Below are 56,827 nucleotides of genomic sequence, written 5' to 3'. Positions count from 1 at the left end.
GACTTCGGCACGTCGCTCGTCTCGGGCCGTCCGGTCGGCCAGTACATCTCCGACGGCTTCGGACCGACCCTGCTGTTGGCCGCGCTCACCCTCGCGCTGCTCGTCCCGATCGGGTTCGGGCTCGGCGTCCTCGCCGCCCGGCACGCGGGACGGATCGTGGATCGACTGGTCAGCTCGGTGACGTCGGCTGTGTACGCGATCCCCGAATTCGCCCTCGGGGTCCTGCTGGTGACCGTCTTCGCGCTGAACCTCGCCTGGCTGCCGCCGACGGCGGTGGGCTACGGCACGGATCTGCTCGTCCATCCGGCTGCGCTGGTCCTGCCCGTGCTGGTCCTGCTGGCCCGCCCGGTCTGCTCCCTGTCCCGCCTGGTGCGAGCCGGCATGATCGACGCGCTCGCCTCCCCCTATGTGGCGCAGGCCCGTCGCTACGGCATCTCCGGCACCCGCATCCGCTACGCCCACGCCCTGCCGAACGCCCTCGCTCCGGCCGTCCAGCACCTCGCCCGCACCATCGACTGGCTGTTGTGCGGCGTCATCGTCGTGGAGGCACTCTTCGTGATCCCGGGGCTCGGGACGGTTCTGCTCAACGCCGTGGCCGAGCGCGATGTGCCGGTCGTGCAGGGGCTGGCGGTGGTGTTCGGGGTGCTGACCGTGGTACTCAATCTGGGTGCCGACCTGGTGGCTCACCGGCTGACGCCGAGGGCGGGGGTGGCGGCATGAGGCGTCACCGCTTCGCCCTCGGCCTCGCGATCATCGGCATTCCCCTCGTCCTCGCCCTGCTGGGCCCCCTGTTCGTGGGCGAGCCCGGCCCCCGCGCCGCCTCCTTCACCCTCGGCGACGGTCACTGGCTCGGCACCGACTTCGTGGGCCGCGACGTATGGCAGCAGGTGCTGCGCGGCGGCCGTACGGTCGTCGTCACCGCCCTCACCGCGACCGCGCTCGCCTATGCGGTCGCCGTACCCGTCGGGCTCGTCAGCGCGCTCACACGTCGCCGCCGGCTGGAGGAGCTGCTGATGCGGCCTCTGGACGTCCTGCTCGCCGTGCCGTCGCTGCTGCTGATCCTGCTGGTGGCCTCGGTGTTCTCGCCGGGCTCGGCCGGGCTCGCGCTGCTGGTCGCGCTGGTGAACGTGCCCGACGCCGCGCGAATCGTCCGGACGGCGGGGGGCGAGGTGGCCGCCCGGCCCGCGGTCGAGGCGCTGCGGATGCAGGGCGAGTCCTGGTGGCGCATGGCCGTCGGCTACGTCGGCCGTTCCATGCTGCGCACCCTGGCCGCCGACGCCGGGACCCGGCTGACCGGCGTGCTGTACCTGGTCGCCACGGCCGCGTTCCTCGGTGTCGGGGTCGCCCCGGACGCCGCCGACTGGGCGGTCATGGTCGACCGCAACCGCACCGGCCTGTTCGTCCAGCCGTGGGCCGTGGTCGTCCCCGCCCTGCTGATCGTCGCCCTCACGATGGGCGCCAACCTCCTCTTCGACGCAGCGCTCGCGGACGACCGACGAAGCGACCGCGGCCCTGACCGGGCAGGGAGTGAAGTACGCCCGTGAACCACACAGACGACACGGCGGACCAGGTCGGCAGTCCCGCCGGCCCCGGTGCCACCGCCGAGGAGCCCGTGGCCGAGCTCCGGAACCTGCGCGTCGAGGTCGGCGGCAGGGCGATCGTCGACGGAGTGAGCCTCAAGGCCCACCCCGGCAAGGTCACCGCCCTGGTCGGCGCCTCGGGCAGTGGCAAGACCACCACCGGCCTCGCCCTGCTCGGCGAGTATCCGCCGGGCGCCCGCGTCACCGGCGACATACGCCTGGCAGCCGATGGCCGGGTCGGCCACATCCCCCAGCACCCGGCCGCCGTCCTCAACCCCGCGCGCCGTATCTCCGCCCTCCTGACGGACATCGCCCGCACCCAGGTACGCCACCTGCCCCGCGGCCAGCGCCGGACGGCGGCCCGCGAACGCGTCCTGCACGCTCTCACCGATGCTCAACTCCCGGACGCCGAGGCCCTGTTGCGCCGCTATCCGCACCAGCTCTCGGGCGGTCAGCAGCAGCGCGTCGTCCTCGCCCAGGCTCTGCTCCTCGGCGCCCGGGTCATCGTCGCCGACGAGCCCACCACCGGCCAGGACGCCCTGACCAAGAGCCGTGTCGTCGACCAGTTGGCGGCCGTCGCGGCACGTGGCATCGCCGTCGTCCTGCTCAGCCACGACCTGGACGTCGTACGGGCGCTCGCCGACGAGGTGATCGTCATGCGGGCGGGCCGGGTCATGGAGTCGGGCCCGGTGCAACGTCTGCTGCTGGCACCCCGGCGCGCTTGGACTCGCGAACTGCTCTGCGAGCACCCGGAGTTCACGGAGCCGGAACCGGAGCCGGAGCCGGAATGCACGACCGGCAGCGGCCGCCCCCTCCTTCGGGTACGCGATCTGACCGCCCGTCACCGCAACAACGACACACACAGCACAACCGAGGTGCTGCGCCTGGCCGAACTCGACCTGCACGCGGGCGGGAGCCTGGCCGTCGTCGGCCGCTCCGGCAGCGGCAAGACCACCCTCGCCCGCTGCCTGGCCGGACTCCACCGCGACCACGACGCAGAGATCCTCCTCGACGGCACACCTCTGCCGCGCAGCCTGCGCGACCGCGACCGCGCACAACTGGCGGCCGTGCAGTACGTCTTCCAGGACGCACGCGCCGCCTTCGACGAACACCGCCCCGTCCTGCACCAGATCGCCCGCACCGCGATACGACTGCGCGGCACCGGGCCCTCCGCCGCGACACGCGAGGCCCTGGCCACGCTGACCGGCCTCGGCCTCCCCGAGGACCTGGTGCGCAGACGCCCCGGACAGCTCTCCGGCGGCGAACTCCAACGCGCGGCCCTCGCCCGCGCCCTGCTCGCCCGGCCCCGCGTCCTCATCTGCGACGAGATCACCTCGGGCCTCGACCCGATCACCCGCCGGGGCATCCTCGGCATCCTCACCGCCCTGCTCCACGAACGCGACGACCTGTCCCTCGTCCTGATCACCCACGACCTGAACACCGCGGCCCTGGCCCACCGCATCGCCGTCCTGGACGCCGGCGAACTCGTCGAACAGGGACCGGCCCGGCGCGTCCTCACTGCACCGCGCCACCCGTTCACCGTGTCGCTCGTGGAGACAACGACACGGCGAGGGGCGGGAACGGACACCTGACCGTCGGGAACGCCGTCCGGCACACCAGGGGGCGGCCCCATTCGGCTGCGTCTCTGCGCAGCCGGTCGCTCTTCGGGTGCCGGGGGCCGGGGGCCGGCAGCGATTCGTGGCTCCCGGTCCTGTCCGCGGCTCGTCCGGGCAGCCTTACGCCTCTTCCGCGGGGATGGCCGGCCGGGTCGCATAGCGGTTGCGCATCGCGTCGCTGGCCGCGGGGCCTGCGGTGAAGACATAGGCGCCGCTGTCGTCGAGTCGGCGGCCGGTCCTGGCGTCGACGACGACCGGCTCGACCTCCTCGCCGCTGCGCGCGTCGACGAGGATCATGCTGCGCTCGGTCGGCGTGAGGCGGGAGTTGCCCCACGCGGCCAGGGCGACGATCACCGGGCGCAGGGAGTGCCCGAGTTCGGTCAGGACGTACTCGTGCCGGACGGGGGCGGTCCGGTACTGCCGTCGCTCCAGCAGACCGTCCGCGACGAGGGTCTTCAGCCGGGTGGTGAGCATGCTGGAGGAGATGCCCAGGCTCTCCTGGAACTGGTCGAAGCGGGTGTAGCCGTCGAAGGCGTCGTGCAGGATCAGCAGCGTCCACCACTCGCCGACGTGTTCCACCGTCGTGGACAGCGGGCACTCCCGGTCCTCCAACCTGATCCGGCTTGCCACGGCGACCGTCCCTTCAGTTACTGCTAAAGTCGAAGTTAGTAGCTTCCATTTTAGCAGTAACGACGGGAGCGGTGCCTCGCGTGCCCGCATCCAGCAACGGCCCGCCACCACCTCGAGGAGAGCGTCATGCACGACGACCAGCCCCGGACCATCACCCCCGACGCCCTGCCCGAGGTGATCACCCGCTACCTCAAGGCGCATCACGCCCATGACACCGCCGCCGCGATCACGGCGTTCGCCGACGACGCCACCGTGATCGACGACGGCAACACCTACCGGGGCATCGCCGCGATCGAGCGGTGGCTGGGCCGGTCCGCCACCGAATTCACCTACACCATCCACCTCACCGGCGTGCAGCAGACCGACACGGCCCACTACACCGCCACCCACCACCTCGAAGGCGACTTCCCCGGCGGTGCCGTCGATCTGCGCTTCCAGTTCACGCTCCGCGACGACCTCATCGAACAACTCGCCATCCGACCCTGAGTCCTCTGAGGATCTTTCTGCCACCCGTATGGCTCGGTGCCCCGATGCCGCCGGAACGTCAGGTTCGGGAGGAGTCGTCGGCGTCGGCCGCGAGCGCCTTGCCGACGATTCCCGACCGGGTGACGCCGTCGACTGCCACACAGATACCGAAGACACGATCGTGGCTGGTCCAGCCGTTGACGCGGCCGCGGTTGTTGCTGATCTGCACCCGCTTCCTGGCGAGGTCCACGGACGACACCAAGTGCAAGTAGACCGTCCCTGCGACACGGGCGAGGACGATGTCTCCGACCTCCAACTTCGACGGGTCGACCGGGGCCACGACCACCTGCTGCCGACTGCGTATCAACGGGATCATCGAGGAGCCGCTGGGCCGGAACGTCACGGTGGACCCGCCGGCAACCCTTCCTGCCACTGCATCCAATGCACCCATCCGATGAGCGTGGCAGATTCCCCTGCGTCACCCCACCGATTTACTTCTCCGTGCTCCACCGGCGAGGACGTCCACGCCGTACAGGCCCAGCCATGTTTCGTGGCGTTGACCGGACTCCATCAGACGGAGCCACGCGGCACCGTCACCACGTGCTTGCCCACGACGCCGCCGCGCTCGAACGCCTGGTGCGCCGCGGCGATGTCCGCGAGCGGGTACACGCTGTCGATCACCGGGCGCAGCGCACCCGACGTGACATGGTCGGCCACATCACGCAGCACGGCACCGCCCGGGTTGGCGCTGAAGGTGCGGATACGGCGCGAGCCGTGCACGCTCGACGCGGCGATCGCGGCCAGGGCCGACGCGGACAGTCCGACCGTGACCATCCGGCCGCCCTTGGCCAACCGGCTCCGATAGCAGTGCAGTTCCGTGCCGACGGTGTCGACGATGACGTCGTACGGCCCGATCAGGTCCGAGGTGGTGGAGCGGTAGTCCAGGACCTCGTCGGCGCCGAGGTCGGTCAGGAACTCGGCATGGCGGTCGCGGGCCAGCGCGGTGACGTGACCGCCCATTGCGTGCGCCAACTGCACGGCTGCCGTGCCGACTCCGCCGGCCGCGCCGCGCACGAGGACCCGATCGCCGCTCATGATGCGCACGCTGTCGCGCAGCGCAATCAGCGCCGTGGCACCCGTGACGACCAAGGAGGCCGCCTCGACCGACGAGAGGTCCGCCGGGGCGTGCGCGATCCGGTCCATGGGGACCACGACGTACTCGGCCGCCCCCGCGGTCGTGTGCCGCTGCCGGGGATGCACCATGCCCCACACCCGGTCCCCGACCCGGAAACTCTCGGCACCGGCGCCGGTCGCAGCGACAGTGCCCGCGAAGTCCAGGCCCACACCGATCGGGAACCGGCGTCCCGACACCATCTTCAACTCCCCCGCCCGGACGATCACATCGTGCCCGTTCACGCTGGACGCCTCGACCGACACCAGGACCTCCCCCGCGCCGGGAGCGGGACGGTCCACGTCATTGATCCGCAGTACGTCCGCCGTACCGAAACTCGTGATCTGAACGGCCTTCATGTCGCTGTTCCCTCCGTGACCGGCTGTGGTGCGTCTGATGTTGGACCCCGCACACGCCATCACGGTCGTTCTCCTTTTCCTGGGTCCGGCAGACCCACCCTCGCGGGCCGCACCGACGGCATACTGGTTCCGTGCCCGACCCCTCCCAAGTCATCAGTGACGATCCCCGACGCGAACTCGCGGAGTTCCTGCGCACCCGCCGAACTCGGCTGCGGCCGGAGGACGTCGGGCTGGAACCCGGCCCGCGGCGGCGCGTCGCCGGGCTGCGGCGCGAGGAACTGGCCCTGCTGGCCGGGGTGAGCTCGGACTACTACCAGCGCATGGAACAGGGCCGCGACGTACGCCCCTCCGAACAGGTCCTGGACGCCCTCGCGCGCGCCCTGAACTTCTCCGCCGAGGAAACCCGGCACCTCCACAGCCTCGCTGCCGCCACCCGCACCCCGGCCCGGCTGCCGCGTTCGTACGAGCCGGAGGAGGTACCCGGCACCACGCTACGACTGCTGCACACCATGACCTCGCCCGCTCTGGTCATCGGCCGTTTCCTGGACGTGCTGGCCTGGAACCCGCTCGGCGGCGCCCTGCTGGGAGAGTTCACCCGGCAGCCGCAGCGGGAGCGGAACCTGCTGGCGCTGTTCCTGCGCCCCGAGACCGACCGGACCTGCCCGAACCGGGCGGCCACCGTCGCGGAGCTGATCGGGATGCTGCGGACACAGGTCGCCGCCGATCCCGGCCACCCGCGCGCGATCGAGCTGGTGGGCGGACTCGCCGTCCGCAGCGACGAGTTCGCGGCCCTGTGGGCCCTCCACGACGTGGCGGAACCCACCCGCGGACAGATGCGCCTCACCCACCCCCAGGTCGGCGAACTGAACCTGGACTGGGACGCCTACCCGATACCGGGCAACGCCGGCCCCGCGCTCATGGTCTGCACCGCCGCCGAAGGCAGCCCCGACGCCGAACGACTCCGACTCCTCGCCGATCGGCTCGGCGCCCACTGACCCATCGCAGAACACGATCGAGGCGTATTTCGGACCGCTGAGGCAGTTCACCATCGCCAACTCGAACCATCCCCACCACATCGTGCAGACCCGTGCCTGCCCTGTACGCCTACCTGCGCTGGGACGGACGCCCCCTCGCCGCAGCCTGAAAAACCCGGCGAACCCATGCCGTCAGAGCACCAGCCATTCATCGGTGTTGGCCGGTTCACTCAGGATTCATTGATCGTGCCCCGAGAGGCATGGCCTGGACCATCGAACGCCCTTATGGTCGCAGCGATCTCCACGGTCCAGTTTCCCAGGACCTCAGCAGACGAGAGGGCGTGGTGCACGATGCAAACGTTCGTGACGAGGAAGAGACGCGGGAGCCGGCCGGCGATGTTAGGCGGGGCAGTGACGGCGGCCCTGGCCGGGCTGGTCGCGCCTCTGCTCGGGACGCCGGCGGCCAGTGCGGCGACACCCGTCTCCGCCGCCTCAGCGACCTCCGCCGCCGAGGTGCGCAGCCCCGTTCAGTACGTGGATCCGCTCATCGGATCCGCCAACGGCGGCAACACCTACCCCGGCGCCAATCTGCCGTTCGGCATGATCGCCTGGTCCCCGACCAGCACCGCAGGGGACCAGACCAACACCGCGGCGGCCAACGGCTACTCGTACAACACCACCCGCGTACGCGGCTTCAGCCTCACGCACGTCAACGGCGCGGGCTGCCACCCCGGCGCCGCGGGTGATGTGCCGGTCATGCCGTTCGTGGGCGATGTCGACTCCTCTCCCTCCGCCGACACCAAGGACCAGAAGTACGCCGCGAACTTCTCGCACGCCAACGAGAAAGCGGAGCCCGGCCGTTACCGGGTGGGCCTCGACTCGGGCGCGACCACCGATCTCGCCGTCAGCGAGCGGGCCGGGGTCGCCGACTTCACCTTCCCCCGGGACAGGCCAGCCAGCCTGCTCTTCCGCGTCTCCAACTCCCTGAACGGCAGCGAGAACGCGCATGTCGAGATCGACACCGCGCGGCAGAAGGTCACTGGCTGGGTGGAGACCGGCGCGTTCTGCGGGCGCCGCGCCAACGGCGGTACGAACAACCGCAAGAGCTACTACCGCCTCTACTTCACCGCCTCCTTCGACCGCGCCTTCTCCGGCGTCGGCACCTGGCAGAACGACCGCCTCTCCGCCGGCTCCACCACAGCCGACGGCGGCGAGGGCTACGCCACGGGGGCGGACCGGGCGGGCCGCGGCTCCGGTGGGTACGTCACCTTTGATCCGACCACTGACAACGATGTCCGGATGCGGCTCGGCATCTCGTATGTCTCCCTCGCCGGCGCCGAGGCCAACCTGCGCGGCGAGATAGCGCCCCGGGCGAGCGTCGCGGACGTCGCGGCGGCCGGCCGGGCCGCCTGGGACCGGCGGTTGCGCGGCGTCAGGATCGGCGGCGGCAGCGAGGCGCAGCGCACGACGTTCTACACCGCCCTCTACCACGCCCTTCAGCAGCCCAACCTGGTCAGTGACCGGGACGGCCGCTACCCGGGGATGGACGGGCAGGCACAGCGCATCGGGCGGGGCCAGGGTGCGCAGTACAGCAACTTCTCCGGCTGGGACCAGTACCGCGCCCAGGTACAGCTGCTCGCCCTCCTCGAACCGCGTGTCGCGGGGGACTTCGCGCAGTCGCTGTACAACTTCGCCCGGCAGAACGGCGGGGTCTGGGACCGCTGGGTGCACATCAGCGGCCCGACCCATGTCATGACGGGCGATCCGTCTGCCGCGACACTCGCGACCTTCTACGCGATGGGGGTACGGAACTTCGATGTGAAGGGCGCGTTCGACTCCCTCTACAGCCAGGCGACCGTCCCGCACCCGGACGGGCTGTCCGACGCGGGCTGCCCGGGCCAGTGCGAGGGGCAGCGCCCCAACCTCGCGCAGTACCTCGGCTCGGGGTACGCGGCGCAGGACGCCTGTCACTGCTGGGGCGGTGCCGCGGAGACCCTGGAGGACTCCGTCGCGGACGCCGCGCTCGCGCAGTGGGCGCGGCAGCTCGGCCGTGACCGGGAGTACCGGGAGCTGAGCGAGCGGGGCGGCTACTGGCGCAATGTCTTCAACCCGGGGGCCACCCCGGCGGGCGGATACATCCAGGCCAGGAACCTGGACGGCTCGTGGGTCACGCCCTTCGCCCCGGCCTCCGACCGGGGCTTCGCCCAGGGCACGTCGGCGACGTACACGTGGATGGTGCCGCAGGATGTCCAGGGGCTGGCCACGGCCATGGGCGGGCGCGAGGTGGCGGCGGCGCGGCTGGACGGCTTCTTCCACAAGCCCGACGGCTCGTGGTCGCTGCGTGGTGGCGACCCGTTGCGCTACGACGCCACCAACGAGCCCGGCATCCACGCGCCGTGGCTGTACAACGCGCTGGGGCAGCCGTGGAAGACGCAGGAGACCGTGCGTGAACTCGTCGACACGGTGTACGGGACCGGCCCTTCCGGGCTTCCCGGCAACGACGACCTGGGCACGATGTCCGCGTGGTACGTCTTCGCCGCGCTCGGTGTCTACCCCCAGTCGCCGGGCCGCAGCGACGTGCTGCTGACGGGCCCGCTGTTCCCGCGCGCGGTCATCGCCCCGGCGGGCCGCCGCCACGCGATCACGATCAGCGCGCCGACGGCTTCGGACGCCAACCTTTACGTGGCCGGCGTCCGGCTCAACGGCAAGCAGCGGGACGCCTCGTGGCTGGACGGCTCGTTCATACGCTCGGGAGGCTCGCTCGCCTACGAGCTGACGGACCGCCCCGACACGGGCTGGGCCACGGCGCCGGGCGGATTGCCGCGCTAGCGCTGTTTCCAGTCACAGCACCAGATGGTGCTCCACCCGTCGACCCGGCGTGGAGCATCATCCCCGACGTCAAGACGCGAGCTTGTCCACCGGACTTCCTATCGACCTGGTGCAGTGAGACGTAGGCGAGTATTCGCTACTCGGCCCTGGCCGGCGCGTCCTGTTCCTTCTGGCGCTGCTCGTACCGTGCGGGCGCGCCAAGGATCCAGGACCAGGCCTCGTACTCGTCGACGGGCCCCACCCGGCCGGAGCCGTCGACGCAGCGCGGATCGTCCCGCTCGGCCAGCCCATGGACGGCCCAGATGCGGGTCTGCTGGTCATCGTCGTCGAGCAGGCCGGCCAGAATGTCCCCGACGGCGGGTTCCGGATTCAGGCTGTGCGCGAGCCGGTAGGCGGCGACCTTGCGGACGGAGGCCTCGGTGTCCTGAGCCAGTGCGAGGAGGGCGTTCAGTCCCTCGGAGGTGAACGTCTGCCGCCCGGACCTTTCCGAGCCGACGATTCTCAGGGTCGAGGCAACCCCCGCACGTACCTGCGGGGCGGAGTGGGCGAGGAAGGAAAGCCCCAGTGGTTCGATCCTCGGATCCTCATGCCGGCCAAGGCCCGACAGGGTCTCGGCCAGGACGTCCGGGTGTTCCTCCTCCGCCGCCCAGCCGAGGAGGAACTCGAGCGTGCGCTGTTCGAACGGACTCGGGGCGTCCGTCATGGGATCCCCGAGGTTGAGGGAGATCAGGACCTCCGCGCCGAAGCGGCGGTGCAGGGGATCAGGGTGAGCCCGCAGTGCCGTCGCAGCCTCCCAGGTCTCATCGTCCTGCCTCTGGGCAAGGGTTCTGGTGATCTCCCACCAGGCGGCGTGCTCCCAGTCGGGGTACTCAAGTGCGCACGCGCGGGCGGCCAACTCGTCAATGCCCGGGCGGAGTCCGAAGTGCTTCTCGAGGAGGGTGAGGATCCCTGTGTGGCCGTCGCGGACGGTCATTCCGCCGAGCCGGATCTCGTAGTAGTCGGCGGACCATTCCCTGTCCCGGATCCGGACCCGCTCGACCGAGTCCGAGGCGCTGGTTCGCTCCCGCAGCATGGCGACCGGGCCCCTCTCATGCCACTGCCTGGCGCGGGCCAGCAGTTCCACGCGGGTGGCCTCACTGAGCTGGGCCGCTTCTCCGAGCAGGTCATGGCAGAGGCCGATGGAGCCGCTGTCGACGGCCCGCAGCCGGGGTGTGGTCCCGTCGGGCAGTCGGCGGTCCGGATCCGCGCCGCCTTCCACCAGGTAGCCGGCGATCGTCGAGTTGAATGCTGAGATGGCCAGGCAGAGTGCGGGGCTGCCCTGCTCGTCGACGGCGTCGGGATCCGCCCCGTCCTCCAGCAGCACTCTGACCGCGTTCTCGTCCCCGCTCCGCACCGCCGCGATGAGTGGATCCTCGCCCATGCCCCGCCCCCCTGTTGCACTCGATCACCGGCCCTACAAGCAGCCGCAGGCCGGGAGAAACGTCGCCGGCCAAGTCCGTCACGCCGCCCCCGGGGCCGAGCCAGGGGCTGAACATCCGGGCGTCGGGCCGCTGACGATCGGCGGTCGATCCCGAGCCTAGTCCTGTGCGAAACCCAATGGCTGAAGCAGCCTGTCACACCCGCTGGACGTGGAGCGGCCACCGCGTGATCAGATCCGGACGGCAACGAGTTCTGCGTCGTGGCCCCGCCCGGCGCCTACTGGACGGGGCCATGACACGGTCGGGCTGTACCGGTCCACGTCAAACTTGCGGTTACCGCGTTGCGGCGGCCAGTGCCGCGCGGATGGCGTGCTCGTCGGCCGGCCGGCCCTTCTCGTTGGAGAACGGCCCGTACGGGGTCCCCCATACCGGCGTGCCCGTCGCCTGCCGCCAGCTGTCGGCCAGCGGTCCCGCGTCCACCACGCCGTACCCGATGGATTCGATGAATTCGGTCACCGCCGCCTTCGCCGGCGCGGAGTCCCCGGCGATCGGCAGATAGGAGCGGTCGGCCGCCCCTGCCGGGCGGGTGCGCGACGGCACTGCCGATGTTGCCGCTTCCGATGATTCCCACAGTCGTCGTCATGTTCTCAGGCCCCTCCGCCTGAGCCGAACCCTTGCCATGTGCCGGACTCGTTGCGATTCGCTTCCCTGCCGTCAGCCGGCGGAGAAGTAATGGCCGTTGTCCAAATCGGCGAGCAGGCCAGGCTGAGCGGGTTCCCAGCCGAGGGTGCGGCGGGTGATGAGGTTGGACGCCGGGTAGCTCTGCGTGACTATGTTCGCGAGGAACCCGAAGTATCCCGGCACCATCAGTACGTCCGCGGGAACGCTCACGACGGGCAGGCCCAGCCGACTGCCAACGGCCTCGGCGATCTCGCGGAGCGGGATCGCCCCGTCCCCGACCGCGTGCCAGTACTTGCCGGCCGGCCCCTTCTCCAGCGCCAAGCGGAACAAGGAGGCGGCATCGCGGGCGTGCACGGCGTTCCACAGGTTCGCGCCGTCTCCGGGGTAGCCGACGAAGCCCTTCTCCCTCGCGAGCGCGATCAGTTGCACGAGGAAGCCGGCACGATCGGTCGTACTGTGCGCGATGTTGGCGATCCGCACGACCGAAGACCGCACTCCCCGCTCGGCGAGGCCGATCACGGCGGTTTCCACGACGTTGCGAACCCGCAGGGTGCCCTTGTACTCATCGCCGCCGGGAAGTGCCGGGTCCTCCTCGGTGGCCGGCCGGCCCATTTTCCCTGGCGAGCCTATGCTCCCCGCCGCGACCAGCGGCTTTCCGGTTCCCGCCAGCGCCTCGCCGTACGCGAGCATGATCGGGAGCTCCGCGGCGGCCACGGCGTCGATCCCGCCGGAGGGAAGCAGGTCCTGCCTGTGCGCGACGTGGATGACGCCGTCGGAGTCCGCGGCCGCCTCCTTGAGCCCGTCGAGATCCTCGAGGTCGCCGCGACGCACCTTCGCACCGAGCGCGGACACCGCCGCCGCGGCCGTGTCCGACCGCGCCAGGCCGGTGACCTCATGTCCGGCGGCGATGAGCTCGGGGATGATGTACGAACCGGAATGGCCGGTCCCGCCAGTGACGAAAACGCGCATGCGACTGCTCCTGGTGAGAGTAGGTGGAGGGGTTGCTTCTCCCCGTGCCGCAGATCCACTGGCGTGATGCGGCACGAGAAGTGGTGGTGCGGGTGCGCTCAATTGGCAGGGCGCACGGCGCCCTGCTCGCCGACTGCTCGGCCCCGGGGGCTCAGCCGGTGAATTCGTTGACGCCGAGGGCGAAGTCCCCGTGGCCGACCCCGTGGCCGGCGAGGCCCACCGTGACCAAGCCCACGCCTTCCAGCCAGTGCGCCATTTTGAGGCCGCCGACGTCCAGCGGGCGCAGCCCGAGGCTCTCGATGAATGCCGCCACACCGGCCTTGGCCTGCGCACTGTCGCCAGCGATGAAAACGTCGGGCCGGCCCTTCTCCAGGACATTGCGGAAGACGGTGTTGAACGCCTTCACCACGCTGGCACCGGCCGGGGCCGCCTTGGCGACTTCCTGCGCGATCGAGGTCTCCTCGCTGTGGGCCAGTCCGTCGAACGTGGCGTTGAAGGGGTTGCTGATGTCGACGACGACCTTGCCCGCGAGGGCGTCTCCGTACTCGGCGACGACCGGAACGACACCGGCGTACAACAGGGCCGTGATGACGATGTCCCCGGCCGGGACGGCGCCCCACTTGCCGGTCGTCGCGCCGCCGCCCAGGGCCTTGGCCAGGTCATCGGCCTTGGACTGATCGCGTCCCATGACCTCGACGGTGTTGCCGCCCGCCACCGCGAGCGTGCCGATGGTACGGGCCATGTTCCCCGTACCGATGAGGGTGATGCTGCTCATGAGGTGTGCTCTCTTCCTGTTCACAAGGTGTCGCTCTGTCTCGTTCGTGCCGGGTCAGGCGCAGGGCGTCGGTTCGTTGTGGCGACCGGGTTGTCGTGGGGTGTGCCCACGGCATTCCTGGTGTGTGGTTCAGATGGCGGTGGTGCCACCGTCGGCGACCAGTTCCAGGCCGTTGACGTAGCTGGAGTCGTCGGAGGCGAGGAACAGGGCGACGGTGGCGATTTCCTCGGGGCGGCCCATCTTTCGGCGGGGGATGAGGGACTCGAATCCGGCCTTGGTTGCCTCGTCGAACAATTCTTCCTGTTTGGCGGTGGCGACCTGGCCGGGGGTCAGGACGTTGACCCGGATCTTGCGGTCACGCAGTTCGTTGAGCCAGACGCGGGCCCAGGCCTGCTGGACGGCTTTGCTTCCCGCGTAGAGGCTCCAGCCGGGGAAGGCACCGAGGGAGGCGTTGGATCCGGTCATGAGGATCGAGCCGTTGTCGTTGATCAGCGGCAGTGCCTTCTGCACGGTGAACAGGGTGCCGCGCGCGTTGAGCCAGAAGGCGCGGTGGAACTGTTCCTCGGTGATCTCGCCGAGGACGGCGGGTTCGCCCGTCCCGGCGCTGGCCCACAGCACGTCGATCGAGCCCTTTTCCCGCTTGACGGTGTCGTACAAGCGGTCCAGGTCGTCCAGTTCGGCCGCGTCACCCTGGACGGCGGTGACGTTGCGGCCGATCAGCTTGACGGCGTCGTCCAGCGCTTCCGGCCGCCGGGCCTGAATGAAGACGTGCGCTCCTTCCTCGACGAACAGTCTGGCGCCGGCCAGCGCCATGCCGGTGGACCCGCCGGTGATCACCGCTACCTTGCCATCGAGCTTTCCCACGATCGCTCCGTTGAATTGATGGGTATCCGAAAAAGCGTGCCTATTCTGGGCCTGGACCCTGCCATCAAGGTCCGATGTCGAATTCTTGTGCCGAATTCACTTCGGCCCCGATAGGCACCTGTTCAGGTTGCCATTGGCCCGAGTGGGTGTCCAAGACTTCTTTTAGCCGCGGTGATACCCTGAAGGCATCACCGAACCGGGAGGCGCCATGGATCTGGATCTGCGCAAATTGCGTTACTTCGCCGCCGTGGCCGACCGGTTGCACTTCGGCCGCGCCGCCGATGAGCTGCATATCGCGCAGCCGGTGCTCAGCCGGCAGATCCGCGCGCTCGAGCAGGATCTCGGCGCCTCGCTGTTCACCAGGGATCGCCACGGCGTAGCGCTGACCGACGCGGGCCGACAACTGCTGGCCGACGCCGGTCCGCTGCTCGCCTCCGCGCACGCGGTCCGCCGCAGGGTGTCCGTGGCCGCCCGCGGCAGCCGGCGGCTGATGGTCGGTTTCCGGGCCGGCATCCCCGTCATTCCGGCGGCGCGGGCGTTCGAGGCCCGGCACCCGGACGTGGTCGTGGACGTGCAACGGATCGAAGGGGACGACCAGGCCCCGATGCTGCTCGACGGCCGTATCGACGTCGGCTATGTGCGGCTGCCCATCGACGAGGCCGGCCTGCACGTCACCCCGCTGTACACCGAGCCGCGGGTGGCGGTGCTGCCCGCCGGCCACCGGTTGGCCGGCAAGGAGGAGGTCACCGAGGCAGACCTGGCCGGCGAACCGCTGGTCTGGCATGCCGACCCGAGCACGCAGCCCACCAGGCGCCCGCACCCCAACGCCGGGTACCTGGTGCGCGGGGTGGACGAAACGCTCGAGCATGTCGCGGCCGGCCGGGGCATCTCGTTCCTGGCCCGTTCGGCGACCGTGTTCTACTCACATCCGAACATCACCTATGTGCCCATTCCGGATCTGGCGCCCGACCAGGTGTGCCTCGCGGTGGCGGCATCGCACACCTCGCCAGTGGTCGATGACTTCATCACCGCCGCTCGGGCGACGGCCGAGATCACGGCAGAATGTGGAAACTATGAAATGTGGCAGCTTGGAGGCGAAGCCGCTTCAAAGCACGGTTGAGCAGTCCGCCAGCCCGCCAGTCCACCAGTCCACCAGTCCGCCTGACGACAACAGCGCCAACAGGGGCACACGCCCGCAGCAATTTCGAAGGCATTGAGCTCGGGGACGGAGGCGAGGTCGGCGCACAGTGAGAATCGATATCGTCGCGCGGCCGCTTCTGGAATGATGAAAATCATGATCTCGTTGAATTCATCAAAGGCATTGTCGATCAATTCGGGCGAGACACCTCCACTCCCGGCGGTGACCGACGCCAGTCCGGGGCCGGCCGGGCGGGACCGGCTCACGATCGGGGGCGATCAGAGGCATCGACGGCCCGGGGCTCAGCGGTAGGTGAGCAGTCCGCGCCGGTCGCCGGTGAAGTGGGCGTGGTCGTTGAAGGTGAGGAGGCTGGTCCCGGAGCCGCCGACGACGAGGGTGGTGATGGCGGCGTTGACCGTGACCCGGTTGAGGGCGACGACGCCGACGGGCGGCAGGGACAGCAGGGCTCCGCAGAGCGCTGCGAGGACGCCTCCGGAGGTGACGACGACCGCGTCGCGGCCCTGTTGCAGTGTCGTGGACAGTTCGGTCAGTGCATCGGTGGCACCGGTCACGAAGTCGGACCAACTGGGCTCGCCGATCTCGTCGGGGTCCTCGATCCATGCCTGAAGAGCGCGGTCGAGCAGTTCCTGGACGGCGCGGGAGTCCGAGGGCGGGTCCGGGTAGCGGGACAGGAGGGTGAGGTGGTCGTACTCGTTCCAGCGTGCGTCCTGGCGCAGGGGCTCGGTGAATCCGGCTGCGTGCGCGAGGAGTCGGGCCGTGTCGTGCTGACGGGCGAGGGTTCCGGACACGAGGTGCGGGTCACGCAGTCCGCGGCGGGCCAGTTCCCGGCCGATGGCCGTCGCCTGGTCACGGCCGAGGTCGGACAGGACGTCGTAGTCCCGCGCCCCGAAGGACGCCTGGCCATGACGGACGAGGCAGATGAGCGGCATACGGGTGTTCCCGTCTCTCAGTGGCCGGTGCGGCGGATGGTGGAACGGCAACGCCGGTCAAGGTAGTTGACGGCGATCCACAGACGGCGGAAGGCCGGATTGGTCGTCTGCTTGTGGTGGTAGCGGTAGTAGATCTGCTGGGCGATCACCGCGAGCCGGAACAGGCCGAAGACCTCGTAGAAGGGCCAGTCGTCGGTGGACAGACCCATCCGGTCGCCGTAGCGTTCGACGATCTCGGCGCGGGTGAGCATGCCGGGCAGGTGGCTGGGCTGGCGGCGGGTGGCGCGCGCCATGCGGTCGTCGTCGGCCTGCACCCAGTAGGCGAGGGCGCTGCCGAGGTCCATCAGCGGATCGCCGAGGGTGGCCATCTCCCAGTCCAGAACCCCGGTGACATGCAGGTCGCGCTCGTCGAGGACGAGGTTGTCGAGGCGCCAGTCGTTGTGGATGACGCAGGTGGCCGCGTCCTCGGGCTGGTTGTCGGCGAGCCAGGCCGTCACGCGGCGGAAGCTGGGTGTGTTCCAGGTGCGGGCCCGTTCGTAGCGGCGGGTCCAGCCCTCGACCTGGCGGCGGACGTAGCCGGTGCCCTTGCCGAGGTCGGCCAGTCCGGCGGCAGCGGGGTCGACCCGGTGCAGGTCGGTGAGGGTGTCGACGAAGGCTTCCGAGAGTGCCCTGGCCTTGGCGGGTGGCAGGGTCATGCCCTCGGGAAGGCGTCCTCGGAGGATGAGTCCGGGCACCTTGTCCATGACGTAGAAGTCGCCGCCGATGACGGACGGGTCCTGGCACAGCGCCCGGACGGTGGGAACGTACGGGAAGGCCGGCTTCAGCGCCCGCTGCACCCGGTACTCGCGGGCCATGTCGTGCGCGGAGGACGCCTTGTGGCCGCTGGGCGGGCGGCGCAGGATCAGCTCCGTACCGCTCTCGGGGTAGCGCAGGAGGTACGTCAGGTTCGACGCGCCGCCGGTGAACTGGGTGACCTCGGGCGGGCGGCCCGGGAGTCCGTCCACCTTCTCCGTCATCCAGGTGTGCACGCGGTGGACGTCGAAGGCGTCCTCGGTGCGGACCGCTCTCTGGTTCTTGTCGTTCATCGGCTCGCCTTGGTCACGAGTCGCAGGGGCAGGTGTCGCATCAGGAATCCGATCGGAACCCAGGGCCAGGCCGGGACCTTCGCCTCGCCGCCTTCGCGTTCGATGGCCCTCACCATGGCCCGGACTCCCTTCTCGGCGGAGGTCATCAGCGGGGTCCTCGTGGCACCCGCGCTCAGGTCGGTGGCGATGTAGCCGGGGTGGAGGGTGGTGACGGCGATCGGTGTGCGGGTCGCGGTCATCTCGGCGCGGATGCCCTCGGCGAGCGCGGAGACACCGGCCTTGGTGGCCGCGTACGTGGTGAGGTTGCGCGGCAGTCCGCGCATCGCGCTCATCGACGAGACGACCACGAGGTGGCCGGCCCGCTGGTCGCGGAAGACCTCCATGGCCGCCTCGCACTGGGCCAGCGCGGCGGTGAAGTTGGTCTGCGCGGTGGCGAGGTTGGCGTCGAACCGGCCGGTGCCGATCGGCTGCCCCTTGCCGAGACCGGCGTTGACGATCACCCGGTCCAGGCCGCCCAGGTCGGTGCGGAAGGCCCGGAAGACCTCGAAGACCTGGTCATGGTCGTTCACGTCGAGTGCGCGTACGACGACCTGGATGCCGGGGTGGGCGGCGAGCAGTTCCGCGCGCAGGGCGTCGAGGCGGTCGGTGCGGCGGGCGCACAGCGCCAGATCGCGGCCGCGGGCGGCGAACGCGCGGGCCATGCCCTCGCCGAGCCCCGAACTCGCCCCGGTGATGAGGGTCTTCCGTCTGATGGTCATGTCGTCGCCTCCTGTCGGTCCTGTGCGTCGAGCTTGCCCGCGGTGCGCCGCCACGCCTTGGCGATCTGGCCGTCCACCACCCGGGGCAGGAACCGCTTCAGGCGTACGGCGCGTCGGCCCTCGGGGTGGGTGAGGACGAGGAAGCGTCCCCGGGCGACCGCGGCGACGACCTGCTCGGCCACGTCGTCCGCGGTCAGTCGGCCGGCCTGGATCATACGGTCGGCGAGCTTGGCCAGTACGGGGTCCGGACTGCGCAGTCCCGCACCGAGGTTGGTGCGGACGAAGCCCGGGCACACCACGGTGGTGCGGATGCCGTAGGGGGCAAGTTCCTGGCGCAGGGTCTCGGAGAGGGAGACCACGGCGGCCTTGGAGACGTTGTACGAGGCCATGCCCGGCAGGTTCAACAGCCCTGCCATCGAGGCGATGTTGACGATGTGTCCGCTCCTCTGCCTTTTGAACAGCGGGACGAAGGTGCGGCAACCCTGGACGGTTCCCTTGAGGTTGATGTCGAGGATCCAGTCCCAGTCGGCGGCCTGGAGTCGCTCGATCCGCCCGGCCGCAGCCACGCCTGCGTTGTTCACCAGTAGGTCGAGTCCGCCCCACCGGGTCTCGCACCGGTCCAGTGCCCGCTGCCAGTCGTTGTGCACGCGCACGTCGAGGCGGATGAAGTCGGCGGCACCGGAGAGGGGTTCGGCCGGCTCGGTCAGGTCCGCGATCAGTACGCGATGCCCGGCGGCCGCGTACCGCTCGGCCAGGGCCCGGCCCAGTCCGGAGGCCCCGCCCGTGATCAGGACGCGCTTGCTCATGCCGTCTCCCGGACGCGGTGACGGGCGAGTTCGGCACGGGCCACGACGCCGAGATGCACCTCGTCGGGGCCGTCGGCCACGCGCAGGGAGCGCGCGGTGGCCATGGATGCCGCGAGTGGGTAGTCGTCGGACAGCCCCGCGCCGCCATGGAGCTGGATCGCCATGTCGATCACTTCGCAGGCGATCGTGGGGACGGCCGCCTTCACTTGCGACAACTCGCTGATCGCGCCTGCGGCTCCGACGGTGTCCAGCAGCCAGGCGGCGTGCAGGACCTGGAGCCTGGCCTGGTTGATCGCGATCCTGGCTCGGGCGATGCGCTCACGGTTGCCGCCCAGGTTGGCGAGGGGCTTACCGAAGGCGGTACGGGACAGGGCGCGTCGGCAGGCCAGTTCGAGGGCGCGCTCGGCGAGCCCGATGAGCCGCATGCAGTGATGGATGCGGCCGGGGCCGAGCCTGCCCTGGGCGATCTCGAAGCCGCGGCCGGGTCCGGCGATGACCGCGTCGAGGGGCAGCCGGACGTCGGTGAAGGAGACCTCGCCATGACCGTAGGGCTCGTCGAGGTAGCCGTACACCGGCAGCATCCGCTCGATGCGCACGCCGGGGGTGTCGAGGGGCACCAAGACCATGGAATGCCGGGCGTGCCGGGGTGCCTCCGGGTCGGTCAGCCCCATGAAGATCACGAACCGGCAGTCGGGGTGGCCGATCCCGGTGCTCCACCACTTGCGCCCGTTGAGGACGACTGTGTCGCCGTCGACCACGGCGGTGGCGGCCATGTTGGCCGCGTCGGAGGAGGCCACCGCGGGCTCGGTCATGCAGAAGGCCGAGCGGATCTCGCCGCGCAGCAGCGGCTCCATCCAGCGGCGGCGCTGTTCGTCGCTGCCGTAGTGCAGGAGCACCTCGGTATTGCCGGTGTCCGGCGCGTTGCAGTTGAAGATCTCGGGCGCGATGAAGGAACGGCCCATCAGCTCGGCCAGCGGTGCGTACTCGGCGTTGGTCAGGCCCGCGCCGTAGGTGCTGTCGGGTAGGAACAGGTTCCACAGACCCGCGCCCCGAGCCTTCTCCTTGAGTTCGCCGATCACCGGAGGGACGGCCCAGCGGTCCTCCTGGGTGCGCAGAGCGGCGAAGTACTCCTGCTCACGCGGCAGGATCTCCGACTCCAGAAAGGCACCGACGCGCTCGACGTACTCGCGTGCCTGCGCCGAGTGTGCGAAGTCCATGTGCTTCCAATCTGCTGACGGTGGGCGACGACAACCGCCTCGCCAGGGAACGGTCCCGGGATCCGGGGCTTATCGAGCAATGCTCAGTAATGAAGCTAGACCACTATCAAGCAATGCTCAATAGATGGTCGTGCGGTGCCGATCACCCTGCCCGCCGCGGTGGAGGGCGCCTCAGCGGTCGGGCTCAGCGGGCGAGCCGGCCGGGTGACGAGCATGGGCGAACTGCTCCAGGACCCGCTCCAGGCTGCCCACGAGCAGGTCGACGAGGTCGGCCGCGGCGACCACCTCCTCGGTGGCCTCAAGGGCCACTTCCTCGGCCATGGCCAGCCAACCCCGCACGGCCAGCCGCAACAGCGGCGTCTCGGCGGTCACTCCCGCCGCCTCCAGAACGCGGTCGACCAGGACGCGGCGGATGTCGGAGAAGACCTCCAGGACCAGTTCGTCACCGCCCGCACCGGCCCGCACCAGGGCCACATAGTTGCCCTTGCGGCGCTGCACGAACGACACGAAGCCGTCCACGATCCCCCGCACCCGCTCAGCCGGCAACCCCTCTTCCGGGGCCTTGGCGTGCAGCAACAGCCGACGTCCGGCCGCCTGGACGACCGCGACGTAGTAGTCCCGCTTCGTCGGGAAGTAGTGGAAGAGCAGCCCGCGCGAGATGCCCGCCTCGGCGGCCACCTCGTCGATCGACATCTCGTGGATGGGGCGGGTCACCAGCAGGCGCAGACCGATGTTGATCAGCTGCCCTCGACGTTCCTCGGGCTTCAGTCGCACGCGGGGCTGTGCGGACTTGGCAGTCATGTCCGGACCCTAGCTTGTTGAGCGATGCTCGACAACAAAGACCGTGGGCCGCCTGGGGCGGGGCATGGCCCGCCCAGCCGCGCGAGGGGCAACCCTCTATGACCCTCTGCAACCCTCTCGCCCGAACCTATTGAGCATTGCTCAACCGATGTCTATGCTCTGCACTCATCCGCGGAAGGCACCGCCCGGTTGCCGGTTGCCGCACACCGGCACCCCACCGATGCCGCGCACACGGCGCCCGGCTGCGTACCCCGCTCCCGCGCCGCCGGGAAGGCCGCGAGCATCCTGTCGCGAGGGCCTGGACACCCCTCCCCGTGTACGCGGAACGCGACACCGCCGCCCGCGCCGAGCAGCCCAGAGAAGCCTCAGCCGAGCATGGAGGAGCCGCACACATGCCCACTCTCGACGTCAACGGAGCGTTGATCGCCTACACCGACACCGGGGCGCCTCCCGGAAGACCCGACGCACCGGTCGTCGTGTTCGGTCACGGGCTCCTGTTCAGCGGGTGGATGTTTCATCCGCAGGTGGCCGCTCTCCGGGAGCAGTACCGATGCGTCACCCTGGACTGGAGGGGCCAGGGCGACACCCCGGCAACCCGGTCCGGCTACGACATGGACACCCTCACCGCTGACGCCGTCGCCCTGATCAGCGGGCTCGGCATCGGGCCGGTCCACTATGTCGGCCTGTCCATGGGCGGCTTCGTCGGACAACGCATCGCCGCCCGCCACGGTGACCTGCTGCGCTCGCTCACCCTGCTCGACACCAGCGCGGACGCAGAGGATCCCGCCCATGTCGGGCAGTACCGGTTGCTGGCCTCCGTCTACCGGTTGACCGGAGCCGGACCAGTCCTGAAGAAGGTGCGGTCCCTGATGTTCGGACCCACTTTCCTGGCAACCCCGACGAGCCGGCCCGTGCTCGAGGAGTGGGTCCGACGACTGCGGCGCTGCGACCGCTCGGGGATCCGTAAGGCGGTGCTCGGCGTCGCCGACCGCGCCTCCGTCCACGACGAACTCGCTCACATCCGGGTGCCCACACTCGTCATCGTCGGCGCCGACGACATCGCCACACCGCCGGCCAGGGCGGAGCGCATCGCGGCCGGTGTCACAGGGGCCCGCCTGGAGGTGCTACCCGGCTCCGGCCACAGCAGCACCCTCGAACAGCCGGTCGCTGTGACCGTGCTGATCCGGGATTTTCTGGCCGGCGGCGGCGCTGACCAGAGGGAGGCCACCGGCGATATCCACCGGTAGCCGGGCACCCCGACCACCTCCGCGCCGGTTGCCCCGAGCGACTCCACGGACCCCGGCAGCGGCTCGCCGTGCAGCTGGACGGCGACCCGACGCCCGTCGACGCCCTCCTCCAGGAGCCGGTCGAGCACCTCGGCCGTGGACTGGCCGGCAGGACCGTCTCAGTGGTGTCCGCGCAGATTCTGTGGCCCTGCCGGGTCAGCTGCTCGGCGAGGTTGCGGGGGAGTTGTGGGTGCTGTGTTTGAGGTTCCCGCGGGGCAAGGTTCTAGGTTCAGGACATGGTGGATGGACCTGATCTGATCACGGTCGGTCAGCTGGCACGCCGTGTCGGCCTGACCGCGAAGGCGCTGCGGCACTACGACCGAGTGGGACTACTGGCACCTGCCGTGGTCGACCCCGACACGGGCTACCGCTTCTACGGACCCGAGCAGGTTGCCCATGCGCGGCTGGTGCAGGCCCTGCGCTCGGTCGACGTCCCGCTGGAGCAGGTCCGTGCGTGCCTGGCCAAGCCGGACGACGAGGCCGCGGTCCAGCAGGTCCTGATCCAGCACCGGCGACGGCTCCAGGCACGCCTGGACCGGGTCCGCGGCGATCTCCACCGAACAGACCATCTGATCGAGGACGGAGTCACAGCGGCGATGACCGACCAGGACCCGCAGCAAAGGACCGAGGGCGCCGCAGGCGACGAGCGGCAGGTGGCCGTGGATCTGTTCAACGGGGTGTGGCGGTTGCTGGAGCAGGAGAGCCGCAGCGTCGAGGACGACGACCGGATGCTGCACATGGCACACGCCTCGCGCTACCACTGGGGCCAGGTGGGCGCCCCGGTGAATCTCAGCCGCGGCGAGTGGCAGTGCTCGCGGGTCTACTGCGTGCTGGGCCGGGCCGAGCCCGCCCTGCACCACGCCCGGCGCGGCCTGGAGATCTGCCAGGCGCACGGCATCGGGGACTGGGACCTGGCCTACGCCTACGAGTCCCTGGCCCGCGCCCACGCGGTGGCCGGCGACAAGGAGCAGGCCCGCGCCTGGACCGAGCAGGCCTTGGCCGCGGCCGAGGACATCGTCCAGGACGAGGACCGCGAACTTGTCCTCACCGACCTGGAGGCCATCCCCGCCCAACCGCGCTTCTGGTGACCCGCCCAACCACCGACCCGCCCAACCACCGACCCGCTCGGACCGCCACAGGTGACCTGGAGGAACAGCGCCGTGACCAGCACCGCCCCCGCCCTTCCCGTCCAGGCCGACCTGGGGCAGTTGCGCAACCAGGCCAAGGACCTGCGCCTGGCCGTCCGGGGCGGTAAGCCCGGCGCCGCCGAGCGCGCGGCCAGGACCGGCCCGGTGGACCCGGTCCATTTCTCCATACACGACGCGCAGCATGTCATCGCCCGCGAACACGGCTTCGCCCGCTGGCAGGACGTGGTCTCCGCGTTCGGCAACCGCCAACCGCGCGAACGCGATCTGCACCGGTGGTTCGCCGTCGAGCTCAACAACGCACTCGGGGACCTGCTCTTCGATCTCACCCCCGCCACCCCGCGCGCCGAGCAGGACCGCGCCCTCTACCAGGCCTACGCGGCGTGCTACCACTGGCTGGAGGCGGGTACCCCGGCCAACCACGGCCGCGGCGAATACACCATTGCCCAAACTGCCCTGGCCATCGGCCGCCCCCAGGTCGCCGCCCACCATGCCCCGCGCTACGCGGAGTTGATCGCCGAGCACCCGGAGGCCTTCACCGACTGGGACCGGGCCTTCGCCACCGAGATCCGGGCCCGGACGGCCGCCGCCACCGGCGCCCCGGACGCGAGGGAACTCAAAGCCCGCGCCCAGTGCCTCGCCGACCGGGTCGCCCACCCCGACGCCCGCGAGGTCGTACTGGACCGCCTGGACCGCGGACCTTGGTTCACACTGGAAGGGCAGTCCCACGCCACGGGTCCCACGGAATGACCATCCGTCAGTCTGCGTTCTCCTCGCCGATACGAGAGGGGAAGCGTGACGGGGCACCGGGCGGGCACCCGCAAGCCGTGGGAGACGGGCGGGTGGGACTCGAACCCATGGCCGACGGATGATGGGTCCGCTGCTGCCGCCGTCAGGGCTTGGCCGGTTTCGTCTTCTTGTCGACGCCGTTCACCCGCACGGTGACGTTCCCCCGGTTCCGTGCGCGGTCGGCGACGATTCGGTAGGACGTGACCTTCCCGTCCCGCCACGCGCAGTCGACCTCGTAGCCGCCGCGGGCGCGCAGCCCGGTGAAGGAGCCCTTGCCCTTCCATTCGTCCGGCAGGGCGGGCAGGAGGTGGATGACGCCGTCGTGGCTTTGCAGGAGCATCTCCGCCACGGCGCCCGTGATGCCGAAGTTGCCGTCCATCTGGAAGGGCGGGTGGTTGCCGAACATGTTGGGCAGCGTGTTGTAGGTCAGCAGTCCGCGCAGCATGATCTGGGCGCGATGCCCGTCGCCGAGGCGGGCGAAGAGAGCCGCCCGCCAGGGCCAGGTCCAGGAGCGGCGGCTGTCGCCCGACACCGTCGCGGCGGTGAACGGGACGCCGTCCTTCTCGCCGCACCGCGCCTTGAGCGAGACGAGGGCGGCGGCCGCGAAGTCGGGTGTCTTCGGGGTGATCTGGCGGCCCGGGTAGACCGCGAAGAGGTGCGAGGTGTGACGGTGGATGTCGGTGGGGCTGTCGATGTCCTCCTGCCACTCCTGCAGTTGGCCCCACCGGCCGATCTTGTTCGGCGCCAGGCGCGCCTGCAGGTGCGTGACCTTGGCCCGGTAGGCGGGATCCGCCTTGAGCGCGGCCGCGCAGTCGAGGTAGTTCTGGAAGAGGTCCCAGATGATCTGCTGGTCGTACATGACGCCGTCCTCGCGCGGCCCGTGTTCGGGGGACCAGCCGTTCGGCGCGACGAGGAGTCCGTCCTCGCGTTCCTTGAGATGGTCCTCCCAGAACTCGCAGATCTCCTTGATCATCGGGTAGGCGACGGTGCGGAGGTAGTTCAGGTCCTGGGTGAACGCCCAGTGCTCGTACAGGTGTTGGGCGTACCAGGCGCTCGCGACGGTGTTCCATTCCCACGAGTTGCCGCCGAAGATGCTCTGGCTGGTGCGGGCGGTCCAGCCGCGGGTGTCCTCGCCGAAGGCGTTGCGGGTCGCCACCCGGCTGGGCACCGCCACCTGCTCGATGAACCGGACGAGTGCCTCATGGCTCTCCGGCAGGTTCGTCGTCTCGGCTCCCCAGTAGTTCATCTGGACGTTGATGTTGGTGTGGTAGTCGGAGGCCCAGGCCGGCTGGTTGCTGTCGTTCCACAGGCCCTGGAGGTTGGCGGGCAGGCCGTTGGGGCGGGAGGAGCTGATCAGCAGGTAGCGGCCGTAGTCGAACATGGTCTGCTCGAGGGTCGGGTCCTGACGGCCCGCCGCGTAGCGCGCCAGCCGGGCGTCGGTCGGCAGCGCGACGACGGCGGCGTCGGACGTGCCCCAGGCGACCGAGACGCGGTTCATGAGGGCGCGCACCTCGGCGGTGTGCTCGTCGCGCAGCTTGCCGTAGGGCCGGGCGACCGCCTTGTCGAGCGTTCTGGCGACGATCGGTTGCGGAGCGGCTCCGCGCCATCCGGCGGCGGCGTCGAGCTTGTAGTCGGTGCGGGCGTCGAGGAACAGGGTCAGGGTCGTGCAGCCGCTGAACCGGAGCAGCGATCCGTCGGCGCGGAGGTCGCCGTCGGTGTGCACGGCCCGGACCGTGCAGGCGTGCTTCAGTCCGTTGCCCATGACACCGTTGAAGGCGATCAGCCCGGCGCCGGCGTCGACGGTCGTCGGGGCGTCGTCCTGTGCGGACGTCAGTGAGATCGCTCCGGACAGTTCCCGGGCGCCGTCCGCCGTGTACCGGAAGACCATGACGTCCGCGGACCGGCCGGCGAAGGCCTCGCGCAGGACGCGCCGTCCGGGGGCGCCGAAGCGGGTGGTGTGGACGCCCTTCACGAAGTCGAGGCTGCGCTGGTAGTCGACGACCGTGCGCTGCGTGCGCGTGTCGAAGCCTCTGCCTTCCAGCGCGATCTCCGCGATCTGGAAGCCTCTGGCGGACTCGCCGGGGGTCAGGGTCAGCCGGTAGACGCGGTAGGCCGTGGTGTTGGCGATCGGGTAGGTCCGTCTCTCGCCGCGGCCGGCGAAGGGCGCTCCGGGGTTCTGCGTGTCGAGGGTCGTCCAGGCCTGCCCGTCCTGCGACGCCTGGAGCGTCCATCGCCCGGGGTCGTCCCGCGGACGGTCCGGAGCTGCCGTCAGCTCGTACGAGGTGACTGCGGCCGCGCGGGGCAGGTCGGCCTGCCAGACGACCGCGGGTGCGTCGGCGTCGACCCGCCAGACGGTGGCCGGATCGCGGTCCACCGAACTGGAGATGTCCGTGGCCTGGGACTTGGAGCCGCTGCCGGATCCCTTGGAGTGCCCGCTCGGCGACGACAGGTACATCGAACCGCCCCCGCCGAGGTCGATGCCGGACAGGCCGATCTCGCTCACCTGGAAGTGGCTGACGCCCGCCTTGGGGACGAAGTCGAACCGGTAGAAGCGGTAGGCCGCCGCGTCGGCACAGCTGAACTCCTTCGTCTGGAAACGGCTCTCGAAGGGCGCGTCCAGAGTGCGGCTGTCCAGTGTGGTCCAGGTGGCGCCGTCGGCGGAACCGGAGAGCGTCCACTCCTGCGGGTCGCGCTGCGGCACGTCGTTGGCGCTGGTCAGACGGTAGGAGGCGACCGCGACGGGGTCGGGGAGCTCGACCTGCCACTGCACCTTCGAACCGGGCCCGTCGATGCACCACTTGGTGCTCGATTCACCGTCGTACGTCTTCTCGACGCCTTCCGCCGAGGAGCTGCTGTACGGTCCGCCCGGGGCCGTGATCTTCGGGCTCGCGCGGGGAGCGAAGGTGACGACCATGTCGCCGAAGTTCCGGTACGAGCCGAAGCCCGTCATGCCGGTGTCGAAATCGCTGTCCGGTTTGCCGGCGAGGGCGTTGTCGTAGTTGTTGACCCCGCCCCACAGGCTCTGTTCGTTGAACTGGATGCGCTCCTCGTGGGGATCGGCGAAGAGCATGGCGCCGAGTCTGCCGTTGCCGATCGGCAGGGCCTGGGACTGCCAGTCCGCCGCGGGGACGCGATACTTGAGGGCCTTGCGGGACAGAGTCGGCCACTGGGCGGCCGTCGGCGTGTCGGTCCCTGCGGCAACGGCCTGTCCCGTGGGGACGCCGCCGGTCAGCTGAGTGATCAAAGGTGCGAAGGCGAGGGCACCGCCGAACTTGAGGATGCTCCGTCGCTGCGGTTGAGAGTCATTGATCACAGTGAGATCTCCCGGCCTATTCATCGGCTCTTTCACGGGGATATGACCGCCACATCGACGTCCATCGAGGGCACGATCATCTTGGCCGGAGAAGAGATCGGATGTCTAGAGGCGGGAACCACCGGCCCTGGCGGCGGCCGTCAGGACCCGGCCAGGCCGGCGGTCCGTCACACCACGCTCACCGGATGCCGTACGACCGCGTCGAAGAGGTACCCCTGCGTGTTCGGCACGGCGGTGGCCGGCTGAGTGCGGCCGGCCGTGTCCGTGGCGCGGGCCAGCAGGTGGGTGGCGCCGGGTGCGTCGGGCCGCCATCCGAGGGACCAGCGGGTCCAGGTGCCGGCGCGGGGCCGGTCGTGCAGACGGGCGGGCCGCCAGTTCGCACCGCCGTCGGTGCTGACGTCGACCCGGGCGACGGCGCCCGCGCCCGACCACGACCGTCCGTGCAGTACATGCCGCTGCCCCGCCGCGAACGTGGCCCCGCTCGCCAGCTCGAAGGCGCTCTTCGTGGTCTGCCGGGTGAGCGGTGCGCTGCCGCCCGCCGGGTAGGAGGAGCCGAACAGACGGTAGAAGGTGGTGTTCCAGGGCGAGTAGAGCGGCTGCGCGGACACCTCGATGTCGCCGACCCACTTGATCGAGGCGATCCCCACCCACGAGGGCACCAACACCCGCACCGGATACCCGTGGTCGTACGGAAGCGGCTCGCCGTTCATCTCATACGCCAGCAGTACGTCGTCCAGCGCCTTGGCCAGCGGCAGCGGACGGCGGACGCGGCCCAGGCTCTCGCCGCCGCTGACGTACTCGGCGTCCAGGCCCCGCGGCTGCACGTCCACGGCGTTCCGGGACAGCCCGGCCCTGCGCAGCACGTCCGCGAGGCGCACCCCGCGCCAGCGTGCGACGCCGATCGCCCCCAGGGTCCACGCGGTGCCGGTGACCGTCTCGCCCTGCTGGGTCGTGTAGTAGGAGCGCCCGTTCCCGGCGCACTCGACGAAGGCGGTACGGGTGACGGCCGGCAGGGCCAGCAGGTCGTCGTAGCCGAACTCCACCGGCCGGTCCTCGCCGGGGGCGCCGCGCAGCCCGCTCCCCCACAGCCGCAGCCGCCAGTCGTCGGCTTCCAGTACGGGGGTGGCCGTGTGGTTGCGCACGAAGAACAGCTCGTTGGGGGTGTGGTGACCGGTTCCGCGCAGCGCCTCCCAGCGGGTCTCGGCGTTGGTGCCGCGCGCGATGAACCACTCGGGCGGCAGGGGCTTGACGATCGGCCCGGCGGCGGCGTGGGCGGGCCGAGTGCCGCCGAGTGCGGTCCCGGCGGCGGTCGCGGCGAGCAGGGTGAGCAGCCGACGGCGGGTGACCCCGTCGGCCCTGGCCTCACCGGCGAGCCACTGACGCAGCCTGCGGCGGTCGTAGTCGGTTTCGCAGGGGTGACCGGCGGGGGTGGAGGAAGGCATGGCGTGTCCTCGTCATGGGGGGGGAGGGAGGTGCACGAGAGCGGTGGGCGCGGGCCAGGGCACGGACGTCCATGGGACGGGTGCGGCCCGCACGCACAAGTGGCTTGTCCAGCAGGGCTGTTGACAGAGACGCGAGAAGGCGCGCGATCAGCCGGTCGTCCGACACAGCGCGGCGGCCACCCGGACGAGGTCCACGGCGCGGCGACGGGTCAGAGGCTCCGACAACGGCATGGCGGGATGCAAGCACGTGGGGCGGAGGGTGTCAACGGAGCCATGCCCCATGGCGGTGGGCCGGACAGGGGCGGGTCGAGTCGCCCGGGCGGGCGGCGGAACTCGGCCTGGGAGTCACTCCTTTCCGGTGAGCAGCCGCCGTGGGTTGGCGCTGCGGAAGGCGTACGCCGCGGCTGCGCCCAGGCCGAAGCCGGGGCCGCGTGGGGGCGTCGCGTAGGGCCGGTCCGAGCCTTGGACGACAGCGTCCAGACCCAGGGCGCGGACGACCGCTTCGACTGCGGTCGGACCGTACGAGGACGTCTCGACGAACACGTCCGGATCGGTCTTCTCCCCCGGTCCGCCCCGGGCGGCGAGACGCTCCCCGTGCAGCGGGGCGAGCCCGGCCAGCAGCGCGAAGCACACTCGCAGACGCGGATGGCGGGGTCGGCCGAAGGCCTGGAAGGCGAACCAGGCGGAGTGCATCTGCTGGACGTAGGGCACCATCGCGGGCCACCATCCGGGCCCCTCGGAACCTGGCGCTCCGGAGCCTCCCGGTGCGGGCCCGGGGTGGACGAACAGCGGGAGTCCGCGCTCTTCGAGCAGATCGAGCAGCGGGGCACAGCGCGTGTAACCCGCCGCGTCGGCAAGGGCGTTGGCCGGAAGCTGGAGGCCGACGAACCCCCGGTCCAGCTGCCTGGCCGTCGCGTTCGCGTCGATGTCCCGTACGCAGGCGGCGGCCCAGGCCCCGAACGGTTCGGGCAGCTCGGCCGCGCCGTCGTGGTACGCGTCGAGCAGGGGCCGGGCCTCGGCGGCGGGCAGCCACTCGACGCCGATCGGGGCGGACAGGGAGACGAGCGCCCGGCCGAGTCCGTCGGCGACGGCGAGTTCCGTACGTCGCGCGATGTCGTGGTCGGCGGGAGGTATCTCGTAGGGCGGCTCACCGTCCAGGAACAGGGTCCAGCCGTCCAGGAACGGCGGCTCGCGGCGCGATCGCAGGGCCGTCACCAGCGAGGGGGTCCACAGATGCTGGTGCACGTCGACGTCGGTCATGCCGGTCCTCCCGCCAGGGCGCGCAGGGCGCCCCGGATCTCGTCCGAGCCCAGGACGGCGCGGCTCACCGACTCCACGTCCGCCCCGCAGGCCCGGTCGTCGTCCAGGCGGGGCACGATCTTCCGGATCGCGCTGTGCAGGAACTGCGGCCCCCGTCCCAGCGCGGGCGGGGCCGCCAGATCCACCGCCTGTGCGGCGACCACGCACTCCACGGCGAGCAACTGCCGCAGCCGCACGAGGATCGTGGTCAACCGCCGTGCGCCGAGGGCCGCGTTGGTCGAGTCGTCCTCGACGGCGTGCGCGCCATGGCGGGGGTCGGTGCTCACCGGTACGGACAGCATGCGGATCTCGGCGACGAGCGCCTGTGCCGTCTTGGCCAGGGGGGCGAAGCCCGAGCGTTCCGGACCGTACGGCGAGAGGTTCGCGGGCAGTCCGCTGACGGCCGGGTCCAGCAGCCGTCTCATGCGCTCGGCGGAGATCAACGCGGTCTGTGTGAGGGCCAGCGCGAGGGTGTCGAGGGCGAGGGCGAGGGCCGGGGTGTGGAAGTTCCCGGACGAGAGGATCTCGCCGGTGTCGCCCAGGACCACCGGGTTGTCGCCGCAGCCGTTGAGCTCCGGCCGGAGTGCCGCGTCGGCGAAGTCCAGCGCGGTGTGCAGGGCCCCGTGGACCTGAGCCGTGCAGCGCAGGCTGACGGGGTCCTGGACCCGCCGGGCGTTGCGGGGATCGCCCAGTTCACCGCCGTCCAGGAGGGCGAGCAGTTCGCCCGCCGCCCGGGACTGCCCGGGGGCGGGCCGCAGTCCCAGCACCCGCGCGTCGAGCGGGCTCGTGTTGGCCCGGAAGCCCTCGTAGGTCAGGGCCGTGACCGCCTGGGCCAGGGTGAGGACGGCGGCTGCCTCGTGCAGGGCGAGCGCGCCCTGACCGGCCGCCAGCGGGCTGGCGCTGCACAGCACGTGCCCGTCCTTCGGGCCCGGTCGGGCCGGGGCCAGACCGGCCCGGCGCAGTGCGGTGGCGCCGTCGAGCACCTCGCCGGCGAGCTCGGCGCTGCCCTCGCCGATGACGACCAGGCCGACATGGGCCATCTGGACCAGATCGGCGGCGCCGATCGACCCCACCTCGGGTATCACGGGGTGCACCCGCGCGTTGAGCAGGGCCACGAGCAGCGTCAGGATCTCCGGCTGCACTCCGCTGCCGCCGCCCGCGAGGCCGTTCGCGCGGGCGAGGACGGCGGCGCGCACGACGGGGACCGGCAGCGGATCGCCGACCGCGTTGGCCCGCCCCCGGACGGTGCGGACGCTGAACACCTCGAGCTCGTCGCGCGGCAGTGCGTACGAGGAGCGGGCGCCCAGCCCCGTCGTCAGTCCGTAGGTCGGCACCTGGCGGTCGACGACGTCGTCCACCGCGGCGCGCTCGTGCGCCAGCCGCGGGAGCACCTCTGCCGCCAGTTCGACCCGGGTCCCGTGGTGGGCGACGGCGACGACGTCGTCGTAGGACAGCGTCCTCCCGTCGATGACGACCTCGGTCATGCGAATCGCAGCCTCTGGCCGAGGCCGCGTTCTGCGGCCTTCTTGAGCATGGCGGCGCCCAGGGCGATGTCGGAGAGGGAGAGGCCGCGGTGCCAGAACAGGATCGTCTCGTCGGCGCTCTCCCGGCCGGGCTTGGCGCCGGCGACTATCTCCCCCAACTCACCGTGCAGATTGGCCTTGTTGAGCCTGCCGGAGTCGACGTGTGTGCGCAGGGCGCCGAACGGCCCGGCGTGCGCCTGGCCCCAGTCGTCGACGACGATCTTGTCCATGATGTCCGTGAGGGTGAGCTCGACGGCACTGTTCGTCCCGTAGGGCACGACCAGCGCCCCCGGGGAGATCCACTCGGTCCTCAGCAGCGGCTCCGGCCGCCGCAGCCGGGACGCCTCCACCACGATGTCCGCGCCTTCCACACAGCTCTGCCAGTCCTCGGTCACGACGACGGGCTTGCCGAGTTCCTCCGCCAGCCGCCCGGCGAAGGCCTCGCGGCTCTCGGGGCGGCGCGAGTGGACGCGGATCTCGGACAGATCGAAGATCCGGTCGAGCAGCCGGACGTTCCAGTACGACGTGGCGCGGGCGCCGATGTGCCCGAGCACCTTGGCGTCCGGGCGGGCCAGGTGACGGGCGCCGAGCGCGGTCAGGGCCCCGGTGCGCATCTCCGTGATGGCGGTGGCGTCGAGCACGGCCACCGGCATGCCACTGCGCGGGTCGAAGAGGTTGAGCAGGGCCATCTCGGAGGGCAGCCCGGCCTGGTGGTTGTCGACGTAGTCGCCCACGATCTTGACTCCGGCCAGCGCCAGCGGAGCGACGTAGCCGCGCAGGACGTTGAAGTGGCCGTTGAACGCGGGATCGGGCATGAGGTGGACGCGCGGTTCGATCACCGTCTGGCCGAGGCCCTGGGCACGCAGCCCGTCCTCGACGGCGTCGAGTATCTCGGTGTCCGTCAGTTCGAGCCGCTCTATGTCCGCGCCGTTGAGGAAGGTGAACCAGACAGGTTCCATGGGCTGTCTCCCTACGTCTGAACTGGTGGATTACTGATTTCGTACGAACGTAATACGCCGTTTACAGGCAGCCATTGACTGTCATTCACTCACCCGCGACTCTGCATGACCATATGCAGTCGGGGTAAGGGGCAACCTTGATCAGGTTTGACGCGGTGAGCAAAAACTATCCGAACGGCACCACGGCCGTGGACGAACTTTCCCTGGAGCTCGCCGAGGGCGGGATCACGGTCCTGGTCGGCCCCTCCGGCTGCGGCAAGACCACGACCCTGCGCATGATCAACCGCATGGTCGACCCGACCGCCGGGACGGTGAGCCTGCGCGGCCGGGACATCCGTGAGGTCCACGCCCCCGAGCTGCGCCGGGGCATCGGGTACGTGATCCAGCACGCGGGGCTGTTCCCGCACCGCACCATCCTCGACAACATAGCCACCGTCCCGCTGCTCCTCGGCTGGAGCCGGAAGAAGGCGCGGGCCCGGGCGGCCGAGCTGCTGGAACTGGTGGGGCTGCCGCCGGAGATGGCCAAGCGCTACCCGAACCAGCTCTCCGGCGGGCAGCAGCAGCGCGTCGGGGTGGCCAGAGCGCTGGGCGCCGACCCGCCCGTGCTGCTGATGGACGAGCCGTTCAGCGCGGTCGACCCGATCGTCCGGGCGGAGCTGCAGGCGGAGTTCATCCGGCTGCAGAAGGAGCTGCACAAGACGATCGTGTTCGTCACCCATGACATCGACGAAGCGATCAAACTCGGCGACAACATCGCGGTGTTCCGGACCGGCGGAAAGCTCGCCCAGTTCGACACCCCCGAGCGGCTGCTGGCCCACCCGGCCGACGCGTTCGTGGCCGGGTTCGTGGGGCAGGACCGGGGCATCCGCCGGCTGTCCTTCGTCAAGGCCGCCGAGGTGCCGCTGCGCCACGGTCCGGTCCTGACGGCCACCGCTCCCGTCGCCCAGGCCCGGGCGGCCGGCGAGGCCTGGCTACTCGTCGTGGACGACGACCGACGACCGCTCGGCTGGGCCGCGGCCGACAAGCTGCCCGAGAGCGGCACGCTGGCGGATGCACCGCTGGCCCCCCTCGGCCACACGTTCAGCCTCGTCGACGACTCGGCACGGGCCGCCCTAGACTCCGCCCTCCTGTCGCCCGCCCGGCTCGCGGTGGGGGTCGACGCGGACGGCGCGGTCGTCGGCGTCGCGGACGCCCATGAGCTGTCCGCCGTGACGGCCGCCGAGGTCGCCGAGCCGGCGGCCGTCACGCCGGACGGCGCAGAGACGGACAGCGCGACGGCCAACGACGCGAAGGCCGACGGTGATGACCGATGAGAGACGGTGAGCCGCTGGTCAGGTGGCAGTGGATCGGCGATCACGCCGGCGAGCTGGCCGACTACACCGGCGTGCATCTGCGACTGGGCCTGCTGCCGGTGCTGTTCGGGCTGATCATCTCGGTGCCGCTGGGGATCGCGTGTCATCGCTGGCGCTGGCTGTACCCGCCGGTGCTGACCGTGACCAACATCCTGTACTCCATACCGTCGCTGGCCCTGTTCATGATCTTCGTGCGTTACACGGGGCTGACCGAACGCACGGTGATGATCCCGCTGACGCTGTACACACTGTCGGTTCTGGTGCCCAACGTCGTGGACGGCCTCGCCTCGGTCCCCGAACCGGTCCGGCAGGCGGCCACCGCGCTGGGATTCGGCACGGTCCGCCGGGTCGTCCAGGTCGAACTGCCGATAGCCGTACCCGTCGTCATAGCCGGTGTACGCGTCGCCGCCGTCTCCTCCATCAGCCTGGTCGCCGTGGGCCAGCTGATCGGACAGGGCGGCCTCGGCTACTACATCACCCGGGGCCTCCAGCTCGACTTCCCGACCCCGATCGTGACCGCGATCGCGCTGATCATGCTGCTCGCGCTCACCACGGACGCCCTGCTGGTCCTCGCGCAGCGACTGCTCACCCCGTGGTCCCGGAGCAAGGTGACGTCGTCATGAACGATTTCCTCAACCAGGTCCGGCTCGTGGGGGAATGGCTGGCCGCCTCGCAACAGTGGCACGGCGACGACGGCATTCCCCACCGGCTCCTGGAACACCTCACCTACAGCGGTGTGTCGCTGCTCTTCGCCGCCCTCATCGGGCTGACGTTCGGGCTGCTCGTCGGGCACACCGGGCGCGGCGCGTTCGCCGTCGCCAGCGTCGCCAATCTCGCGCGGGCCATCCCCACCTTCGGCCTGGTGGTCCTCGTCGTCACGCTCGCCGGACTGAGCACCACGCCGGTGCTGGTGGCCCTGGTCGCGCTCGCGGTCCCGCCGATCCTCATCAACACCTTCGAGGGCGTCCGGGGCGTGGACCCCGCCACCCGGGACGCGGCCCGCGGGGTCGGCATGACCGAGTGGGAGGTCCTGGTACGGGTGGAGGTGCCGATGGCACTGCCGCTGATCCTCCTCGGCCTCAGGATCGCCGCGATCCAGGTCGTGGCCACCGCGACCGTCGCGGCCTACCCCGGCCTCGGCGGCCTGGGCCGCTTCATCGTCGACGGGCTCTCCCGCAACGACTACCAGCTCGTCATCGGCGGCTCCGCCGTCGTCGTCCTCCTGGCGCTCGTCGTCCAGATCGTCTTCACCGCGCTGCGGCGCGTCGTCGTCTCGCCGGGCCTGCGGGTGTCGGCGTCCAAATCCTGAGTCCTTCCGAGCCCGAGTTCTTCCGAGCCCGAGCTTTCCCGAGCTTCCCAGCCCTGCGGGCCTCCGTGCCCTCCGTGCCTTCCGTGCCCTGAGAAAGGAAACACCCATGAGTCCCAAGAGAGCTGTGTACCGCGCCGCCGCGTTCGGCCTGATCGCCGCCTTCTCGCTGACCGCCTGCGGCGATGGCGGCGACAGCGACAGCAATCCGCTGGCGGGCGGCAGCAGCGCCGCCGCCGACGGCAAGACCCTCGTCGTCGGCTCGGCGAACTTCCCCGAGAACCAGCTGCTCGCCGAGATCTACGCCGAGGCGCTCGAGGCCAAGGGCCTGAAGGTGACGCGCAAGTTCGACATCGGAGCGCGTGAGGTCTACTACGACCAGATCGTCAAGGGCGGCATCAGCGTCTTCCCCGAGTACAACGGCGCTCTGCTGGCCGTCGCGGTCGACAAGACGAGCACCGCGACCGGCACCGAGGAGATCAACGCCGAGCTGAAGCAGAAGCTCCCGTCGTCGGTGGAGATCCTCGACTCGGCCGAGGCCCAGGACAAGGACTCGGTCACGGTCACCGCGGAGACCGCCGCCAAGTACAACCTCAAGACCCTCGCCGACCTCAAGCCGGTCGCGAAGGACATGACCATCGGTGCCGGTTCGGAGTTCAAGACCCGCACCCAGGGCGGAGTCGGCCTGAAGACGGTCTACGGCGTCGAGTTCGGGAAGTTCCAGCCGCTCGACGCGGGTGCCCAGAGCACCCTGCTGAAGCTGTTGAAGGACGACAAGGTGCAGGCCGCCAACATCTACACGACCGACCCGGCCATCGTCGAGGACAAGCTGGTGGTGCTGGAGGACCCGAAGAACCTCTTCTCCTCGCAGAACGTCACGCCCCTCGTCTACAAGTCCGCGGTCGACGACACGGCCAAGGCGGCGCTCAACGGCGTCTCCGCCAAGCTCACCACCGCCGACCTGCAGGACATGATGAAGAAGCTCGTCAACGACAAGGAGGACGCCGCCACGGTCGCGAAGGAGTGGCTGACGAAGGCCGGCCTCGTGAGCTGACGGGTTCGGCGATGCCGACCACACGGTCGGGCCGGTTCGGCAACGCAACAGCTGGGGGAAGCAGATGAGTGAAGGCGCCGGCACCGACATACCTGCGGGTGTCGGCGCCTCCGCACGGCTGCACCAGCTCTTCGAGGGCCGTCGGCTCACCCCGACGCAGCGTCGCATCGCGCACTGCCTGGTGCGGCGCGCGGCGGACGTGCCCTTTCTGTCGAGCGTGGAACTGGCTCAACTGGCCGGTGTGAGCCAGCCGTCGGTGACCCGTTTCGCGATCGCCCTCGGCTTCGACGGATATCCGGGGCTGCGCAGCCATGTGCGACAACTCGCGCCCCCCGGAACCCCGTTGGACCAGGAGCCGAGCAACCCGTACCAGCAGGCGGTGCGGGCCGAGATCGACAACCTGCGGCAGTTGGCGTCCCTGCTCGCGGATCCGGGGCCCGTGGAGCGCGCCGGTCGGCTGCTCGCCGCCTCCCGGCCGCTGCCGGTGCTCGGGCTGCGCGCCTCCGCCGCTCCGGCGCGGGGCTTCGCCTACTTCGCCGCGAAGGTCCACCCCGACGTGCGCCTGCTCGACGAGGGCGGTTCCCTGCTCGCCGACCGTGTCGATGCGGCCCGGCACGCGGGCGCGAGCGCGCTGCTGTGCTTCGCGCTGCCCCGCCACCCGCGCGAGATCCTCGCCGCGCTCAGCCACGCCCGTGCCACGGGGCTGACCGTGGTGACGATCGCCGACGGCACGTTCGCCCCGGTGGCGGCGCACAGCGATCTGCTCCTGCCGGCGGCCGTGGGGACGGGCCTGGTGTTCGACACCGTGAGCGCCCCCATGCTGCTGGGGCAGGTCCTCCTGGAAGCGATGTGCGACGCCCTGCCGGACGCCCAGGCCCACCTGGAGGAGTTCGACGCGCGGGCCGCGGCGCGGGGACTGTTCGTCGACTGAGCCGAGGGTGCCCGCAACCCTGTCGAGACGTCCGGGACTTGTCCCCACGGCGTTGCGTTCCCTATATTTCCTATCGAATTACTAGGAAAGAGTTGACGGCCTGCCCGGCGGGTGCCGAGGATGATGCACATGCCCCACAGGCAGCAACGATTCACTCCATCGGGTGGGGACGTGACTCTGCCGCCGACCGTGAGGAGACCACCGCCATGGGCGTTGCCACTGCGCCGTCCGGACCCGCCTCGGAATCCGCCCGGACGGGCCCCGGCCGCGCGCACTGGCTGCAGGTGGCCCGCGAGACGGCGGACGACCTGGCCACGGACGCGGTGGCCAGGGAGCACGCGGGCAAGACCCCGTTCGACGAGGTGTCTCGACTGCGCGAAGCGGGACTGCTGACGCTCCTCCTCCCGAGCGAGTTCGAGGGCGGCGGCGCGGACTGGCGCACGGCCTACGCCGTCGTCCGGGAGATCGCCGCCGCCGACGGCGCCATCGGTCAACTGCTCGGCTGCCACTACTTCCTGTCGTGGAGCGCCCGGTTCTTCACCGAGCCCGCCGTTGCCGCCCGGTTCGAGCAGAAGTCCGCGGCGGAGCAGTGGTGTTGGGGTGGCAGTCTCGCCCGACAGGAGCTGCCCCTGGCGCTGACCAGGAAGGCTCGGGGCCATGTGCTCGACGGTCGGCAGAGCTACGCCACGGGGGTTCTGGTCGCCGACCGCCTCGTCGTGCGGGCCGAGCGGGCCGGCACCGGCGAACCACTCGCCGTCGCCGTCGATCCGGCCCATCCCGGCGTGCGGATCGACGGCGACGTCGACACGTTCGGCCAGCGGCTCGCAGCCGGGGGCAGCGTGGAGTTCGACTCCGTGCCGGTCGCCGCCGACGACGTACTCGGCTCCCTGTCCGCGGACGAGGACGTCCTGTCGCCCCTGGTCGCTCTCATATCGCCGATCGGACGCCTCCTTTCCGTCCAGCTCCTTCTCGGCATGACCGAGGGAGTGCTCGCCGAGGCGCGTGAGTACAGCAGGGCGGGCCACTCCCCCTGGCATCCGGCCTGGCCGGTCGGCTCTCCCCAGGACCCGCAGACGCTGACCGTCTACGGCGAACTCACCGTCCTCGCCCGGGCCGCCTCCGCACTCTCCGGGCAAGCGCTGGAAGCCGTGCACGCCGGGCTGGCACACGGCCCGGACCTCACCTACGACGAGTACGCGGACATCTCGGTCCTCGTGACCATGGCCGAAGCCGCCGCCTCCAGGGCCGCACAGGAGTCCACCGCCCGCGCCCTCGACATCGTCGGGCCCCGCTCCGCGTCCTCACGGCTGGGCTTCGACCGCTTCTGGCGCAACGCGCGGACCCACACCCTGTACGAGCCCGTCGCCCACCGGCTCCGCGACGTCGGGGACTACTTCCTCAACGGCGCACACCCTCCGTTCGTCCTGCCCGTCTGACCACCGGCGTCGAGGGCGCGCCCTCCACCACATCGGTACGGGATAATGCGCACATGCGGATCTCAGCCAGGGCGGACTACGCGGTACGTGCCGCGCTGCAGCTCGCCGCGTCACGGGACGACGGGCCACTGAAGGCCGAGGCCATCGCCGACGCCCAGGACATCCCGCACAAGTTCCTCGAAAGCATCCTCAACGACATGCGCCGAGCCGGTCTCGTGCTCAGCCGGCGCGGCGGCAACGGCGGCTACCGGCTGGCCAGGCCGGCCGACTCCATCAGCATCGCCGACGTCATCCGCACCGTGGACGGACCACTGGTCTCGGTACGCGGGGTCCGCCCGCCGGATCTGTCCTACACCGGCCCCGCCGAGTCGCTGCTCCCGTTGTGGATCGCACTGCGGTCCAACGTGCGCGAGATCCTCGAAGGCGTGTCGCTCGCCGACGTCGCATCGGCCCAACTGCCCCCCGATGTCTGCACGTTGACCAACGCCCCAGGCGCGTGGGTCAACCCCTGATCCGCCGGGCCACACACAACTGATCTCACAGAGCGAGAAGGTTGTGTCCGTCATACGAACACCCTCTTGGGATGGACGCCACCTTCTGCCACGATCCCCATCATCCAGGTAGGAAAACTAGGGATCCGCGGGGGTGGCCATGAGAGCGTTCGACCACGTCGGCCGCGTGCTGCCCCTGCTGACCTCGCGTCGTCACATCGACCTCGGTCGTACGTCCAGTGCCATCTGTCGGCCCCTCCGAGGCCACAGAACCTGACGCTCCCCGAACCGTCGCCGTCGCCCTGCCTCACCGCCGCTCGACCTCGTCGGCGGGTGTGGCCGGCCTGGTGGGTCGGACGCCCTCACTTTTCGCACCTCACTTTTCGCACGTCCCTGATCGCCCATCCCTGATCGCCCATCCCTGATCGCCCATCCCTGAGAGGACACCTCTGTGTCTGCCGCGAGACCGCTCACCGCCCTGCGCATCACCGCCGTCATAGCCGCGCTCCCCCTCCTGCTCACCGCCTGCGGCTACGGTTCCGAGTCCACCGACGACGGCAAGCAGGCCGAGGTCGCGGCAGGCGCCAAGAAGCTCTCCGCCGACGAAGTGAAGATCGGCTACTTCCCCAACCTCACACACGCCACCGCTCTGGTGGGCGTCCAGGAGGGCCTGCTCCAGAAGGAGCTCGGCGGCACCACCATCAAGGCGGCCACCTTCAACGCCGGCCCGTCCGAGATCGAGGCGCTGAACGCCGGCTCCATCGACATCGGCTGGATCGGCCCCTCCCCGTCCATCAACGGCTACACCAAGTCCGACGGCAAGAACCTGCGCATCATCAGCGGTTCCGCCTCCGGTGGTGTGAAGCTCGTCGTCAACCCGAAGAAGATCAAGTCCCTGGACGACGTCAAGGGCAAGAAGATCGCCACCCCGCAGCTCGGCAACACCCAGGACGTCGCGTTCCTCAACTGGATCGCGGAGAAGGGCTGGAAGGTCGACGCGCAGAGCGGCCAGGGCGACGTCTCCGTCGTCCGTACGGACAACAAGGTCACCCCGGACGCCTACAAGTCCGGCTCCATCGACGGCGCCTGGGTGCCGGAGCCGACCGCCTCCAAGCTGGTCGCCGAGGGCGGCAAGGTGCTGCTCGACGAGTCGACGCTGTGGCCCGACAAGAAGTTCGTGATCACGAACATCATCGTGTCGCAGAAGTTCCTCAAGGCGCACCCTGACGTCGTCGAGGCCGTACTGCGCGGCTCCGTGAAGACCAACGAGTGGATCAACGCCAACCCGGAGAAGGCCAAGACGTCCGCCAACGCGGCGCTGGAGAAGCTGTCGGGCAAGGCGTTGCCCGCCGACGTCATCGACCCGGCCTGGAAGTCCATCACCTTCCTCGACGACCCGCTGGCCTCCACCCTCAACACCGAGGCGGAGCACGCGGTCAAGGCCGGTCTCCTGGAGAAGCCCGACCTGAAGGACATCTACGACCTCGCACCGCTCAACAAGGTCCTCAAGGCCGCGGGCAAGACCACGGTCGACGACGCCGGTCTCGGCGTCGAGTAACGACAACCGGACCCGCTGCTTTCCCAGGAGGGTGACGACCTCCTGGGAGCAGCCCCTGTCCGGCGGTAGGCGCCGGACCTGAATACGTCGCCTGCCCGGTGCAGAGCCAAGGTGGGCGACGCATTCCCGGATGTCAGAGCGAGGTCATCACGTGCTTGATCCGCGTGTAGTCCTCGAAGCCGTACGCGGAGAGGTCCTTGCCGTATCCGGACTTCTTGAAGCCGCCGTGCGGCATCTCGGCGACGAGTGCCATGTGGGTGTTGATCCACACACACCCGAAGTCGAGGTTCTTCGACATCCGCATCGCCCGCGCATGGTCCTTGGTCCACACCGAGGAGGCCAGCGCGTAGTCGACGCCGTTGGCGTACTGCACGGCCTGGGCCTCGTCCGTGAAGGACTGGACGGTGATGACCGGGCCGAAGACCTCGTTCTGGATGATCTCGTCGTCCTGGCGGAGGCCGGAGACCACGGTCGGGGCGTAGAAGTAGCCCTTGTAGCCGACCCGGTGGCCGCCCGCCTCGACCCTGGCGTGCTCGGGGAGGCGCTCGATGAAGCCGCTGACCTGGGCGAGCTGGCCCGCGTTGTTGAGCGGTCCGTACAGCACGTCCTCGTCGTCCGGCTGTCCGGTCCTGGTGTCGGCCGCGGCCTTGGCGAGGGCGGCGACGAACTCGTCGTGGACCGACTCGTGGACCAGGACGCGGGTCGCGGCCGTGCAGTCCTGGCCGGCGTTGAAGAATCCGCCGACCACCAGGTCCTCGACCGCCTTCGTCAGGTCGGCGTCCTCGAAGACCACGGCCGGGGCCTTGCCGCCCAGCTCCAGGTGGACCCGCTTGACGTCCTTGGCCGCGCTCTGGGCGACCTGGATGCCGGCGCGCACGGAACCGGTGATGGAGGCCATCGCGGGGGTCGGGTGCTCCACCATCAGGCGGCCGGTCTCGCGGTCGCCGCAGACCACGTTGAAGATGCCACGAGGCAGCCCCAGCTCCGCCAGGACACCGCCGATGATCTCAGCTAGCAGCACCGTGGAGGCCGGGGTGGTGTCCGAGGGCTTGAGGACCACCGCGTTGCCCGCCGCGAGCGCCGGGGCGAACTTCCAGACCGCCATCAGCAGGGGGTAGTTCCACGGCGCGACCTGTGCGCACACGCCGACCGGCTCGCGGCGGATGATGGAGGTCATCCCCTCCATGTACTCGCCGGCCGAGCGGCCCTCCAGCATCCGGGCCGCGCCCGCGAAGAAGCGGACCTGGTCGATGGCGGGGGCGAGTTCCTCGCTGCGGGTGAGGTGGAGCGGCTTGCCGGTGTCCCGGCTCTCCGCGGCGACCAGTTCGTCGGCCCGTGCCTCCATCATGTCGGCGATCTTCAGCAGGGCGCGCTGCCGTACGGACGGGGTGGTGTCGCGCCAGACGGGGAACGCGGCGGCCGCGGCCGCCATCGCCGCGTCGACGTCCGGCGCGCCGGAGAGCGGGGAGGTCGCGTAGACGTCACCGGTGGTGGGGTCCACCACGTCGAGTGTGCGGCCGTCCGCCGCGTCCGCGAATGCACCGTCGATGTAGTTGCGGAAGGTGGTACTCATGGACGTCTCTCCTGGTCAGGCGGCGGTGCGGGCGGAAAGGTGCTCGTGTACGGCGACCCAGCGACCCCCTTCGGCGCGGGCGAGGACGATGGTCTCGCGCTCCTGGACCGTCTCCTCGCCGGCGTGGGTGGAGATCCGGGTCTCCACGTCGTGGCTGAAGACGGCGGTGTCGCCGAAGGGCTGGATCAGCTGGGCGGACGAGGTGCAGCCGAGGATGCGGAAGCCGTCCTCCGCCACCCACCGCTGCCACAGTGCGCGGTACTCGGCCGTGGAGCCGAGCCGTTGCGGGGTGGTGTGGAAGACGAAGGTCGCGTCGGGGGCGAAGGCGTCGAAGTAGTCGTCGAGGCGGCCCTCGGCGAAGGCTGCGACGAGTGCGTCCGCGGCGGTCCGGACTTCCTGGACGGTGGTGGTGCTCATGCTCGGCTCCTTGCGCGGGTCACAGGTGTCACTTGGCCAGGGCGGGCTCGGGGACGGTCTCCTCGTCCCCGCCGGTGATGGGCGGCACCGGGGCGTCCGACGCCCGGACGAAGCGGGGTCCGGCAGGTCCGTACACTTCGCGCGGCTCGGGGAACAGGGTGAGCAGGGCCAGGTAGAGCACGACGGCGAGGCCGAGGCCGACCGGCAGCGAGATGTCCGTGCCGCCCGCGAGGTCGCCCAGTGGGCCGACGAACTGGCCGGGGAGGTTGGTGAAGAGGAGCGCCACGACGGCGGAGACGAGCCAGGTGGACATGCCGCGCCAGTTCCAGCCGTGCGTGAACCAGTAGCGGCCACCGCGCTGACGGCGGTTGAAGACCTGCAGCGCCTCCGCGTCGTACCAGCCGCGCCGGGTGACATAGCCGAGCGTCATGACGATCATCCACGGTGCGGTGCAGGTGATGATCAGCGTGGCGAAGGTGGAGATGGACTGCGCGAGGTTGAGCGCGAAGCGGCCGACGAAGATGAACGCGATGGACAGGGCGCCGATGAAGAAGGTGGCCTGGACGCGGCTGAAGCGCGTGAAGACGCTCGAGAAGTCGAGACCCGTGCCGTACAGGGACGTCGTGCCGGTGGACAGGCCGCCGATCAGGGCGATCAGACAGAGCGGCAGGAAGTACCAGCCGGGCGAGATCGCGAGCAGTCCGCCCACGTAGTTGGGGGCGGCCGGGTCGACGTACGGCGCGGCCTTCTGCGCGATGATCGACGCGGTGCCCAGGCCGAAGAGGAACGGCAGCAGGGTGGCGATCTGGGCGAGGAAAGCGGCCCCCATCACGCGGCGGCGCGGGGCCCCGGCCGGGATGTAGCGGGACCAGTCGCCGAGGAACGCGCCGAAGGAGACCGGGTTGGACAGCACGATCAGCGCGGCGCCGATGAACGACGGCCAGAACAGCGGGTCGGCGGTGGAAGCGAAGGCTCCCGCGTAGCCGGGGTCGAAGTCGCCCGCGAAGGCGAAGGCGCCGAGCACGAAGAGGGCCGACGCCGCCAGCACCGCGATCTTGTTGACCAGCAGCATGAACTTGAAGCCGTAGATGCAGACGACCAGGACGAGCCCGGCGAAGATCGCGTACGCGATGCCGTAGGTGACGTCCGACTCGGGGACGTCGACGAGCCGGTGCGCGCCGCCGACGAGGGCGTCCCCCGAGGACCACACCGAGATCGAGAAGAACGCGACGGCGGTGAGCAGGGAGAGGAACGAGCCGACGACCCGGCCGTGCACACCCAGGTGCGCGGAGGAGGAGACGGCGTTGTTCGTGCCGTTGGCGGGGCCGAACAGTGCCATCGGGGCCAGCAGCAGCGCACCCGCGACGAGGCCGAGGACGGTCGCCGCGAGCCCCTGCCAGAAGGACAGGCCGAAGAGGATCGGGAAGGCGCCCAGCACACAGGTCGCGAAGGTGTTGGCACCGCCGAAGGCGAGCCGGAACAGATCGATCGGGCGGGCCGTGCGGTCCTCGTCCGGGATCCGCTCGACTCCATAGGTCTCGATTTCGGTGATCGAGGTCGTCACGGGCGCTCCACCTTCCGTTCATGCAGGGGGGACGGTTACACAGTGTGTGGCCCGCCGACGACCAGCGACAATTGTGTCCATCACGGAGACGTACGCTGTTTTGTGTGGCCAGCAACAAACTCACCGTCGGGGACCTGCTCTCCTTCCCGGCGCTCCAGCTCTCCGTGAAGGCAGGCAGCGGCGGTCTGAACCGGTCCGTGTCCTGGGCACACGCCAGCGAGCTCGCCGATCCGACGCCCTGGCTCCTGGGAGCCGAGGTGATCATGACGACTGGTCTGGCGATCCCCCGTACCGCGGCCGGACAGCGCGCCTATCTGGAGCGGCTGGACGACGCCGGGGTGTCCGCTCTCGCGCTCTCCGCGCAGCTGCACATGCCCCCGCTGCACGACGCGTTCCTCCGCGCGGCGGAGGAGCGGGGCTTCCCGGTCCTCGAAGTGCCGCTCGCCGTCCCGTTCATCGCTGTCGCCCAGGAAGTCGCGGCCACGGTCCACGAGGACGCCCGGCATCGGCTGGGCGCGCAGCTCCAGGTGTTCGGAGCGCTGCGCTGGCTGGTCGCCGAGGACCTCGACACGCCGACCCTGCTGCGCCGCCTCGAAGACCTGTCGGGTTACGACGTCTATCTCTGCACGCCGCAGGGCCGCCCCCTCCTGCCCGGCGTTCCCGCGCCGGATCCCGCCGTCCTGCCCGCCTCCGTCGACGCTCCCCCGACCATCCCCGGCGGATTCGTCCTGCCGGTCCCCGCTCCCGGCGGCCCGGCCGGTTTTCTCGTCGCGTACGAGCGTCAGGGCGCACAGCCCGCGGGACTCGCCGTCGCCCAGCACATCGCCACCGTGGCGGCACTGCGGCTGGCGATGGTGCGCAACGAACGCGAGACGCTGCGCCGCGAGGGCGCGGAGACGCTGGCCGAACTCCTCCAGGAGGTGCTCGACCCGGAGACGGCACGCCGCCGGCTCGCCCGGCACGCGATCGAGGGCGACACCGTGCTTCTCGTGGTGCGCCACACCACCGACGAGGCGCTGCTGCGCTGCCTGGAGGACCATCCCTATCTGCTGCTCACCCGGGGCGAGGACCGCTACATCCTGGGAGCGCCGGAGCTGGCGGCGGCCGTCGGTGAGCTGCCGGTCGTGGCCGCCGGGATGAGCCGCCCCTTCTTGCCGGGCGCGGCACTGAAGGTCGCCCAGCGAGAGGCGCTCTGGGCGGTCTCCAAGTCCGTGGAGTCGGGCCGCCCCGTCGTCCGGTACGGTGACGACTCGACAGGCCGGTGGCTGCCCGACGACCCCGCCGTCCTGACCGCACTGGTCGAGCACGTGCTCGGCGAGGTCCTGCGCTACGACGAGGCCCATGACTCGCAGCTGCTGGTCTCCGCCCGCACCTGGATGGAGCGCGACCGCCGTACCGAGACGGCTGCGGCGGCGCTCCACATCCATCCGAACACCCTCGCCTACCGGCTACGCCGCTTCGGCGCTCTCGCCCAGCGCGACCTGACGTCGACGGGGGCACTGGCCGAGGTCTGGCTGGCGATCCAGGCAGCGGGGGCACTGGGTCTCACCGACTGAGCGGTTATCCGGTGCCGGACGCCATCCGTACCGTAGATGTCGCCCGCGCTCTCACTCGGCCTTCCTGAACAGTTCCGACATCCGGTCCCCCGTCTCATGGCCGAGCGGCCCCGTCGAGTCCGTCCCGATCAGACCGACCCGCCCGGCCAGTTCCCGGCCGTGAACGTCGACGGCCGCCTCGATGAGCCCGGCGAGCGCGTCCAGTGCCTCACGGGCGCGGGAGCGGGCGACCGCCGCGCAGCCGACGGCGACCAGCGCGGCCGGCCACCACCAGCAGGCGAGCAGGGCGTAGCCCACGGCCCAGGCGGCGAGGCGGGCGGCGGCGCTGAAGGAGTCGTGCGCCGACTGGATGTGGCGTACGGCGGGTTCGGGGAGGATCAGCCACAGGCGGGGCCAGAGAGCGGCCAGGTCCACGCCGTAGGCGGCCTCCACCCGGTCTGCCGTCGCCTGCATGCGGTCGCCGTACCAGGTGGGGCGGGTGGGTTTGCGCAGCGCCACGCGGTTGCGGGCGTCGATGAGGGCCTGGATCTGCGCAACGTCGCCGCCTTCGGCATCGGTGCTGGTGACGGGGTAGGCCGCATTGAGTTCCTGCTCCTGGCGTTCCCACTTCCGCCTGCGCCGGTCGACGAGGGCGTGCGACAGCGGGTCACGGGCGAAGCGCAACCAGTACTGCTCGATCACGCCGCCGAGGAACTGCGCGGCGAGTGAGGCCGCGGTCGCGGTGAGCAGGACGAGGGCGACCAGGAGTGCGGCGGTCCCGGTGCGGTCGAGGACCGGGCGGGCGGCGAGGTCGTCCAGGGTGGTGCGCAGCCGGTCGATGTCGTTCCAGTGGCGGTGACCCAGGGTGGTGCCGACGGCCGTGGCGGCGAGGAAGAGCGCGCCGGGGAGGACCAGCAGGTTCAGCCAGCGCTCGGTGAGTTTGCCGCCCAGGGTGGCGAGGAGAGGGTTCATGCGGGCGGCGTCACTGTGCGGGGCCCAGTCGGCCCTTGCGCATACGGGTGTCGTTGACGGCGCAGTGCGGGGCCGGGAGCAGGTCGCGGGCCCGTTCGACGCGGGTGCACCGGGCCGGTCCCGGGCACAGGGCCACCTTGATGTGGGGCGTGATGCCGGGGACTTCCCCGCCCCGGGACTCGTTGACCAGCCCGCGTGCGTCCCCGGTCTGGCGCAGCAGCATGTCCAGGGCACGGAAGCAGGCGGTGAGTTCGTCGGAGCCCGCGCCTGACCGCAGCAAGTCCCGTGCCCGCCCGGCCGTCTCCCGGACCCCTGGCTGCCGCAGGTCCTCCGGCGAGCCGAGCAGCGCGCACAGCGCCGCCGCCCTGCGGTCGGGCTGAGGGAGGTCGGGAGATGCAGTCATGGTCCAAGTGTGCCGCAGATCAGGCACAGTTGACGGTGAGTTGACGCGTCGTCGGAGGCGACGGCCGGGGGGAGCGAAGGCGTGAGGTACGACCGGGAGTGGTTCCTTCAGGCGGTTCGCGTGCGCCTCGGCCGGGCCGATACGGCGGACGGGGGTGTGGACCCGGACGTGGTGTTCGGTCCCTTCGCGGATGCCGAACTCCGGGGACTGCTACGGACCTGCGACACGAGGACCGACATGGAGGCCCGGCACGCGGCCGGCTGGCTCTGCGTCGCCCGTGCGATGGCCGACCCGGGAGATGGTGGCGCCGTCCACGGGTGCATGGCCGGGACGCTGCTCTACCCGGTGTGGGTCGCCGATCCGGGGCTGGTGCCACCGGAGTTGGCGGCGGGCTACGCGTCCAACGATCCCGCCATGCACCCCGACCCGGCGAACGCGGACGGTCCCGACGAGTGGGCGGCCCAGGTCGCCGCGCTCGAGATCGTGGTGGAGGGACGGCAGCACAACCCGCCGCCGGACGCCTCCGAGGCCGACCGCCGGCTCCACGAGACAGCCGTGCTGATGGCCGCCCTGGCGCCCTCGCGCGACACTCAGCTCGCCACCGCGATCGGGCTCGGCAGCCTCGCCGTCCTCGCGACGCCGGAGTACGACCCCTGGTTCCCGAGCCTGCTCAGAGGTGTGACCGCCATCGTGACCCTCGCGGGGACGACCTGGCCGTTCGGGGACCTGGCGGAAGCGGATCCGGTCCGGTTCGTCCGCGGCGCCCTCAGGCGGATCCCGGCCGACTCCCCCGAACGGCCCCTCGTTCTCGACGCTCTGGGCCGCCGGCTCCTGGACCGCTACCTGGACTCGCACGATGCCGAGGACCTGCACATGGCGGTGGGCATCGCACGGGACGTACTGGACCGGCTGCCGCCCGGCGACCCGCATCTGCCACACTGCTTCAGCGCCCTGGGGGCAGCGCTGCTGCTGTTGCGACACGTGGAGGGGGCGACGCCCGAGCAGTGCGACGAGGCGGTGGACGTGTGCCGCCGGGCCGTCGCCGGCCATCCGAGGGGACCCGCGGCGGCGGGCCACGACCTGGGCATGGCGCTCGTCCTGAGGTCGCAGCACACCGGCCGCGTGGCGGATCTGGACGAGGCGATCGCTGTGTTCACCGGGGCGCTGCGGGCAACAGGGAATCCGGGAGAGACCGCCGCCCTGCGCAACGCGCTGGGCAACGCTCTGCGCGCCCGCTCCGTCGCGACCGGCTCCCAGGCCGATCTGGACGCGGCGCTCGATCTCACCGACCGCTCCCTGGCCTCCGCGGAGGCGGCGGACGGCCCGCGACTGCCGCTCATCGCTCCCGCGATGGCCCTGTACAACCGCTACCTGCTCGACCCGAAAGCGAACGGGGCGGATCTGGACGAGGCGCTGCGCCGGCTGCGGCACGCCGAGGCGCTCATGCCGCCGGGCCACCCGGACCGTCCCGCGGCGCTCGACGACCTGGGCCTGGTGCTGGCCGCCTGCTATCAACGCTCGGGAAGGCCGGAGGAGTTGAACGAGGCGGTGCTGGCTCATCGGGAGTCGGTGGCACTCACCCGGGAGGGGCACGGGTCGCTCGGACTGCGGCTGCTCAACCTCGGTGCCGCGTTGAGTCTGCGGCACCTGCTGACCGAGGACGGCGACGACCTGCGGGAGTCCCAGGAGTCCCGGCGACGGGCCTTCGAGCTGCCCGGCATGGGCCCGGCGCACCGGGCGGCGCTGCTGAGCTCGACCGGGCTCAGCCTCATGGCGGGCTTCGAGCGGGTCCCCGACCCGGTCGCCCGACTCGACGAGGCGGTACGGCTCCTGAGGGAAGCGCTCGCCCTCACCCCGCAGGGCGACCCGATGCTGCCCCGGCGCCGCCACAACCTCGCCGTCGCCCTGATGATCCGCGTCTCGAGGACGATGCGGATCGGCGAGGCCCGCGAGGCCCGCGAGTTGACCGACGCGGTGATCGAGGCGCTGCCCCCGAACTCCCCCCACCTGCCCGGTGCCCTCACGGTGGCCGCGGGCGCGCGGCTCCTGAGCCCCCGCTCCCTGCTGTCGTCGGCCGGCCGGGACGACGTGGTCGCGCTGTACCGCCGGGCGGTCGAGGCCACCCCGCCCGGCCACCCCACGCGCACCCAGCGCCTGGCAAACCTCGGCCACGCCCTGCGCGATGTGGGGTCCCGCCGCCGTCGCCGCCCGGCCGATCTGGTCGAAGCGGCCGAGCGGTTCCAGGAAGCGGCCCTGGAACAGCAGTGCCCGCCCGCCCTGCGCCTGGACGCCGCACGGACCTGGGGCGACGTCCGGGCGGAACTGGGTGACTGGGACGGCGCCCTGGACGGCTACGTCGTGGCGGTCGACCTGCTGCACTCGGTGGCGCCCCGTCATCTCGTCCGCGACGACCAGGAGCTCCTGCTGAGCCGTACCGTCGGGCTGGGCGCCGCCGCCGCTGCCTGCGCCGTGCGCTGCGGCCGGCCCGGGCTCGCGGTCGGTCTGCTCGAACAGGCCAGGGGCGTGATCCTCTCCCACGCCTTCGACGCCGACAGCGATCTGACCCGGCTCCGGGAGGCCGCCCCGGACCTCGCCGACCGCTTCGAAGAACTCCGGGAGGCCCTGGACACGGCGACCGGCAGCCAGGGGTTCCTGGAAGAGGGACCGCCCGGCCCCGAGGACGCCCGCGCCGACCTTCGGCAGCGACTGGCCGCCGAATGGCGCGACCTCGTCGCCCGGATCCGCGCCGAGCACCCCGAACTGGGCCTGCTGCGTCCGGTCCGGGACTGGGACGAACGCGAACTGTGCGCGACGGCCGCCGCGGGCCCGGTGGTCCTGGTCAACGTCTCGCCGTACGGCAGCGACGCCCTGGTCGTCACCGAGCACTCCATCGACGCCGTGCCGCTCCCGGGCCTCGACCCACGGACGACGGCGACACGTCGGCAGACCTTCCAGGACGCGCTGATCCGCATCGAGACACCCGGAACCTCCCGCAAGCAGTCGCAGCGCGCGCAGCAGGACGTAAGGGAAACCCTCGCCTGGCTGTGGCAGGCGGTCACCGGCCCGGTCCTCGACCGCCTCCCCGCGGCAACCCGTGTGTGGTGGTCGCCCGGCGGTCTCCTGGGCACGCTGCCCCTGCACGCGGCGGCCCCCGCAGGCGCCGCTCCGGGCGCCCTGGACCGGGTGGTCTCCTCGTACACGCCGACCCTGCGGGCCCTGCACCACGCCCGCGGGCGCGCCGCCCGCCCGGCAGGCACCGGAACCCTCGTCGTCAGCGTCGCGCAGGCCGCCGGACAGGCCCCGCTCCCCGGCGCACGCCGCGAGGCCGACCGCCTGGCCCGCCTGCTCCCCCGAGCCACGCTGCTGGCGGACGCCTCTGCCACCCACTCCGCGGTCGTCTCGGCCCTGCCCCGCCACGCCTACGCCCACTTCGCCTGCCACGCCCTGGGCGACCTGGAACGCGCCTCCGGCAGCCGCCTCGTCCTGCACGACCACACCGAACGCCCGCTGACCGTCCGCGACCTGGCCCGACTACGACTGCCGTCGGTCCGGCTCGCCTACCTGTCCGCCTGCGACACCCTGCGCACCAGCCCCGAGCTCGCCGACGAGGCCGTCCACATCGTCAGCGCCTTCCAGATGGCCGGATTCCCCCATGTCGTCGGCTCCCTGTGGCACGTCGACGACGTGATCGGGGCGGAAGTCGCGCTCAGCGTGTACGACACCCTGAACAGGGACGACGGCACACTCGACGTCGCCCGCACGGCCGAGGCCCTGCACCGCGCCGTACGCACCCTGCGCGACACCTATCCCCGGACGCCCAGCCTGTGGGCGTGCCAGGTACACGCAGGGCCCTGATGACTCGCCTTCTCACGGATTGCCGGGCCGTGTGTCAGCCTGCTGCTGATCCTCACCGGCCGGGCCTGCGCCGTGAGGAGATCGCCACCCTGGCCGGGGTGAGCATCGACTACTACACCCGGCTGGAACGCGGCCGGGAGACCAACCCCAGCCCGTCGGTGGTCGACGCCCTCGCCTCCGCCCTGCTGCTGGAGGAAGCCGAGCTGCTGCATCTGCGGGATCTCGCCGCATGTGCGGCCCGCGGCGGAGCGGGGACGGAGCGCCCGACCGTGGCGGCCGAACAGACCGTGGACGCGGGCCTGCACCAGTTGCTCGAAGCCCGCCATGGCCCGGTAGCCGTCGGGGACTGCGTCGAGGCCGACGGTGCGGTCGAAGAGACGGCCCGGTTCGATCCGGCCCTCCAGGATGTCCGGCAGCAGCTCGTCGATGTAGGCGCGCGCCGGGGCGACACCGCCGGTGAGCGTGATGTTCTTCATGAACTCCGGGAACCCCAGGGGGACTTCGGGGTACTGCGGGGCGCCGACCCGGCTGATGGTGCCGCCCGGGCGGACCGTGCCGATCGACATGTGCAGGGCGGGCAGGGTGCCGACGCATTCGAGGACCGTGTGCGTGCCGTGGCCGCCGGTCAGTTCGCGCACGCGCTCGATGCCCTCGTCGCCGCGCTCGGCCACGACGTCGGTGGCGCCGAAGTCCCGGCCCAGGTCGGTGCGGCCCTTGTGCCGGCCCATGAGGATGATCCGCTCGGCGCCGAGTCGTTTGGCCGCGAGGACGGCGGACAGGCCGACCGCGCCGTCACCGACGACCGTGACGGTCGTACGGGGGCCGACGTCGGCGGTGACCGCGCAGTGGTGGCCGGTGCAGAAGACGTCGGACAGGGTCGCGGAGGCGATCAGCTCCCGGCGTTGGCGGCGAAGCAGCCGAGGGTCGCGCATCGACGGCGTACAGCACTGGGACGACGAGGACGCCGCGGCGCATTGCGTCAAGGCAGGCGCACCACCCGGCCGTCGCCGGCGCTGGACCGCGCAGCGTCCAGAACGGTGGCGGTGGCCACCGCGTCCCAGGGATCGACGGGAACAGGTCCCTCGTCACGGACCGCGGCGGCGAAAGCGGTATAGAACAGGTCCCACCTGCCGCGGGTCGAGGCAACGGGCTCGACGGTGTCTCCGCGCTGCACTCGGCCCCATAGGCTTTCGGGCTCGGTACCCCAGCTGTCGCCCTCGGACTGCGGGGTCGCACCGGTCATCAGCGCGCGGTCCTGGCTGTCTCTGTGGTCGACGACAAAGGTGCCCGTAGTCCCCGTGACCCGCAGGCTGGGCCCCGGGGCACCCTGCCGCCAACTGCCCCACAGGTGGGAGTGCGCTCCGTTGCGGTGGGTCAGGGCCACAAAGACGTCGTCGTCGAGTCCGTCCTCGTCATCGCGGTGGTGCATCTCCGCGTACACCCGCTCCACCGGGCCGGACAGCACCAAGGCCTGGTCGACCAGGTGGCTGCCGAAGTCGACAAGGGTGCCGCCGCCCGCGGCAGGAGCACCCGCCTCGGGCTGGAAGACCTCGAACCGGGACTCATAGCGGAGGACGGTGCCGATTTCGCCGCGGTCCAGCAACGTCCGCAGAGTGAGGAAGTCCGAATCCCACCGGCGGTTCTGGTACACCGTCAGCGGACGGCCCTGCTTCTCCGCGAACTCGACGGTCGCACGCGCCGAGGCCTCGTCGAGTGCGAACGGCTTGTCGCAGACGACGGCCAGGCCCAGTTCCAGCGCCAGCCGTACCAAAGAGATGTGCGTGGCCGCGGGCGTGGAGACCACGACCGCCTCGGCGCCGGCACGGACCAGATCTTCCAGTGAGTCGAACGTCGGCCGGCTCACGTCCAGGGCGACCTGGGCTCGGCGCTCGGGCGAAGCGGTGACCACACCCAGGAACTCGTACTCCGGAGCGGCTGCGAGCAACGGGGCGTGAAAGACGCGACCGCCGAAGCCGTAGCCGATCAGTCCGATCCGTACGGGGGTGTCCAAGAGAACTCCTCTGTCTTCTTCGATGGGGAGAACGTGGTCCGGTCCGCCGGGCCGGCGAGACGGGAATCGACCCGCAGCGGATTCCCCTTCTCAAGGACTGAGCCTTCATGCAATGGTGCGCGAGGTCAATGATCCGGAGACGCCACAGTCAGAACGAGTCGAGCAAGACCGCCGTCGCGCGGATGCTCATGGGCCTGCACCGCACCCGAACACCCCTACACCCGCGCCCTGCCGGCAGCCGTCCCCCGCGAGGGCTGGCACCCGACCCGCCACCGTGACGCCCCAGGCATGGGTGTCGCGCGTCGGCCCACCGTGAGGGCCGCGTCGTCCCAGGCCTGCGTTACGGATGTGTTCCGAACTCTTGACGGCGGCCTTATGACTGCGTAGACATGACAGCGCAGACATGACTGCGTAGCCAGTCAGGTGCGGTTCTGACATCATCAGGCTCGTACATCCGGCCACCGGGAGACACCATGACGCGAGGATCAGCACGGAGCGGGAACGCCTCGGCTCCGCGCAGCGTGGACGTGGCCCGCCTGGCCGGGGTCTCGCAGAAGACGGTGTCGAGGGTCTTCAACGACGAGCAGTACGTCTCCGCCGAGGTCCGCCGACGCGTTCTCGAAGCCGCCGAAGAGCTCGGGTACCGGCGTAACAACGCCGCCCGGGCACTCGCCTCCGGACGTACCCGCTCCATCGGAGTGGTGACCCTGGGCACCGCCCTGTACGGACCCGCCTCGCTCCTCATGGGTGTCGAGCGGGTCGTCCGGGACACGGGCTACGCGCTGCGCGTGGTCAACACGATGGAAGGCGACCCGGCGGGCATGGCCGGTGCCGTGGACTCGCTCCTCGATCAGGGCGTGGACGGCATCGTCATCTCCGAACCGATCGACGAAGCCGGTGCCGGAGGGGACTCCTCCCTCCGCATCGACGTTCCGGTCCTCGTCCTCGGCGCACCCTCCTCCGTCACCGCACTCACGGTCCTGACCGCGGGGGACGGCGCCGACCTGATGGCCCACACCGCCACTGAACACCTGCTGGAGCTCGGCCATCCGACGGTCCATCACCTGGCCGGCCCGCAGAGGTGGTACGCCGCCCGTGACCGGTTCGAGGGATGGCGGGCGACCCTTACCAGGCACGGCCGGGATGTGCCGCCCGCCATCGAGGGTGACTGGTCGGCCGCGTCAGGGTACCGGGCGGGCCTCGAACTGGCCGAAGACCATGACGTCACCGCGGTGTTCGCCGCGAACGACGACATGGCGATCGGCCTGATCCGCGCACTGACGGAGGCCGGGCGGCGGGTACCGGAGGACGTCAGCGTCGTCGGCTTCGACGACATTCCGGTCGCCGCGTATGTGACTCCTCCGCTGACCACGGTGCGGCAGCCGTTCGACGCCGTGGCGCAGGAGGGGCTCAAGCGACTCGTACATGCCATCGAGAACCCGGACGCGGCCCCCCTGCCCGCCGGCGCCCCACCGATCGACCTGATCGTGCGGGCCTCCACCGCGCCTCCGCCGAGCCGGACGGCTCCGGCTCGTGGCCGGCGTACCGCCTCGCGTTCCCGCGGAAAGGCACACCATCCGCCGCTGCCGAACGGAGGCCCACCCAGCCACCACTGAACCACTGATCAGCCCCGATCAGCCCCGATCAGCCCCGATCAGCCCCGATCAGCCCCGATCAGCCCCGATCAGCCCCGACAGCATATGCGCCAGGCCCGCGTGTGATCCCAGGACGAGCCGCATCCTCCGGTCACGCCCCGCCCCTTCAGACGCCCCCGCCACACGATCGACGCGGGGACGCTCCTGAACCCAGCAGCCGCTGAGCCACGTTCCACACGGTCTCCGCCTCTGCCCCGTCCGCATTCCTCTCCGGCCGCCGCCTCCACTTCCCCACACGGAACGCTCATCGGCCCCGGTCCACGAGGACACGCACCCGGCCCCCGTCGGCTCCAGAGCCCCGGTCGGCGTGTCCACGCCTCTCCTCCAGCACGCTTCCGCACGCCCTTGCCAGGCGTGCCGTCACCTTCGCCACCGGCGGGAGTTCACCATGCCCAGAAACACGTCCACCTCCATGTCCGACCCCTCTTCGATGAGCCGTCGGCTGTTCCTCGCCACGACGGGCGCCCTGTCGCTCGGCGCCGCGCTCACCGCCTGCGGCGGCGGTGACTCCGGCAGTTCCTCCGGCTCCAGCAAGCCGGTGAGCCAGGCCGACATCGACAAGGCGATGAAGACGCCGACCGAGCTGACGTTCTGGACCTGGGTCCCGAACATCGACAAGGAGGTCGCGCTCTTCGAGGCCAAGTACCCGGCCGTCAAGGTCAAGGTCGTCAACGCCGGCCAGGGCACGCCCCAGTACACCAAGCTGCGCACCGCGCTGAAGGCCGGCAGCGGCGCCCCGGACATGGTGCAGATGGAGTTCCAGGCCATCCCGACCTTCACCATCACCGACAGCCTCCTCGACCTGCGGCCGTACGGCGCCTCCGCGCTCAAGTCCACGTTCGTCGACTGGACCTGGGGCCAGGTCAGCGGGAGCAAGGGGGAGGTCTGGGCGATCCCGCAGGACACCGGCCCGATGGGCATGCTGTACCGGCAGGACATCTTCGACGAGCACGGCATCGACGTCCCCGGTACCTGGGACGAGTTCGCCGCCGCGGCCCGCAAACTGCACAAGGCCGACCCGGACGTGTACCTCACCAACCTCGCCGCCAACCAGGTCGCCGCCTGGCACGGCCTGCTCTGGCAGGCGGGCGGCAAGCCGTACGTCACCTCCGGCAAGAGCGACATCACCATCAGCGTCGACGACGCGGTGTCGAAGAAGCTCGGCGCGTACTGGGGTGGCCTCGCCAAGGAGGGAGTCATCGGCGTGGAGCCGGACTTCACCGACTCCTGGTATGCGGCGCTGAACAAGGGCAAGTACGCCACCTGGCTCACCGGGGCCTGGGGCCCGGCCTTCCTCTCCGGTTCCGCCAAGGCCACCTCGGGCAAGTGGCGCGCGGCCCCGCTCCCCCAGTGGGACGCGTCCAAGCCCTCCTCCGGCAACTGGGGCGGCTCGACGACCGCCGTGATCCGCTCCACCAAGAACCCCGTCGCGGCCGCGATGTTCGCGCAGTTCCTCAACAGCGACCCGGCCAGCGCGAAGATGTTCGCCACCGAGCAGTTCTTCTTCCCCGCCACCAAGGCCCTCCTCGCCGACGCCTCCTTCCTCGGAGACGCGCCCGCCTTCTACGGCGGCCAGAAGGTCAACCAGGTCTTCGCCGACATCAGCACCGAGGTCGACCCCTCCTTCCAGTGGCCGCCGTTCCTCGACCAGGCGGCGACGGACTGGACGGAGACGGTCGGCAAGTCCCTCGCCGACAAGACCGACACCCTCCGCGGGCTCGGCACCTGGCAGTCGCGGCTGACCACCTACGCAAAGGGCCAGGGCTTCACCGTCAAGACGTCGTAACGGTCCACCGGGTCCCGTGCGGCGGCACGCCACCGCTTCCCGTTCCCCGGCCTGCCCACGCCCTTCGTCGTCGCCCAGGTGGCGAT

At 70.8% G+C, this 56,827-nt stretch carries 49 protein-coding genes and 3 pseudogenes (1 of these 52 cut by a window edge); 24 read left to right on the top strand and 28 right to left on the bottom strand.

Annotated elements, in window-relative coordinates; genetic code table 11:
- The 3 genes in view from ACWD4O_RS41545 to ACWD4O_RS41535 are tightly spaced (each overlapping or abutting the next) and all read left to right on the top strand, a layout consistent with a single transcriptional unit that may run on beyond the window.
- A protein-coding gene (locus tag ACWD4O_RS41545) for an ABC transporter permease (RefSeq protein ID WP_451288233.1) crosses the window boundary here: on the top strand, positions 1–720 show its 3' portion. The gene continues 234 nt to the left of window position 1, outside the view; 720 of the gene's 954 nt are visible here — the last part of the coding sequence; its start codon lies beyond the left edge, outside the window; the stop codon is at positions 718–720.
- Positions 717–1,544, top strand: a complete 828-nt coding sequence (locus ACWD4O_RS41540; protein ID WP_451288232.1) for an ABC transporter permease — start codon at positions 717–719, stop codon at positions 1,542–1,544. Before ACWD4O_RS41545 ends, ACWD4O_RS41540 begins: the two co-directional genes overlap by 4 nt.
- A complete protein-coding gene (locus ACWD4O_RS41535; protein WP_451288231.1) occupies positions 1,541–3,172 on the top strand; it encodes an ABC transporter ATP-binding protein in 1,632 nt (543 codons plus the stop codon). The genes ACWD4O_RS41540 and ACWD4O_RS41535 overlap by 4 nt, the downstream gene beginning before the upstream one ends.
- A 144-nt stretch (positions 3,173–3,316) precedes the next feature.
- Here ACWD4O_RS41535 and ACWD4O_RS41530 read toward each other — a convergent pair whose 3' ends face one another.
- Positions 3,317–3,826, bottom strand: a complete 510-nt coding sequence (locus tag ACWD4O_RS41530; RefSeq protein ID WP_451288230.1) for a winged helix-turn-helix transcriptional regulator — start codon at positions 3,824–3,826, stop codon at positions 3,317–3,319.
- 126 nt (positions 3,827–3,952) lie between these two features.
- Between ACWD4O_RS41530 and ACWD4O_RS41525 the strand changes: the two genes are divergently transcribed.
- A complete protein-coding gene (locus ACWD4O_RS41525) occupies positions 3,953–4,312 on the top strand; it encodes a nuclear transport factor 2 family protein (RefSeq protein ID WP_451288229.1) in 360 nt (119 codons plus the stop codon).
- 58 nt (positions 4,313–4,370) lie between these two features.
- On the opposite strand, the gene ACWD4O_RS41520 is transcribed toward ACWD4O_RS41525, so the two are convergent.
- A complete protein-coding gene (locus ACWD4O_RS41520) occupies positions 4,371–4,724 on the bottom strand; it encodes a S26 family signal peptidase (RefSeq protein WP_451288228.1) in 354 nt (117 codons plus the stop codon).
- A gap of 137 nt (positions 4,725–4,861) precedes the next feature.
- Positions 4,862–5,821: an NADP-dependent oxidoreductase gene (locus tag ACWD4O_RS41515; protein ID WP_451288227.1), complete on the bottom strand. Its 960-nt coding sequence runs from the start codon at positions 5,819–5,821 to the stop codon at positions 4,862–4,864.
- 131 nt (positions 5,822–5,952) lie between these two features.
- Here ACWD4O_RS41515 and ACWD4O_RS41510 point away from each other — a divergent pair, with 131 nt between their 5' ends.
- Both ACWD4O_RS41510 and ACWD4O_RS41505 read left to right on the top strand, forming a co-directional pair.
- Positions 5,953–6,816 carry a helix-turn-helix transcriptional regulator gene (locus ACWD4O_RS41510; RefSeq protein WP_451288226.1) on the top strand — a complete coding sequence of 288 codons (864 nt, stop codon included), beginning with the start codon at positions 5,953–5,955 and terminating at the stop codon, positions 6,814–6,816.
- 375 nt (positions 6,817–7,191) lie between these two features.
- Positions 7,192–9,624 (top strand): GH92 family glycosyl hydrolase, encoded by a 2,433-nt coding sequence (locus ACWD4O_RS41505; protein ID WP_451288225.1) that lies wholly within the window; start codon positions 7,192–7,194, stop codon positions 9,622–9,624.
- Between the two features lie 136 nt (positions 9,625–9,760).
- On the opposite strand, the gene ACWD4O_RS41500 is transcribed toward ACWD4O_RS41505, so the two are convergent.
- The 5 genes from ACWD4O_RS41500 to ACWD4O_RS41480 form a co-directional block, all read right to left on the bottom strand.
- Positions 9,761–11,044 (bottom strand): ankyrin repeat domain-containing protein, encoded by a 1,284-nt coding sequence (locus tag ACWD4O_RS41500; RefSeq protein ID WP_451288224.1) that lies wholly within the window; start codon positions 11,042–11,044, stop codon positions 9,761–9,763.
- Positions 11,045–11,375: 331 nt separating this feature from the next.
- Positions 11,376–11,642 carry a hypothetical protein gene (locus ACWD4O_RS41495; protein ID WP_451288223.1) on the bottom strand — a complete coding sequence of 89 codons (267 nt, stop codon included), beginning with the start codon at positions 11,640–11,642 and terminating at the stop codon, positions 11,376–11,378.
- A 114-nt stretch (positions 11,643–11,756) separates the two neighbouring features.
- Positions 11,757–12,692 (bottom strand): SDR family oxidoreductase, encoded by a 936-nt coding sequence (locus tag ACWD4O_RS41490; protein WP_451288222.1) that lies wholly within the window; start codon positions 12,690–12,692, stop codon positions 11,757–11,759.
- Between the two features lie 151 nt (positions 12,693–12,843).
- Positions 12,844–13,467 carry an NADPH-dependent F420 reductase gene (locus ACWD4O_RS41485; protein ID WP_451288221.1) on the bottom strand — a complete coding sequence of 208 codons (624 nt, stop codon included), beginning with the start codon at positions 13,465–13,467 and terminating at the stop codon, positions 12,844–12,846.
- A 129-nt stretch (positions 13,468–13,596) separates the two neighbouring features.
- Positions 13,597–14,331 (bottom strand): SDR family NAD(P)-dependent oxidoreductase, encoded by a 735-nt coding sequence (locus ACWD4O_RS41480; RefSeq protein ID WP_451288220.1) that lies wholly within the window; start codon positions 14,329–14,331, stop codon positions 13,597–13,599.
- Between the two features lie 208 nt (positions 14,332–14,539).
- Here ACWD4O_RS41480 and ACWD4O_RS41475 point away from each other — a divergent pair, with 208 nt between their 5' ends.
- Complete coding sequence (locus ACWD4O_RS41475) at positions 14,540–15,451, top strand: LysR family transcriptional regulator (protein ID WP_451288219.1); 912 nt, start codon at positions 14,540–14,542, stop codon at positions 15,449–15,451.
- Between the two features lie 320 nt (positions 15,452–15,771).
- Here ACWD4O_RS41475 and ACWD4O_RS41470 read toward each other — a convergent pair whose 3' ends face one another.
- From ACWD4O_RS41470 to ACWD4O_RS41445, 6 genes are all read right to left on the bottom strand, one after another.
- On the bottom strand, positions 15,772–16,419 hold the full coding sequence (locus ACWD4O_RS41470; RefSeq protein ID WP_451288218.1) for a histidine phosphatase family protein: 648 nt from the start codon (positions 16,417–16,419) through the stop codon (positions 15,772–15,774).
- Between the two features lie 17 nt (positions 16,420–16,436).
- The gene (locus tag ACWD4O_RS41465; protein ID WP_451288217.1) at positions 16,437–17,504 is read right to left on the bottom strand and encodes a phosphotransferase family protein; all 1,068 of its coding nucleotides are present in this window, start codon (positions 17,502–17,504) and stop codon (positions 16,437–16,439) included.
- Positions 17,501–18,262 carry an SDR family oxidoreductase gene (locus ACWD4O_RS41460; protein ID WP_451288216.1) on the bottom strand — a complete coding sequence of 254 codons (762 nt, stop codon included), beginning with the start codon at positions 18,260–18,262 and terminating at the stop codon, positions 17,501–17,503. The genes ACWD4O_RS41465 and ACWD4O_RS41460 overlap by 4 nt, the downstream gene beginning before the upstream one ends.
- A complete protein-coding gene (locus ACWD4O_RS41455; protein WP_451288215.1) occupies positions 18,259–19,068 on the bottom strand; it encodes an SDR family oxidoreductase in 810 nt (269 codons plus the stop codon). Before ACWD4O_RS41455 ends, ACWD4O_RS41460 begins: the two co-directional genes overlap by 4 nt.
- On the bottom strand, positions 19,065–20,285 hold the full coding sequence (locus ACWD4O_RS41450) for an acyl-CoA dehydrogenase family protein (protein ID WP_451288214.1): 1,221 nt from the start codon (positions 20,283–20,285) through the stop codon (positions 19,065–19,067). Before ACWD4O_RS41450 ends, ACWD4O_RS41455 begins: the two co-directional genes overlap by 4 nt.
- A gap of 171 nt (positions 20,286–20,456) precedes the next feature.
- Positions 20,457–21,086: a TetR/AcrR family transcriptional regulator gene (locus ACWD4O_RS41445; protein WP_451288213.1), complete on the bottom strand. Its 630-nt coding sequence runs from the start codon at positions 21,084–21,086 to the stop codon at positions 20,457–20,459.
- 392 nt (positions 21,087–21,478) lie between these two features.
- On the opposite strand from ACWD4O_RS41445, the gene ACWD4O_RS41440 reads away from it, so the two are divergent.
- A complete protein-coding gene (locus ACWD4O_RS41440; RefSeq protein WP_451288212.1) occupies positions 21,479–22,333 on the top strand; it encodes an alpha/beta fold hydrolase in 855 nt (284 codons plus the stop codon).
- On the opposite strand, the pseudogene ACWD4O_RS41435 reads toward ACWD4O_RS41440, so the two are convergent.
- A pseudogene (locus ACWD4O_RS41435) lies at positions 22,315–22,485 on the bottom strand (uroporphyrinogen-III synthase); the annotation flags it as partial. The gene ACWD4O_RS41440 and the pseudogene ACWD4O_RS41435 sit on opposite strands and share 19 nt — an antisense overlap.
- A gap of 123 nt (positions 22,486–22,608) precedes the next feature.
- Here ACWD4O_RS41435 and ACWD4O_RS41430 point away from each other — a divergent pair.
- Both ACWD4O_RS41430 and ACWD4O_RS41425 read left to right on the top strand, forming a co-directional pair.
- The gene (locus ACWD4O_RS41430) at positions 22,609–23,460 is read left to right on the top strand and encodes a MerR family transcriptional regulator (protein WP_451288211.1); all 852 of its coding nucleotides are present in this window, start codon (positions 22,609–22,611) and stop codon (positions 23,458–23,460) included.
- A 72-nt stretch (positions 23,461–23,532) separates the two neighbouring features.
- Positions 23,533–24,267 (top strand): hypothetical protein, encoded by a 735-nt coding sequence (locus tag ACWD4O_RS41425; RefSeq protein ID WP_451288210.1) that lies wholly within the window; start codon positions 23,533–23,535, stop codon positions 24,265–24,267.
- Positions 24,268–24,409: 142 nt separating this feature from the next.
- Here ACWD4O_RS41425 and ACWD4O_RS41420 read toward each other — a convergent pair whose 3' ends face one another.
- The 6 genes from ACWD4O_RS41420 to ACWD4O_RS41395 form a co-directional block, all read right to left on the bottom strand.
- Positions 24,410–27,619: a glycosyl hydrolase family 95 catalytic domain-containing protein gene (locus tag ACWD4O_RS41420; protein ID WP_451288209.1), complete on the bottom strand. Its 3,210-nt coding sequence runs from the start codon at positions 27,617–27,619 to the stop codon at positions 24,410–24,412.
- Positions 27,620–27,786: 167 nt separating this feature from the next.
- Complete coding sequence (locus ACWD4O_RS41415) at positions 27,787–29,061, bottom strand: sulfite oxidase (protein ID WP_451288208.1); 1,275 nt, start codon at positions 29,059–29,061, stop codon at positions 27,787–27,789.
- A 147-nt stretch (positions 29,062–29,208) separates the two neighbouring features.
- Positions 29,209–29,292 (bottom strand): putative leader peptide, encoded by an 84-nt coding sequence (locus ACWD4O_RS41410; RefSeq protein ID WP_354775551.1) that lies wholly within the window; start codon positions 29,290–29,292, stop codon positions 29,209–29,211.
- A gap of 114 nt (positions 29,293–29,406) precedes the next feature.
- Complete coding sequence (locus ACWD4O_RS41405; protein ID WP_451288207.1) at positions 29,407–30,321, bottom strand: amidohydrolase family protein; 915 nt, start codon at positions 30,319–30,321, stop codon at positions 29,407–29,409.
- Positions 30,318–31,844, bottom strand: a complete 1,527-nt coding sequence (locus tag ACWD4O_RS41400; RefSeq protein WP_451288206.1) for an HAL/PAL/TAL family ammonia-lyase — start codon at positions 31,842–31,844, stop codon at positions 30,318–30,320. The genes ACWD4O_RS41405 and ACWD4O_RS41400 overlap by 4 nt, the downstream gene beginning before the upstream one ends.
- The gene (locus ACWD4O_RS41395) at positions 31,841–32,842 is read right to left on the bottom strand and encodes an ornithine cyclodeaminase family protein (RefSeq protein ID WP_451288205.1); all 1,002 of its coding nucleotides are present in this window, start codon (positions 32,840–32,842) and stop codon (positions 31,841–31,843) included. Before ACWD4O_RS41395 ends, ACWD4O_RS41400 begins: the two co-directional genes overlap by 4 nt.
- 137 nt (positions 32,843–32,979) lie before the next feature.
- On the opposite strand from ACWD4O_RS41395, the gene ACWD4O_RS41390 reads away from it, so the two are divergent.
- The 9 genes from ACWD4O_RS41390 (at position 32,980) to ACWD4O_RS41350 (ending at position 40,970) form a co-directional block, all read left to right on the top strand.
- Positions 32,980–34,155 carry an ATP-binding cassette domain-containing protein gene (locus tag ACWD4O_RS41390; protein WP_451288204.1) on the top strand — a complete coding sequence of 392 codons (1,176 nt, stop codon included), beginning with the start codon at positions 32,980–32,982 and terminating at the stop codon, positions 34,153–34,155.
- Positions 34,152–34,817: an ABC transporter permease gene (locus ACWD4O_RS41385; RefSeq protein WP_351916836.1), complete on the top strand. Its 666-nt coding sequence runs from the start codon at positions 34,152–34,154 to the stop codon at positions 34,815–34,817. The genes ACWD4O_RS41390 and ACWD4O_RS41385 overlap by 4 nt, the downstream gene beginning before the upstream one ends.
- Positions 34,814–35,503 carry an ABC transporter permease gene (locus tag ACWD4O_RS41380; protein ID WP_451288203.1) on the top strand — a complete coding sequence of 230 codons (690 nt, stop codon included), beginning with the start codon at positions 34,814–34,816 and terminating at the stop codon, positions 35,501–35,503. The genes ACWD4O_RS41385 and ACWD4O_RS41380 overlap by 4 nt, the downstream gene beginning before the upstream one ends.
- Positions 35,504–35,609: 106 nt before the next feature.
- A complete protein-coding gene (locus tag ACWD4O_RS41375) occupies positions 35,610–36,554 on the top strand; it encodes a glycine betaine ABC transporter substrate-binding protein (RefSeq protein WP_451288202.1) in 945 nt (314 codons plus the stop codon).
- A gap of 64 nt (positions 36,555–36,618) precedes the next feature.
- Positions 36,619–37,485: a MurR/RpiR family transcriptional regulator gene (locus tag ACWD4O_RS41370; RefSeq protein ID WP_451288201.1), complete on the top strand. Its 867-nt coding sequence runs from the start codon at positions 36,619–36,621 to the stop codon at positions 37,483–37,485.
- A 206-nt stretch (positions 37,486–37,691) separates the two neighbouring features.
- Positions 37,692–38,921 (top strand): acyl-CoA dehydrogenase family protein, encoded by a 1,230-nt coding sequence (locus ACWD4O_RS41365; RefSeq protein ID WP_451288200.1) that lies wholly within the window; start codon positions 37,692–37,694, stop codon positions 38,919–38,921.
- Positions 38,922–38,974: 53 nt separating this feature from the next.
- The gene (locus ACWD4O_RS41360; RefSeq protein WP_451288199.1) at positions 38,975–39,433 is read left to right on the top strand and encodes an RrF2 family transcriptional regulator; all 459 of its coding nucleotides are present in this window, start codon (positions 38,975–38,977) and stop codon (positions 39,431–39,433) included.
- A 139-nt stretch (positions 39,434–39,572) separates the two neighbouring features.
- Positions 39,573–39,689, top strand: a complete 117-nt coding sequence (locus tag ACWD4O_RS41355; protein WP_451288198.1) for a putative leader peptide — start codon at positions 39,573–39,575, stop codon at positions 39,687–39,689.
- Between the two features lie 174 nt (positions 39,690–39,863).
- Positions 39,864–40,970 carry an aliphatic sulfonate ABC transporter substrate-binding protein gene (locus ACWD4O_RS41350; protein ID WP_451288197.1) on the top strand — a complete coding sequence of 369 codons (1,107 nt, stop codon included), beginning with the start codon at positions 39,864–39,866 and terminating at the stop codon, positions 40,968–40,970.
- 133 nt (positions 40,971–41,103) lie between these two features.
- On the opposite strand, the gene ACWD4O_RS41345 is transcribed toward ACWD4O_RS41350, so the two are convergent.
- From ACWD4O_RS41345 to ACWD4O_RS41335, 3 genes are read right to left on the bottom strand one after another with little or no spacing between them, the layout of a single operon-like run.
- Complete coding sequence (locus ACWD4O_RS41345; RefSeq protein ID WP_451288196.1) at positions 41,104–42,543, bottom strand: gamma-aminobutyraldehyde dehydrogenase; 1,440 nt, start codon at positions 42,541–42,543, stop codon at positions 41,104–41,106.
- 15 nt (positions 42,544–42,558) lie between these two features.
- Positions 42,559–42,960: a YybH family protein gene (locus ACWD4O_RS41340; RefSeq protein ID WP_451288195.1), complete on the bottom strand. Its 402-nt coding sequence runs from the start codon at positions 42,958–42,960 to the stop codon at positions 42,559–42,561.
- A gap of 28 nt (positions 42,961–42,988) precedes the next feature.
- Positions 42,989–44,524 carry a purine-cytosine permease family protein gene (locus ACWD4O_RS41335; RefSeq protein WP_451288194.1) on the bottom strand — a complete coding sequence of 512 codons (1,536 nt, stop codon included), beginning with the start codon at positions 44,522–44,524 and terminating at the stop codon, positions 42,989–42,991.
- A 104-nt stretch (positions 44,525–44,628) separates the two neighbouring features.
- Between ACWD4O_RS41335 and ACWD4O_RS41330 the strand changes: the two genes are divergently transcribed.
- The gene (locus ACWD4O_RS41330) at positions 44,629–46,080 is read left to right on the top strand and encodes a PucR family transcriptional regulator (protein WP_451288193.1); all 1,452 of its coding nucleotides are present in this window, start codon (positions 44,629–44,631) and stop codon (positions 46,078–46,080) included.
- A gap of 51 nt (positions 46,081–46,131) precedes the next feature.
- Here the strand turns inward: ACWD4O_RS41330 and ACWD4O_RS41325 are convergent, their stop codons facing one another.
- Both ACWD4O_RS41325 and ACWD4O_RS41320 read right to left on the bottom strand, forming a co-directional pair.
- Positions 46,132–47,031, bottom strand: a complete 900-nt coding sequence (locus ACWD4O_RS41325) for a hypothetical protein (protein WP_451288192.1) — start codon at positions 47,029–47,031, stop codon at positions 46,132–46,134.
- Between the two features lie 10 nt (positions 47,032–47,041).
- Positions 47,042–47,434, bottom strand: coding sequence for a hypothetical protein (locus ACWD4O_RS41320; protein WP_451288191.1), 393 nt, complete (start codon positions 47,432–47,434; stop codon positions 47,042–47,044).
- An 81-nt stretch (positions 47,435–47,515) separates the two neighbouring features.
- On the opposite strand from ACWD4O_RS41320, the gene ACWD4O_RS41315 reads away from it, so the two are divergent.
- Positions 47,516–51,289, top strand: coding sequence for a CHAT domain-containing protein (locus ACWD4O_RS41315; protein WP_451288190.1), 3,774 nt, complete (start codon positions 47,516–47,518; stop codon positions 51,287–51,289).
- Positions 51,289–51,444: pseudogene (locus ACWD4O_RS41310) on the top strand (helix-turn-helix domain-containing protein); the annotation flags it as partial. The gene ACWD4O_RS41315 and the pseudogene ACWD4O_RS41310, both read left to right, overlap by 1 nt.
- Positions 51,445–51,594: 150 nt before the next feature.
- On the opposite strand, the pseudogene ACWD4O_RS41305 reads toward ACWD4O_RS41310, so the two are convergent.
- Both ACWD4O_RS41305 and ACWD4O_RS41300 read right to left on the bottom strand, forming a co-directional pair.
- Positions 51,595–52,167, bottom strand: a pseudogene (locus ACWD4O_RS41305) (zinc-binding dehydrogenase); the annotation flags it as partial.
- A gap of 101 nt (positions 52,168–52,268) precedes the next feature.
- Positions 52,269–53,300, bottom strand: a complete 1,032-nt coding sequence (locus ACWD4O_RS41300) for a Gfo/Idh/MocA family protein (RefSeq protein WP_451288189.1) — start codon at positions 53,298–53,300, stop codon at positions 52,269–52,271.
- Positions 53,301–53,773: 473 nt separating this feature from the next.
- Here ACWD4O_RS41300 and ACWD4O_RS41295 point away from each other — a divergent pair, with 473 nt between their 5' ends.
- Positions 53,774–54,916 (top strand): LacI family DNA-binding transcriptional regulator, encoded by a 1,143-nt coding sequence (locus ACWD4O_RS41295; protein ID WP_451288188.1) that lies wholly within the window; start codon positions 53,774–53,776, stop codon positions 54,914–54,916.
- A 427-nt stretch (positions 54,917–55,343) separates the two neighbouring features.
- Positions 55,344–56,741, top strand: a complete 1,398-nt coding sequence (locus tag ACWD4O_RS41290) for an ABC transporter substrate-binding protein (protein WP_451288187.1) — start codon at positions 55,344–55,346, stop codon at positions 56,739–56,741.
- Positions 56,742–56,827 lie beyond the last annotated feature (86 nt).

It is taken from the genome of Streptomyces sp. NPDC002623 (assembly GCF_053592635.1).
Note: the sequence above shows the minus strand (reverse complement) of the source record. Positions and strands in the feature narration are given on the sequence as shown.

Bases quoted from the DNA above. Each gene is read 5' to 3' on its own strand.
- ACWD4O_RS41540 (WP_451288232.1), top strand. From the start codon at position 717: ATGAGGCGTCACCGCTTCGCCCTCGGCCTCGCGATCATCGGCATTCCC.
- ACWD4O_RS41525 (WP_451288229.1), top strand. From the start codon at position 3,953: ATGCACGACGACCAGCCCCGGACCATCACCCCCGACGCCCTGCCCGAG.
- ACWD4O_RS41515 (WP_451288227.1), bottom strand. From the start codon at position 5,821: ATGAAGGCCGTTCAGATCACGAGTTTCGGTACGGCGGACGTACTGCGG.
- ACWD4O_RS41505 (WP_451288225.1), top strand. From the start codon at position 7,192: ATGTTAGGCGGGGCAGTGACGGCGGCCCTGGCCGGGCTGGTCGCGCCT.
- ACWD4O_RS41500 (WP_451288224.1), bottom strand. From the start codon at position 11,044: ATGGGCGAGGATCCACTCATCGCGGCGGTGCGGAGCGGGGACGAGAAC.
- ACWD4O_RS41490 (WP_451288222.1), bottom strand. From the start codon at position 12,692: ATGCGCGTTTTCGTCACTGGCGGGACCGGCCATTCCGGTTCGTACATC.
- ACWD4O_RS41485 (WP_451288221.1), bottom strand. From the start codon at position 13,467: ATGAGCAGCATCACCCTCATCGGTACGGGGAACATGGCCCGTACCATC.
- ACWD4O_RS41475 (WP_451288219.1), top strand. From the start codon at position 14,540: ATGGATCTGGATCTGCGCAAATTGCGTTACTTCGCCGCCGTGGCCGAC.
- ACWD4O_RS41470 (WP_451288218.1), bottom strand. From the start codon at position 16,419: ATGCCGCTCATCTGCCTCGTCCGTCATGGCCAGGCGTCCTTCGGGGCG.
- ACWD4O_RS41465 (WP_451288217.1), bottom strand. From the start codon at position 17,504: ATGAACGACAAGAACCAGAGAGCGGTCCGCACCGAGGACGCCTTCGAC.
- ACWD4O_RS41460 (WP_451288216.1), bottom strand. From the start codon at position 18,262: ATGACCATCAGACGGAAGACCCTCATCACCGGGGCGAGTTCGGGGCTC.
- ACWD4O_RS41455 (WP_451288215.1), bottom strand. From the start codon at position 19,068: ATGAGCAAGCGCGTCCTGATCACGGGCGGGGCCTCCGGACTGGGCCGG.
- ACWD4O_RS41450 (WP_451288214.1), bottom strand. From the start codon at position 20,285: ATGGACTTCGCACACTCGGCGCAGGCACGCGAGTACGTCGAGCGCGTC.
- ACWD4O_RS41445 (WP_451288213.1), bottom strand. From the start codon at position 21,086: ATGACTGCCAAGTCCGCACAGCCCCGCGTGCGACTGAAGCCCGAGGAA.
- ACWD4O_RS41440 (WP_451288212.1), top strand. From the start codon at position 21,479: ATGCCCACTCTCGACGTCAACGGAGCGTTGATCGCCTACACCGACACC.
- ACWD4O_RS41430 (WP_451288211.1), top strand. From the start codon at position 22,609: ATGGTGGATGGACCTGATCTGATCACGGTCGGTCAGCTGGCACGCCGT.
- ACWD4O_RS41415 (WP_451288208.1), bottom strand. From the start codon at position 29,061: ATGCCTTCCTCCACCCCCGCCGGTCACCCCTGCGAAACCGACTACGAC.
- ACWD4O_RS41410 (WP_354775551.1), bottom strand. From the start codon at position 29,292: ATGCCGTTGTCGGAGCCTCTGACCCGTCGCCGCGCCGTGGACCTCGTC.
- ACWD4O_RS41405 (WP_451288207.1), bottom strand. From the start codon at position 30,321: ATGACCGACGTCGACGTGCACCAGCATCTGTGGACCCCCTCGCTGGTG.
- ACWD4O_RS41400 (WP_451288206.1), bottom strand. From the start codon at position 31,844: ATGACCGAGGTCGTCATCGACGGGAGGACGCTGTCCTACGACGACGTC.
- ACWD4O_RS41395 (WP_451288205.1), bottom strand. From the start codon at position 32,842: ATGGAACCTGTCTGGTTCACCTTCCTCAACGGCGCGGACATAGAGCGG.
- ACWD4O_RS41385 (WP_351916836.1), top strand. From the start codon at position 34,152: ATGAGAGACGGTGAGCCGCTGGTCAGGTGGCAGTGGATCGGCGATCAC.
- ACWD4O_RS41380 (WP_451288203.1), top strand. From the start codon at position 34,814: ATGAACGATTTCCTCAACCAGGTCCGGCTCGTGGGGGAATGGCTGGCC.
- ACWD4O_RS41375 (WP_451288202.1), top strand. From the start codon at position 35,610: ATGAGTCCCAAGAGAGCTGTGTACCGCGCCGCCGCGTTCGGCCTGATC.
- ACWD4O_RS41370 (WP_451288201.1), top strand. From the start codon at position 36,619: ATGAGTGAAGGCGCCGGCACCGACATACCTGCGGGTGTCGGCGCCTCC.
- ACWD4O_RS41365 (WP_451288200.1), top strand. From the start codon at position 37,692: ATGGGCGTTGCCACTGCGCCGTCCGGACCCGCCTCGGAATCCGCCCGG.
- ACWD4O_RS41360 (WP_451288199.1), top strand. From the start codon at position 38,975: ATGCGGATCTCAGCCAGGGCGGACTACGCGGTACGTGCCGCGCTGCAG.
- ACWD4O_RS41355 (WP_451288198.1), top strand. From the start codon at position 39,573: ATGAGAGCGTTCGACCACGTCGGCCGCGTGCTGCCCCTGCTGACCTCG.
- ACWD4O_RS41345 (WP_451288196.1), bottom strand. From the start codon at position 42,543: ATGAGTACCACCTTCCGCAACTACATCGACGGTGCATTCGCGGACGCG.
- ACWD4O_RS41340 (WP_451288195.1), bottom strand. From the start codon at position 42,960: ATGAGCACCACCACCGTCCAGGAAGTCCGGACCGCCGCGGACGCACTC.
- ACWD4O_RS41325 (WP_451288192.1), bottom strand. From the start codon at position 47,031: ATGAACCCTCTCCTCGCCACCCTGGGCGGCAAACTCACCGAGCGCTGG.
- ACWD4O_RS41320 (WP_451288191.1), bottom strand. From the start codon at position 47,434: ATGACTGCATCTCCCGACCTCCCTCAGCCCGACCGCAGGGCGGCGGCG.
- ACWD4O_RS41295 (WP_451288188.1), top strand. From the start codon at position 53,774: ATGACGCGAGGATCAGCACGGAGCGGGAACGCCTCGGCTCCGCGCAGC.
- ACWD4O_RS41290 (WP_451288187.1), top strand. From the start codon at position 55,344: ATGCCCAGAAACACGTCCACCTCCATGTCCGACCCCTCTTCGATGAGC.